Below are 55,555 nucleotides of genomic sequence, written 5' to 3' on the forward strand. Positions count from 1 at the left end.
GGGCTACCCTCAGCTTCGATCAGGCCGCTGCGACGGCCCAACGGTGGCGGTCTTCCACCTCCACTCGATTACGTAGCGCCTCGTGGCGCACTGACTGAGCGCTTCAGTTGGCGGATTAGCACTTCAGTTGGCGGATGTGCACTTGAGTTGGCGGGCTCCGCGCTTCCAGGAGACGGCAAGAGACTGGCGATCGTTATCTGGGGTTGTCAAGCGAACCTGCTGGTCAGTCGCATGAAGGTCGTTAAGGCACGTCAGGCGAAGTAGACCCCAGAATGCCGAGCATGGTGGGTCCGGCGCGAAGGTTTTCGAGCGCGTGGAGAGGTGATCGATCAGCGATGGGCCGTTGCGATGAGGCGTCGCAGTGCCGCGTGGGCGGGTGGGCCCCACGTGGCCTTGCCGCCTGGCCGGCCGTGGACACCGGCGTCGCCGACGTGGAGGCCGACGAGGGCGCGGATCACGGCCCATCCGCGGGCGCGGCGCAGGGTTGCGGCGTCCGGGGCCGGCTGGTAGGCCGCGTAGAAGCGGTCGGCGGCGCCGTCCGGCAGCAGAGTCCAGGCTGCGGCGAGGTCGCAGGCCGGATCGCCGGCGAACAGGTCGCCGAAGTCGATCACGCCGCAGATGGTGCCGTCCGCGGTGAGGACGTTGGCCGGGTGCAGGTCGCCGTGGAGCCAGAGCGCCGGGCCGGTCCAGTCGGGCGCGGCGGCGGCGTCTTCCCAGACCGCGCGGACGGCGTCCGGGTCGGGGATCAGCCCCAGCTCGGTGGCCGAGGCGAGCTGCTGGGCGACCCACTCGGAGGAGCCTGCCAGCGGCCCTCCGCGGCCCCGGCCGGCGGTGTCCGCCTCTTCGGGGGCGGGTTGGTGAAGAGCGGTCAGGAAGGCGGCCAGGGTGTCGGCCGCCTCCGTGCCGCGCGTGACGGGGGCGCGGTCGGCGGGCTCGCCCGGCACCCAGGTGGTGACGATCCAGGGGCGCGGAAACCGCGCGGAGGGCTCGCCGAGGCGCTGCGGGACGGGAACCGGCAGCGGAAGGCGCGGGGCGAGGGTGGGCAGCCAGGTGTGCTCCTTGCGCAGCAGCTCGTCCGCGGACTGCGTCGCCCAGGGCAACCGGACGGCGAGGTCGTCGCCGAGCCGCCATAGCTGGTTGTCCCAGCCGCGCGCGCCGAGACTCACCGGGTAATCGGCCAGATCGGGGTGCTGGTCGAGCAGCAGATCCCGCACCAACTCCGCGGTGATCTCGATCTCGGTGTGCGTCATGCGGAGCAACATTAGCCGGATTTCAGCCGACCCCTTCCGGCTGCTGGAGGGGAACCAGATCATAAACGCGCGGGCGTCTGAACCTCGTTCACACGGTGTTCCATCCGCCCATGCCCTCAGACCAGGAGACCCGGGGTTGCGGGCGTGTCCCAGGCTGGCAGATGCCGGTCAGGGGCGGTTTCCCTCCTGCGCACTGGTTGATCATCTCGACGAGGGCTTGCCGATCGGCTCGGGAAGGTGCTGAAGGAGGGCGATCACCGGTTCCAGCACCTCCATCGCGGCCTCTGGCGTGAGGGAGGTGTCGTCGTTGTGATCGAGCTGGTCATGGTGAATGCCGCAGCAGACGCACTGCCGCCGTAGAGCCCGCCGCGTGCAGGTGCGCAAGGTAGGCCTGAACCGTCATGGTGAAGCGCCGGACGGGGCGGCGAACGGTGTCTCCCACCCGCACGATCCTCCGGGTAACGCCGTCACCGATCAGTGGCTCTTCATCATGCTGTTCGATGTCTCGTTTTGGGGCTGCCATGAGGACACTCCGTTCAACGGGTTCCGACGGTTTCGGCGTTGGGGGTTGCCCTGACGAGCACGCGTCACGTTAGCGGAGGAGTCGAACTTGATCCACTGGCATCGAGGGCGAAGGTGAGCTGGTCAGGGCCGCCGCGGCCGACGTGACAGGCTGGGGGTCGGGAACTGCTTCGGATTGAGTGTTCATAAGCATCCTTTGCTGTCCATGCGTGATGTATGATCTCGCCTTGTGAACCTGACGGAATGGGCGCGAGCACAGGGGATCGCCCCTCGTACCGCGTACCGTTGGTTCCGTGAGGGCACGTTGCCGGTCCCTGCGGAACGCGTGGGGCCGCGGACGATCCTGGTCAACATCGACGCGAACACCTCACCGTCTGTGACCGGTGGCCTGGGCTTGTACGCCCGCGTGTCCTCACACGGCCAGAAGGCCGACTTGGAACGCCAGCTCGTCCGGTTGTCTCAGTGGGCGGCAAAGGCCGGGTACCGGGTGGTGCGGATCGAATCCGAGATCGCCTCCGGGATGAACGGCGGCCGCACGAAGGCCCGCCGCCTGCTGGCTGACCCGGCGGTGACCACCGTGGTGGTGGAGCACAAGGACCGGCTCGGCCGGATGGACGTGGAGCTGGTCGAGGCCGCGCTGTCGGCGACCGGCCGTCGTCTGGTGGCGCTGGACGAGGGCGAGGTCGAAGACGATCTGGTACGGGACATGGTCGAGGTACTGACGTCGTTGTGTGTCCGTCTGTACGGCCGCCGATCGGCGAAGAGCCGGGCACGCAAGGCCCTACAAGCTGCGGCGGCCGATGACTGAGCCGAACAAGAAGCAATTGCGCGCCATCGCCCCGCCGTTCGTCGCCCTCGGGCCGTCCGGTGTGGCGATACGCGACCGTCTCAAGCACCTCACGCCCCAGGATGAGAGGGTCCTCCGGCTGGTAGGTGATCATCTGGGCTCTCTGGCGTCCCGTGATCTCAAGCAGCGTTGTGCGGATGGTCTGGAGCACTCCGCGGGCACGTGGGCGGCCCGTAAGCGGGCCCTGACCGCCGAGTCCTCCTCCCGGTGGGCCGGTTCGATCACCAAGGCGAGCCACGATCAGTGGGCGCTGTCGCGCCGCTGCCAGGCCGCGCACATCCATAGCCTCGAAGCCGGTGTCCGTACGCTGAGGCACCGGCTCTCCCAGCCCATCGGAGCGAAGGCAACCGAGCGGGCGCCGGGCGGATACCGCTCCGAGCACGAGTGGTTCATGAAATCGCGCCGTCTGGCAACGCTTGAGGACCGGCTGGAGCAGGTACGGGCTGAGCGTGAGGCCGGTATCGTGCACGTGGTGCGCGGCGGTCAACGACTGCTCAACAACCGCCATAATCTCGAAATGATGCGGCTGACCGAAGCCGAGTGGCGCCAACACTGGGAGGCCGAGCGCTGGTTCCTCGCCGCTGACGGCGAGAGCGGCAAGCGGTACGGCAACGAGACGATCCGCGTCACACCCGACGGCGTGGTCTCGATCAAGCTCCCGGCTCCGCTGGCCCATCTGGCCAACGCCAGGCATGGCCGGTATGTGCTGGTCTGCAGGGTGGAGTTCAAACACCGGGGCGCCCAATGGCGGGACCGGATCGATGCGAACCGGGCTGTCGCGTACCGCGTCCACCTCGATGTCAGCCGGGGCCGCTGGTACCTGACCGCATCGTGGCAACGCCCCGCCGTCAAGACGATCCCGCTGCAGACGGCCCGAGCAGGCGGGATGATCGGTGTCGATACGAACGCCGACCACTTCGCCGCCTACCGCCTCGACGCCTGCGGCAACCCGGTCGGCGACCCGCACCGCTTCTTCTACGACCTGTCCGGCACCGCCCCCCCATCGGGATGCGCAGATCCGGCATGCCATCACCCGGCTCCTGCACTGGGCCAAAGGTGCCGGTGTGGCCGCGATCGGTATCGAGGACCTGGACTTCACCGCCGAGAAGACCCGCGAGAAGCACGGCCGTAACAAGCGGTTCCGGCAGCTCATCTCCGGCATCCCCACCGGCAAGCTCAAGGCGCGGCTGGTGTCGATGGCGGCTGAGATGAATGTGTCCATCGTGGCCGTTGATCCGGCCTACACCTCGCAGTGGGGCGCGCAGCATTGGCAGAAGCCCATGAGCACGCCCCGCCGGAAGACCACCCGTCACGATGCCGCGAGCATCGCGATCGGACGACGCGCCCTCGGGCACCCGATCCGGCGACGGACGACACCGCCCCAGCATCACCAGAGCGATGGTGCTGGGCATCGGACTGTCCAGGCCGATCGTGGTACCCGGGGGCGTGAGGAAACCCGCCGCCCCGTCACGGACCGTGCACATGATGCACGTGCCCGGACGGGGAACATGCAAGGAACGCGGGCGACCAGCGCATCCACAACCGTTCGGGATGCGCGCAGTGCCGGGCGGCGGGTCCAAGACCCACTCCTGATCACTGACGAGGAACGGTTCGACTGGCTGAACGGCCGCGCAACGGAAGAGCGCCCGCCGTAGGGGTATGCGAAGCTCCTCGGCCAGGTCAAGTCCGCCCTCGACATCGACACCGGTGGCGGCGAGGTCCTCGCGGAGGCTCCGGCGTTTCCGCCGCGGATGGTCGCCACCGAAGCCTGGCCGCCCAACGCGCAGCGTGCCCGCGAGCTGCTCGGCCCGCGCGGTGTCCACGTCATCGAGACCGTCGAGGATGGCCCCTTGCCGTTCCCGGACGAGTCGTTCGAGCTGGTGACGGCACGACACCCGGTGTCGCCCGACTGGGCGGAAATCCACCGCGTACTCGCGCCAGGCGGCTACTACTTCGCGCAGCACGTCGGACCCGCGTCGGCGTTCGAACTGATCGAGCATTTCCTCGGCCCGCTCCCAGAGGAACGAAGAGGACGCGACCCTCAGCGTGAATCCGCCGCGGCGAAGGACGCCGGCCTGGTCGTCACCGACCTGCGCACCGTACGGTGCCGCATGGCGTTCTACGACGTGGGCGCCGTGGTGTGGATCCTCCGCAAGTGTGTCTGGTGGGTGCCGGACTTCTCCGTCGAGAAGTACCTCGACAAGCTCGCCGAGCTTGACACGCAGATGCGGAACGGCGAGCCCGTCGTCGCACACTCGACCCGACACCTGATCGAAGCGCGACGACCGGCATCCCGATAGCTACTTCTTGGCCTGATGCGAAGATTCTTGACCGCTCGGGCTGCCGTGCGGCTTGCCTGGCACGGGACAGCCACATCAGGTCGACGGTTTGCGCTTCCACGACCCATTGATCAAGTGCGTCGGGCCGGATGGACTGAGCGATGTCCGGCTACATTCAACGCATATGAGTGCGATGCGCGAGGAACTTCACCACCTGGTGGACCGCCTGCCCGAGGAAAAGGTGGCCCTTCTGCTTCGCCTTGTCCGCGATCAGTTCGATGAACGGCCCATCATTCGCGACCTCCCGTTCATCGGAATGCTTGAGGCCGAGCCCGACTTTGCGGAACGGTCAGAAGAGGTCTTGCGCTCCTGCGTTCCATCCAGGACCGCTCCTGGTCTGACTGACGACGGGACGCAAGCTCGAGTGGCCTGCCGCGGGATGCCGTTCGTCGGGCGCCCGCCGGAAGAGATCACGTAGCGAGGAGGTGACTGTCGCAGCCGGCGCTCAGGAGAGCTACGTAAGCGTCATACACGTCATGAGGCATGCGGAGGGGCAGAGACGGAGTGTGTCGATGGCCATGCCTGCCCCGAGCCACCGTCCGTCGATCCGCCCACGATGATCGCAGACGCGGCGGCGTTTCAGCGCCGAATCACCCAGCCCGGCGCCCAGGTCCCGGCGGCGTCGAGGCTGGCCGCTGTGGCGGCGAGGTGGGCGCGGAGGGTGGCCAGCCCTGGGTGGGGGTTGTCGCGGTGCCACAGGAGCGAGTGCGGGTAGACGGGCGTCGGGTCGGTCACCGGGATGCGGCGCAGGCCGTGGTCGGCGGGCCAGACCAGGCGGGTCTGCTCGCCCATGAAAGTGGCCAAGGCCGGGGTGTCTGCGATGGTGTCGAGGAGCGCGTCGGAGCCGAAGTTGGGGCCCGTCGCCTCGATGGTGAGGTCGAACTCGGCGACGAGATCGTCGTAGTAGGCGGCCCACTCGGTACCGGGGACGATGCCGGGCATCCAGATCCGGTGCCCGGCGAGCTGAGCGACGGTCACCGACCGGGCGCCGGCCAGCGCGTGGGCGGGCCCGGTGAGGAGCTGGAGCACCTCGTCGAGCACCCTGACGGACTCTATTTCCTCGGGAAGGGGCCGGCCGGGCGTGGCGACGGCGCGGAAGGACGCGTCGATCGCACCGGACCGAATGGCGGCGACGGCCGTCTCGACATCGAACAGCATCACCACGTCGAGCTCGATCTCGGGGTGCGCGCGGTGGAAGCCGCGCATCAGGCCCGACGCCGCGCTGCGTGAGGCGATCACGTCGACGCGCAGCGGACGGCTGCCGGGGAGCACGGACGCGACCGCTCGCTCGGCGACGCGCAGCAGCTCGCGCGCGTGGGGCAGGAACGCCTGCCCGTCGATGGTGAGCCGGGCCCCGCGCGCAGTACGGGTGAACAGCCGCACGGCGAGGTTCTTCTCCAGCCCGGCGATGCGCTTGGAGACGGCCTGCTGGGTGATCGACAGATCTGCGGCGGCGTCCTGGAACTGGCCGGTGTCTACGACGGCGACGAACGTGCGCACAGCATCGAGATCCACACCAACCGACCTTAGTGCACAACTCACAGTTGTATGCCTTCGGTCAACCGGTTGTTTGACCCGCCTACTAGCTGCGCGTTTTGATCTCCCAAATCAACGGGTGGTTGTTTCGTAGAGATCGCGGGGTGCGCGTTGGGAAGGTCGCTGGGGCGGCAGTTCAGGTGGTTCTGGGCCGCATATGCGGTCAGCGCATTCGGCACATGGCTCGCGTTCGACGCGTTCGCCCTGATCGCGATTCTCGCTCTGGACGTAGGGCCTACCGAGGTGTCGGTGCTGGCCGCCGCAGGGCTCGCGGTCGGGGCGGTGGTCGCGGTGCCACTCGGGCCGTGGGTGGAGTTCCGGCGCAAACGGCCGGTGCTGATCGCGATGGACCTGATCCGGTTCGCGGCGCTGATGAGCGTTCCCGCCGCCTACGTGCTCGGCTGGCTGAGCTTCGCTCAGCTCCTGGTTGTGGCGGTCGTTGTCGGCGCGGCCGACATCGCCTTCACGGCTGCGAGCGGAGCATGTCTGAAGGCGCTCGTCCGGTCCGAGGACCTGCTCGTTGCGAACGGGCGGTTCGAGGCCACAGCCTGGACCGCCACCGCGCTCGGGCCGCCGCTCGGTACCGCCGCGATCGGGCTGGTGGGCCCGGTGGCGAGCGTGGCGGCCAACGCGGTCAGCTTCCTCCTCTCGGCCGCGGGGATCCGCGCCATCGGCGGGCGGGAGCCACGTCCCGTGCGAACCGCCACACCGCCCCGGCCTGGAGCCGGCGACCTGCTGGAGGGATGGCGGTACATCCTCGCCAGCCCAGCGCTGCGCCCGTTGTTCTTCAACACTGTCCTGGTCAGTGGCCTGATCATGGCAGCCTTGCCGTTGCTCGCCGTCCTCATGCTCGATGACCTCGGGTTCGCACCCTGGCAGTACGGCCTCGCCTTCGGCGTCCCTTGCATCGGCGGCCTCTTCGGCTCGCGACTGGCCCGCCCGCTCCTCGCACGGTTCGGACCGCACAAGGTCTTGCTCACCGCCGGGACGCTGCGCGCGTGCTGGCCACTCGGATTGGCTTTCATCAGCCCCGGCCCCACCGGGCTCTTCCTCGTCATCGCCGTCGAACTCGGGCTGATCACCTGCATGGGCGTGTTCAACCCGGTATTCGCTACCTACCGGCTCGAACAGCTCCTGTCGGACCGGGTCGCCCGCACGCTGTCCGCCTGGTCGATCACCAGTAAAGCCACCATCGCGGCCATGACCGGCGTGTGGGGTCTGTTGGCCGGCTTCACCAGTCCCCGCACCGCGATCGCGATCGCCGGTCTCCTCCTCCTGGCGACCCCGCTCCTCCTCCCTCGACACGACCGCACGCCCCAACTCAAGAACGCCGACCAGGCGCCGCCGGAAAGGCAAACACTCGCATGAGCACCGCCCCCGCGCTCGACCCCGCACACACCGCCCTGCTCGTCATGGACTATCAGCCCGCGATCCTCGCGCTGCTACCCGAAAGCGACAGTGAAGCCCTGCTGGGACGCATGGAAAAGGTAATCGCCGACGTCCGCGCCCGGGGCGGCACCGTCGCCTATGTCCGGGTCGGCTTCACCGAGGCCGACTGGGCTGCTATCCCGCCCACCAACAGGTCTTTCGCACCGATCGCCCAGCACCGTCTCATGCACCACGCAGACCTTGACACCGCTATCCACGAACGTCTCGCTCCCCAGGACGGAGACATCATCGTGCGTAAGATCCGTTACGGAGGCCTATCCACCACCGACCTCGATCAGCGGCTGCGCGAACACGGCATCACCACTCTGATCATCGCGGGCATCAGTACCAGCGGCGTCGTCCTGTCCACCGTCCTCGACGCGGCCGACCGCGACTACCAGCTCTACGTCCTGGCCGACGGCGTCGCCGACCCTGACCCCGAAGCGCACGACGTCCTGCTCCATCAGGTCTTTCCCTCACGGGCCCACATCCTCGAAACCGCCGAGTTGCACACCCTCCTGCGGGCTGACTGACGCCAGCCGCGCCCGCCCGGCGTGGCACGGCCCGCGACTCCCGAGGATGTCCCCAGCCCCAAAGTAGCGGGGCCGTGCGCGCTGACCTGCTGTGATTCAGCGCGCGCGGAGACGGGCGAGTCCTCAATAAGGGGCGTGGTCGGCGGGCAGCGAGATCTCCGCCGGTTCAGGCGGCGATCGCGTCCGCTGCTGGCCGCTCCCGTCACCGCTCCCACGAAAGGAGCACACGACGTGGTGCGTTCCTTGTCGACGATTCCGCCGTTAGCCGATCACAGCGCCTGCGCCGACACCGTTGACCTGGACCTGCTCGCGCGTGTCCATCACGAGGCTGGACTGGCCAAGCGACCGGGGAGTGTGAGGGGCCGGCAGGCCCCTCACCGGGGTTTCAGGGGCTTGCCCCTGAGGAGCACTGCCCGAGCCGCAGGCGAGGACCACGCCGTTGGGCGGGGTTTCAGGGGGCCGCGCCCCCTGAACAACACAGTCCGAACCCCTACGCGCGCAGCGCGCCCCAGTGAGGGCCATGCAGTTAAGCGGGCCCCCGAGCGACCACCGAACCCCACGCGCGCAGCGCGCCCCGGTGAGGGCCCTGCCGTTGATCCCCGGTGAGGGCCATGCCGTTACAGCAGGCCGTTGGTGGTCAGCCAGTCCTTCGCCACCGTCGCCGGGTCGTCCTTGTCCACCGAGATCTTCTGCATCATCTGCGTCAGGTTCTCCGTGGTCAGTTTGGCCGACACCGCGTTCAGCGTGGTCCTGATCGTGTCGTTGGTCGCCGCCTTGTTCACCAGCGGCGTCACGTTCTGGGCGCTGAAGACGTTCTTGGGGTCCTGCAGCGACACCATGTCGTTGATGATGATCTTCGGGTCGGTCGTGAAGACGTTGCCCGCCTGCACGGTCCCGTCCTTGATCGCGTCAGCGGTCGTGTCGCCGGTCGGCTTCCACTCCTTGAACTCCAGGCCGTAGACGTCCTTGAACTGCTGCTCCCGACGCTTCTTGAACTCGGGGGGCCCGCCGACCGTCATGTCCTTGCTCACCTTGGCGAGGTCCTCGATGCTGGTCAGTTTGTACTGCTCGGCCGTCGCCTTGGTCACCGTCAGCGAGTCGTTGTCCTGCGCGGGCGAGGAGTCGAGGATCTCGAGTTCGGCGGGCAGCTTGCTCTTGAGCTCGCTGTTGACCTCCTCCGCCGATGCCGCGGTCGACTTGGGGTCGACGTAGAACAGCAGCGCGCCGTTGTACTCGGGCAGGACGGTCAGTCCGCCGCTCTTGACCTGGCTGTAGATGACCTCGCGGCTGCCGATGTTCGGCTTCTCCGTGACGTTCACACCCTTGGCCTTGAGCGCCTGGGCGTAGATGGAGCCCAGCAGTACGCTCTCGGGGAAGTTGAACGAGCCCACGATCGCCGTGCCCGCGCCCGCCGCGGGCGCGCTGCCGGTCGGGGCCGCGCTGGCGGCGGTGGTGTCGAGCGGGTTGCTGCCGCTGCCACCGCCGCCGCAGGCGGTCAGGGTGAGCATCGCTGAGAGCAGCACCGCCGCGGTGCCGAATATGCGCTTCATGCTTATTTCCCTTCTAAACGGGGGGGTATTAGAGAGATTATCGAACCCGCAGTCGCTGGCTCACCCCCGGGGACACCGTCACCCTCTGCGCGAGGGTGAACAGCCCCTGTACGGCGAGGGCGAAGGCGACGATCAGTACCGAACCGCCGACCACGCTCTCGTAGTCCTGTGTCGCCAATCCGTCGATGATGTAACGCCCGAGCCCGCCCAGACCGACGTAGGCGGCCACCGCGGCCGTCGCCACGACCTGGACCGCCGCCAGCCGCAGCCCGAGCAGGATGAGCGGCAGCGCGACCGGCACGAGCACCCCGAACAGCACCTGCGGCCCGCGCAGCCCCATCCCGTAGGCGGCGTCGCGCAGCTCGGGGTCGACTCCCCTGACGCCCTCGAAGGTGTTGACCAGGATCGGCGGTACGGCCAGCGCCACCAACGGGATCAGCACCGGCCAGATGGAGGCGGTGCCGAGCAGCAGGACGATCAGCACGAGCAGGCCGAGGGTGGGCAGCGCTCTGGCCAGGTTCGCGCTGACGACCACGACGACCGAGCCGCGTCCGGTGTGCCCGATCAGCAGGCCGAGCGGGATCCCGATGAGCGCGGCGAGTACAAGCCCCGCCACGGAGAAGCCCAGGTGTTCCAGCAGCCGCGCGGGGATGGCGTTGGACCCTGACCAGTTGGCGGGGTCGGTGAAGAAGTCGACGATCCAGTTCACGACGCCCTCCTGGCCCGCACCCAGGGCGTGAGCAGGCGTTGCGCGGTCAGCACGATCCCGTCGCTGACCAGCGCCAGCAGCACGATGAGCACGATGCCGGCGATGGCGGGGGTGTAGAAGTCGCGCTGGAAGGCGTCGGTGAACAGGTTGCCGAGGCCGCCCTGCCCGATGAGCGCGCCGACGCTGACGAGGCTGATGCTGGAGACGGTGACGACGCGCAGCCCGGCGAGCACGACGGGCACCGCGATCGGCAGTTCGACCTGGACCAGGCGGCGCAGCGGTGTGAAGCCCATGGCCACCGCCGACTGCCTGACGTGGTCGGGGACCGAGCCCATGCCGTCGACGACGGCGGGGACCAGGACCGCCATCGCGTAGAAGGTCAGCGGGATGATCACGGTCAGCTGAGTCAGGCCCGTCTGCGGGATCAGCAGCATGAACAGCGGCAGCGACGGCAGCGCGTAGATCACGTTCATGACGCCCGAGGTGGGCTGGTAGAGGAAGCGCCAGCGCACGCACGCGAGCCCGAGTGGCACCGCGATGACGAGTCCGAGCAGGACGGGCACCAGCGACATCACGATGTGCGCCTGGAGCAGGTTGACGATGCTGTTGGGCGAGTCAGAGCTCCAGTTGCTCTCGACCCAGCTCCACCGAAACAGCGGCTGGCCGTCGTCATCCATCGGCGGCCTCCGCCAGCGCCGCGTCGAGCGCCTCCCTGGTCGCGATGCCCACGACCTTGCCCGCCGGATCGACGGCCACCGCCTGCCCCGACGGCGACAGCAGGGCGGCGTCGAGCGCGGCGCGCAGGGAGTCCTTCCCGTGGACGTAGGTACCGAACGGCTCGTCGCGGCCCTGCCAGCCGACCGGCCTGCCGTCCTCGGAGACGACCATGAGCCATCCGTCGGACGAGCCCGCGGCAGCCGTACCCGAAGAGACGGTCAGATCGGTGCGCAGCCGCAGGTGCTCGGTGGAGACGAACGACAGCCGCCTGATGCCGCGGTCTTTGCCGAGGAACTCCCGCACGAAGTCGTCGGCGGGCTCCGACAGCAGCGTCTTGGGCGCGGCGAACTGGGCCAGCTTGCCGCCGACGCGCAGCACCGCCACCCGGTCGCCGAGCTTGATCGCCTCGTCGATGTCGTGGGTGACGAAGACGATGGTCTTGTTCAGCTCCGACTGCAGCCTGAGCAACTCCTCCTGCAGCGAGGTGCGGACGATGGGGTCGACCGCGCTGAACGGCTCGTCCATCAGCAGCACGGGAGGGTCGGCGGCCAGCGCGCGGGCCACGCCGACGCGCTGCTGCTGCCCGCCGGACAGCTGGAAGGGGTAGCGCTGGGCCAGCTTGGGATCGAGCCCGACCCGGTCGAGCAGTTCCATGGCCCGGTCACGGGCCTTCTTCTTGTCCCATCCCAGCAGGTACGGCACGGTCGCCACGTTGTCGACGATCTTGCGGTGGGGGAACAGGCCCGCCTGCTGGATGACGTAGCCGATGCCGCGCCGCAGCGTCGGCGGATCGATCTCCTTGACGTCGGCGCCGTCGAGCAGGATCCGCCCCTCGCTGGCGTCGATCATCCTGTTGATCATCCGCAGGGTCGTGGTCTTGCCGCATCCCGAAGGCCCGACCAGGACGGTGATCCGTCCGGTCTCCGCCTCCATGGACAGGTTGTCGACGGCCACGAAGCCGTCGGGATACCGCTTGGTGACGGCGTCAAATGTGATCATGCGCGACCTCTCGCTCGACCGGCGGGGCCGCGGCCCGCCCCATGATCTCTGGTCGCCAGACTACGGCGAGCGATCCGCCTGTGTCCCGCTGCCCCCCAGGTGAAACGGTTCACGCGGCTATCAAATGAGCATCCAAGGGTGCATTCCGCCTCGGTAACCGGCATGATTGCCTGCAACACCCCGACGCCGCCCCCTCATCCCCAGCGTTCACTCTTCTTTCAGAGGAATTCGGCCCCGTGACCCACTCGCTCACCGATCAGCGATCTCGCGAGGATCTGATCGCCGAGCTCTACGACCGTCACGCCGCCGGGCTGTTCGCCTACTGCGCGGACCAGCTCGGTGACCCGGGCTCCGCCTCCGACGCGCTGGACGCCGTCCTGTCCAGCGTGCCTTCCGTGGAGCCGCCGCGTGCCGCGCTGTACGCGCTCGCGCGGCGGGAGATCTTCCGCCGCGACATCGTCTACGCGCCTCCCGTCATCGATCCCCTGGTCGATCCCGCCACCGCCCTGGTCGAGCGCGTTCTGCGCGATCTGCGCCCGCACCAGCGCGAAGTGCTCATGCTGTCCATCGTCATCGGGCTCACCGACGCCGAGCTGGCCTGGGTGCTCGACGTGGCCCAGGACACCGCCGTCGAGCTGATCCAGAGCGCGGCGCTGCGCTTCCGCCAGTCGATGCTGTCCGGGCTGGCTGTCGCCGGCCCCCGCCTGACCCAGCCGGTGGCCGAGGTGTACGGCGCGCTGGGCGTGGCGCCGCTGCGCGACGTGCTCGGCCGCCTGCCGTGGCGCCCGCCGCCAGCCGCCCTCAGGATGCGCCTGCTCGGCCCCCGCCCCGATTCGTCGAGTACGGCTCCCGCGCCCAGGGCGGGCTCGCTGTTCGTCAAGCCGATGTGGCCCACGACTCCCGTCTGGCCGGTCCCGCTCGGCGACACCGATCCCGCGACCAGCACGGGGCTGTTCCCGACCGAGCTGCTCACCCCGCCGGACCCCTCGCGCGTCCCGCCCCACGAGGCCGCGACCGCGCCGATGCCGAGGCTGCGCGACACGATCACTCCGCGTCCGTCGCTGCTGTCGGCGCCCACCCCCGCCGACGTGCTCGACGCGCCGCCGACGTGGGACGCCTTCAGCAACCCGGCCAAACCCGCCAAGCCCGCCGCTGCCGAGCAGCCCGTGGCGCTGGTCGGCGGCGACATCCTGGACGACACGTGGATCCCGGCGATCCCGGCGATCCCGGCGATCCCGGCGGCCCCGACGACCGCGACGCCGCCTGCCGTGGAGGCGGCCGACGACCCGGTGGACGTGCCGATGCGCGCCCGCGACCGGTCGGCGCTGGCCGACCTGCTGGTGCACAAGGGCGAACCGCGCAAGGAGTCCGCCGGTCTGTTCACGCCGCGCAGACCGGCGAAGGAGCCGGTCTACGTGCTGCCGCCCGCGCCGGGAGAGCTCCCGGTGCAGGAGGCGGCCGCCGCCTCGCCGTCGCCGGTGGACGCGCCCGCCGATTCGGTACGGCCCGCCGTACCGAAGACGCCGGAAGCACCGGCAAGCACCAAAGCCACAAGCCAGAAGGCACCGAGCAAGAACAGCACGGGCAAGAAGAGCACGACGGCCCCGGGCAGCAAGCCTTCCAGCAAGAAGGCCGCGAGCAAGAAGGCCGTCAGCAAGAAGCGGAAGGGCAAGCGGCGCACCCGCCACCATGACTGGGCCTGGGAGCTGGTCGGTTTCCTGGTGTGTGTGGCGATCGCGATGCTGGTGTTCCTGGCCCTGCCGATGTAGAACCCCAGGGATGGCGGCGGCCGGAGCGCCGCCGCCATCCGGGGTCAGGCGTCGCCGGTGAGGACGAGCCCGCTGGTCGGCACACCCGTCCCAGCGGTGACCAGCACGTTGGTCGCCCCTACCACCTGGTTGACCGAGGTGCCCCTGATCTGGCGGACGGCCTCGGCGATGCCGTTCATACCGTGGATGTAGGCCTCGCCGAGCTGGCCGCCGTGCGGGTTGACCGGCAGGCGTCCGCCAAGCGAGATGCCGCCGTCCTTGACGTAGTCCTTGGCCTCTCCCCTGCCGCAGAAGCCGAGCTCTTCGAGCTGGTTGAGGACGAAGGGCGTGAAGTGGTCGTAGAGGATCGCGGTCTGGATGTCCGCAGGCGTCAGACCCGACATTTCCCACAATTTCGTGCCGACCACTGACATCTCGGGAAGGCCGGTCATGTCGTCGCGGTAGTAGCTGGTCATCATCATCTGGCCCGCGCCTGAGCCCTGCGCCGCCGCCGCGATCACCGCTGGCGAACGCCGCAGGTCACGGGCCCGCTCCGTCGAGGTGACGACGACCGCCACCGCGCCGTCGCTCTCCTGGCAGCAGTCGAGCAGGTGCAGCGGCTCCACGATCCACCGCGACGCCTGGTGCTCCTCCAGCGTGATCGGCCTGCCGTGGAACCACGCCGCGGGATTGGTGGCCGCGTGCCCGCGCATCGCCACCGCCACCCTGCCGAAGTCCTCGGAGGTGGCTCCCGATGCATGCATGTACCTGCGGGCGAACATCGCCACCCACGCCGCAGGGGTCATCAGCCCGTACGGCACGTGCCAGCTCATCTCGAGTCCCTGGGAGGACGGCTCCCCGCCCACCCTGGCGTCGGGCTGGCCGAACCTGCGCCCCGAACGCTCGTTGAAGGCCCGGTAGCACACCACGGTTCGGGCCGCGCCCGTCGCGACCGCCATCGCCGCGTGCATGACGGTGCCGCACGCCGCGCCGCCGCCGTAGTGGACGCGGGAGAAGAAGGTCAGATCGCCGATGCCGACCTCGCGGGCGACGGCGATCTCCTGGTTGGTGTCCTGGGTGTAGGTGACCAGGCCGTCCACGTCGGACGGCGTCAGCCCGGCGTCGTCGAGCGCGGCGAGCACGGCGTCGGCGGCCAGCCGTAACTCCGAACGCCCCGACTCCTTGCTGAACTCCGTGGCCCCGATGCCCGCGATCGCCGCCCGCGACCTCACGCGCGCTCCCGGGGCCTGGCCGTACCGGAGTCGTGCAGCCGGAAGGCGACGGTGGCCGTGGCGTGGTCGCCGAGGCTCACCTTCCCGCGCACCTCGACCGTGTACTCGCCGTCCTCGATGTCGACGACCGTGCCGGTGAACGAGAGCCGGTCGCCCGCGTAGGCGGGCACGCCGAGCTTGACGTTGATCCGCTTGATGACGGCCTCGGGCCCGATCCAGTCGGTGACGTACCGCTCGACCAGCCCCATCGTGGTGAGGATGTTGAGGAAGATGTCCTTGGAGCCCTGGGCGCGGGCGCCCTCGACGTCGTGGTGGACGGGGGTGAAGTCCATGGTCGCCAGCGCCGTGGAGACGATCAGCGTGGGGGTGAGATCGATAGACAGCTCGGGGAGAACGGAACCCAGCTCGGCCTGTCCTTCGGTCAGCGTACGCATCACGGCTCCCGCGGTGCCCACAGAGGAAGGGTCAATTCTTCGTCGACATCGACGTAGGTCACGCGCAACTCCATACCGATACCCACGTCTTCGATCGGACAGTCCACGATGTTGCCCACAATCCTCACCCCTTCCGGCAGTTCCACCACAGCAACCACAAAGGGCGTCTCCCTTCCCGGAACGGGCGGGTGGTGGTGGATGACGAAGCTGTAGACGCGGCCCTCTCCGCTCGCCACCACGTGGCCGCGGTTGGCCGACCGGCACGACGGGCACAGCGGCCCCGGCGGATGCCTGAGCTCGCCGCAGTCGCCGCAGCGCTGGATGCGCAGCTCGCCGCGCTTCACGCCCTCCCAGAAGAACGCGGTGTCCTGGTTGATCGCCGGTTTCAGCGGATAGGGCTTCTTCTTGAGCTTGGGGCGGAATTTCAGGACCCTGAACAGCATCTCGGCGACCGCCTCGTCACCCGCGTACCAGGTGACGTTCCAGGTCGCGAAGTAGCCCTCGCCGAGCGCCGTGCTCTTGGGGCCCTTCAGCTCGGTGAACCGGGTCGCCGCGCTGACCCGCTCGCCCACCCGCAGGTAGCGGTGGTAGGTGTGCTCGCAGTTGGTGGCGACCACCCCGGTGTACCCGGCGTCGTTGAGCGCGCCCATGATCTCGTCGATCGGCGACGGCTGCCGGGGACCGAGCCCCTGCATCGTCCACACCTGCGCCATCGCGGGCGGCGCCACGCCGTTGGCCAGGTAGGCGGGGTTGGTGTCGCCCATCGCGTCGAGCCAGTGCCTGATCATCGGCTCGTTGACGGCGTCGGGCGCGGGCGCGCCGTCCACCTCGCCGAGCGCGATCTGCTTGTGCGCCAGCTCCATGAGCTCCTCGTGACCGCTCATCGCGGTGGCCTCGGCAGCGACAGGCCCAGCATGGCGATCAGCTCGCGCTGCACCTCGTTGACGCCGCCGCCGAAGGTGAGCACGACCGCCCCCTTCACGCCGTGGTCCACGCGCTCCATGAGCTGGGCGGTCTCGGGGTCGGCGGGGTCGCCGTACCTGGCCAGGACGTCGCAGACGATCCTGCCGATCTCCTGCATCCGCTCCGAGCCGTAGACCTTGGTGGCCGAGGCGTCGGGCGCGCCCAGCCAGCCCAGGTCCATGTTGGCCGCGACCTGCCAGTTGAGCAGCTCGTTGGTGCGGTAGTAGGCGTAGATCCTGGCGATCGCGCGCCGCACGTCCTGGACGCCGAGCAGGTCCTTGGCGCGGGCCCAGGCCAGGAAGCGGTCGTAGGTCTGGGCCAGGTTGCCCGCGGGCCCGAGCGTGACGCGCTCGTGGTTGAGCTGGTTGACGATCAGGTCCCAGCCCCTGTCGACCTCGCCGACGACCATGTCCTGGTGGACCCTGACGTCCTGGTAGTAGGTGGCGTTGGTGTGGTGGCGGCCGTCCATGGTGACGATCGGCGTCCACGAGAAGCCGGGGTCGGCGCAGTCGACGATCATCATCGTGATGCCCTTGTGCTTCTTGGCGTCGGGGTTGGTGCGGGAGGCCAGCCAGATGTACTGCGCGTGGTGCGCGCCGCTGGTGAAGACCTTCTGGCCGTTGACGACATAGTGCTCGCCGTCCTTGACCGCGCTCGTGCGCAGCGCGGCCAGGTCGGTGCCCGCCTCGGGCTCGCTGTAGCCGATGGCGAAGTGGCACTCGCCCGCGAGGATGCGCGGCAGGAAGAAGTCCTTCTGCCGGGGCGTGCCGTACTGCATGAGGGTGGGGCCGACGGTCTGCAGCGTGATGATCGGGTACGGCACGCCCGCCCTGGCGATCTCGTTGGCGAAGATCTGCTGCTCCAGCGGGCCGTATCCGGCTCCGCCGTACTCCTTGGGCCAGCCGAGCCCGAGCTTGCCGTCCCTGCCGAGCCTGCGGCAGTGGTCCAGGTACGCGTGCCCGAACGGGTCCTCGGCGATCTTCTTGCGCTCCTCCTCGGTGAGGCAGGCGCGGAAGTACTCGCGCAGCTCGTCGCGGAGCCTGCGCTGCTCGGGGGTCAGGTCGATCAGCATCAGAGGTGCGCTCCGATCAGGTCGAGCTGGGCGTCGGCGCCGCCGAGCAGGTGGGACAGGTGCTTGGCGTGCCCGAAGTAGCGGTGCAGGGGGTAGGTGACGTCGAGGCCGAGGCCGCCGTGCAGGTGCTGGCAGGTGAACAGCGCTTTGAACGCCTCGCAAGCGTGGAGGCCCGCGATGGCCGCGTCGTCGCCGTCCATGCCCCAGGCGGCCGACCACATCGCGACGTCGAGGGCGCGTGCGGCGATGTAGACGTCGGCGATCTGCATGGTGACGGCCTGGAACTCGGCCAGCGGGCGGCCGAACTGCTTGCGCGTCCTGATGTAGTCGGTGGTGAGCCGGAGCGCTCCGGCGAGGACGCCGCTCGCCTGGGCCGCGACCGCGACGGTGACGATCTTCCGCAGGTCGTGGCCGGGGTCGGCGAGCCGCTCGCTGCGGCCCGGCGTGATCGTGCCCGACGGCTCGCCGGTGGCGGTGAACTCGGGAGTGACGGCGAAGTCGTCGGTGAGGAACAGGCCCTCGTCGGTGGCGTAGAGGACGTGCGTGGCCTGCTGGGCGTAAGGGGCGCTCAGGCCCTTGACGGCGACGGTGGGCAGGCCGGTGACCTGCCTGCCGTACGCGGCCAGGGTGAGGGTGGCGGCGAGCACGGGCAGCGCGGGCACGTCGGCCGCCGCCGCGCCCACCTCGCGCAGGACGACGGCCATCTCGACCGCGCCCAGCCCCTCCTCGGGGGTGCAGATGGCGGCCAGACCGGCCTGCTCCATGGCGGGCCAGGTGGGGTCTCTGGCCAGGAGGTCGGCGGTGAGGGTGCGCAGGTCCTGTTGGGTCTCGTCCAGGGTGAAGTCCACTCAGCTCTCCCGTGTCCCAGCAAGCGCTCGGTCAACCGCTCCGAAAACTAGAACAGATTCTAGTGCGTGTCCAGTGTCCGTCCATGGGGCGAATCCCGAAAGCCCCTGGAGACATGCGCTTCCTTGTGACCAGCGAGTAACAAGCGGGGCGAGTTGGACATCGGATAACGTGTTCTCATGCGCCCTCCGCATGCGACTCTCCCCACACCTCCCGGCAAGGAGGACCAGCCCACCGCAGGCGTCCGCAGCAGAAGCCAGCACCAGCGCCGCAAGCGCATCGTCCAGGCCGCGGCCGCCCTCGCCTCGCGTGGTGGTGTCGAGGCCATGCAGATGCGTACGGTCGCCGAGCGCGCGGGGGTCGCCCTCGGCACCCTCTACCGCTACTTCCCGTCCAAGATGGATCTGGTCGTCGCGGTGGCCGGCGAGGAGCTCGACCTGCTGGAGAGCAGCATCGAACGGCGTCCGCCGAACGCCGCCACCGCCCCAGGGCGCGCGGTCGACGTGCTCATGAGGGCCACCCGCGGCCTGATGCGCGAGCCCGAGCTGGCCGACGCGCTCCTGCGCTCGTTGATCCTGGCCGAGGTCGACACTCCGTTCGGCGACCGGATCGCGGGGCTGCTGCTGCGGGTGGCGGGCGGCGAGCACACCTCCGAGGACGATCTGGTCCTGACCGGGCTCCTGGCCAGCGTGTGGGTGCAGGAGCTGCTCGAGATGCTGCGCGGGCGGCGCACCCACGAGCAGATCCAGCGGCGCATCGAGATCGCCGCCACCCGCCTGCTGTCCGACTTCTGAGGGAGTCAGCCGCGCGGGGTCTGGGAGCGGAAGCTGTGGCCCAGTTCGGCGCCGAGCCCGAAGTAGTGGCGAAAGTTGTAGATCAGCGGGCTCCACCGGCCGGGGTCGACGTACTGGGTGCCGGGCACGACGATGCGCGGGTCGGCGTGGACCTTCAGCACGTGGGCCTCCACGATGAGGAAGTCGCCCGACACGTCGGTCCTGATCCGCTCGGCACGGGCTTCCAGCTGGATCGGGCATCCGGCGACCCTGGGCGGGCCGACCAGCTCGGACGGCTCGGGCCGCAGCCCGGCGGCGGCGAACTTGTCCGGCTCGAAGCGGAAGGCGCCCCGCTTCCCGGAGGGCACCGGGTCGCGGCCGGTCAGCGGGGCCAGGCGCTCCACCGCGGCCCACTGCCCCGGCTCGGGCAGGTTGATCACCAGGTCGGTCCTGGTGGCCAGGTTGCTCCCCGTCTGGCCGTCGACGCCCAGGCCCATGACGACCACCTGGCCGAGCGCCCAGGCGGAGGAGATCGGGGCGAGGTTGGCCGAACCGTCCTCGTTCTCGGTCGACAGCAGCACGACCGGTGTCCCGAAGTAGAGGATGCTCGGTGTGATGGTGACGTGGTCGGCTGCCAGGCCCGTGACATTCATGAGGTCGACCGTATGAGCAGGTCGCTTCGGCGCTCGCCGAAGCGACCAGACTGGAGCCTATGAGAGCCATTAGTCAGGACGTTCTGGGCGGCCCAGAGGTCCTCAAGGAGATCGATCTTCCCGTTCCGACACCCGGGCCGACCGAGGTGCTGGTCAGGGTCCATGCCGCGGGCCTCAACCCGACCGACTGGAAGCACCGGTCGAACGGCGGCCTGCTGGGCGAGCCGCCGTTCGTGCTCGGCTGGGACGTCTCCGGCGTGGTCGAGGCGGTCGGCCTCGGCGTCACCCTCCACCAGCCGGGCGACGAGGTCTTCGGCATGCTGCGCTACCCGTTCTCGCACGGCGCGTTCGCCGAGTACGTGACCGCGCCCGCCAGGACCTTCGTCCGCAAGCCCGCCGGGATCGACCATGTGCAGGCGGGCGCGCTGCCGCTGGCCGCGCTGACGGCGTGGCAGGCGCTGGTCGACACCGCGGGCCTGCGCTCGGGCCAGCGGGTGCTGGTGCACGCCGCCGCCGGTGGCGTCGGCCACCTGGCCGTCCAGATCGCCAAGGCGCGCGGCGCCCATGTCATCGGTACGGCGAGCGCGCCCAAGCACGACTTCCTGCGCTCGCTGGGCGCCGACGAGCTGATCGACTACCGGAGCGTCGACTTCGCCGCGACGGTGAAGGATGTCGACGTCGTTCTCGACACGATCGGCGGCGACTACGGTCGGCGCTCGCTGGAGACGCTCAAGCCCGGCGGCGTCCTCGTCTCGATCGTGCTGTCACGGGTGGACGACGAGGTCGCCGCCATGGCGGGCGCGATGGGCGTGCGGGCGGTGAACATGCTCGTCGAGCCCGACCACGGCGGGATGAGGGCCATCGCGGCGCTGGTCGAGGCGGACAGGCTGCGCGCGGAGATCGCGGCCGTGCTGCCCATGGAGCAGGCGGCCAAGGCGCACGAGCTCGGCGAGACCGGCAGGACCACCGGGAAGATCGTCCTGGAAATCGGGCCTTCCACGAAAAAGTAGAACGCGTTACATTCTGCCTCTAGAGCATCATTCTGGAGGCAGCCATGAGCGCACCGGTGATCGTCGAGGCCGTCAGGACGCCGATCGGCAAGCGGAACGGGTGGCTGTCGCAGCTCAAACCCCAGCAGGTGCTCGCGACCGCGCTCAGGGCGCTGCTCGACCGGGCGGGGCTCGATCCGCGCCTGGTCGAGCAGGCCTTCTCGGGGTGCGTCACCCAGGCGGGAGAGCAGGGCGGCCACGTCGGGCGCTATGCGTGGCTGTATGCGGGCCTGCCGTACCAGACGGGGGTCACCACGATCGACGCGCAGTGCGGCTCGTCGCAGCAGGCCGTGCACCTGGTGGCCGGGCTGATCCAGGCGGGGGTGATCGAGGTCGGCGTGGCGTGCGGGGTCGAGGTGATGAGCAGGGCGCCGCTCGGCAGCAACGTCTTACCGGCCAAGCCCAAGCCCGACGACTGGGCGATCGACCTGCCCGACCAGTTCTCGGCCGCCGAGCGGATCGCCCGGCGGCGGGGGCTGACCAGGGACCGGCTCGACTGGTTCGGCGCCAGGTCGCAGCAGCTCGCGGCCAAGGCCTGGGCGGACGGCAGGTTCACGCGGGAGATCGCGCCCGTGGGCGAGGTCAGCAGGGACCAGGGCCTGCGGGAGACGACCGTGGAGGGCCTGGCGGCGCTGAAGCCGGTGCTCGGCGAGAACGGGTTCCACACCGCGGGCACCTCCTCGCAGATCTCCGACGGGGCGGCGGCGGTGCTGCTCATGAGCGAGTCGGCGGCCAGGCGGCACGGCATGCGGCCGAGGGCCCGCATCCTCGCCCAGACACTGGTGGGCGCCGAGCCGTACTACCACCTCGACGGTCCGGTGGACGCCACGGCGGCGGTGCTCGGCAGGGCCGGGATGACGATCGGCGACATCGACAGGTTCGAGGTGAACGAGGCGTTCGCGTCGGTCGTGCTGTCCTGGGCGTCGGTGCACGAACCCGACCTGGACCGGGTGAACGTCAACGGCGGCGCGATCGCCCTCGGACACCCCGTCGGGGCGACCGGGGCCAGACTGGTGACGTCGGCGCTGCACGAACTGGAGCGCGCGGACCTGTCGACGGCGCTGGTGACGATGTGCGCGGGCGGCGCGCTCGCCACGGCGACCATTCTGGAACGCCTCACCTGACGCCGTCAGCGGTCGATCCTGTCCGCTTCGTGGCCGTACACTCCTAGACATCCGATGTCTAGGGGGAACACGTGGCGGTCACCGACGCGGCGATCGACAAGATCAAGCAGATGATCCTCTCAGGCGAGCTCTCCCCGGGCGACAGGCTGCCCAAGGAGGCCGACCTGGCCGAACGCCTCGGCCTGTCGCGCAACTCACTGCGCGAGGCCGTACGGGCGCTGGCGCTCATCAACGTCCTGGACGTACGGCAGGGCGACGGCACCTACGTCACCAGCCTCGAACCACGGCTCCTGCTCGACACGATGTCGTTCGTCCTCGACCTGCACCGCGACGACACCGTGATCCAGTTCTTCGAGGTGCGCCGCATCCTCGAACCCGCCGCCACCGCGATGGCCGCCCTGACGATGAGCGACGGCGACATCGCCGAGCTGAAGGCGGTGCTCGACTCGCTGCCCGCCGAGCCGACCATCGAGGAGCTGGTGGCCAACGACCTCACCTTCCACCAGCGGATCGCCCAGGGGTCGGGCAACGCGGTCCTGTGCTCGTTCATCGAGAGCCTGTCGGGACCGACCACCAGGGCGCGGATCTGGCGCGGGCTGACCCAGGAGGGCGCACTGGAGAAGACGCAGGAGCAGCACATCGCCATCTACGAGGCGATCGCCTCGCGGCAGCCCGAGGTGGCGCGTTCGTGGGCGATCGTGCACGTGGCCGGGGTGGAATCCTGGCTCAAGAAGGCCCTCTAAGAATTCCGACATATCGCTCATGTAATCCGCTATCAGCATGAAAGGGACATGCAAGTCGCCTTAGGTACAAATATCCACATAGCTCCCCGGAGACCGTACCTAAGGAGAACCTCTCATGTTCGACATCAAGAAGACCTTCGCCGCCGCCACGATCGCCGCCTCCGCCCTCGTCGTCCCCGTGACGATGTCGGCTCAGGCTCAGCCCACCGCCGCCGTCACCAGCGCCGAGACCGCGACCTCCGTCGCCACCCAGGCAAGCACGACCGGCGGCTGCAAGCCTCGCCTCGTCATCAAGAAGGTGAAGAAGGTCAAGAAGATCAACATCGACAACCGCGGCGGCAACATCGGCAACGGCAACGGCGGCAACGCCAACGGCGCGGGTGGCGGCGCCCCTGGCGGCAACGGCGGCAGCAACAACGCCGGCAACATCAACGTCGGCAACGGCTGACCGCCCGCCAGATGATCGATCGTGAAACCGGCGACCACACGTCCTTAGTGACCCGGGGCATGGGCGGCCGACGCGAACAGCGTCGGCCGCCTTCTTCTGTCTAGCGGGACTGCTTGACCTCGGGCAGCTCGGCGGGGATGGGCTCGGTGGCCTCGAGGAAGACCCAGCGCTTGTAGGACCAGAACCGGAACAGCGTGCCGAGGCCGACGCCGACGATGTTGGCGATGTTCATGCTGAGCGGGTCGGTCAGCTTGAGCGTATAGGTGGCGAAGCCGATCACCAGCAGCCCGAACAGCAGCGCGATGCCGTTGAGCAGGAAGAACAGGAAGTACTCCCGGCCGAGCCCGCTCTGCTCGCGGTGGCGGAAGGTCCAGAAGCGGTTGCCCGCGTAGGCGAAGGTCGCCGAGATCACCGTCGCCAGCACCTTGGAGGTCAGCGGGCCCATGCCGATGACGACGTTGAACAGGTTGAGCATGCCCGTGTCGATCACGAAGGCGAGAGCGCCGACGATGCCGAACTTGGTCAGCTCATGGATCATGGTGGCGAACCACCCGTGGAGGCGTTTCACGAACGTCACGTCTCGCCCTCGGTTCCTTTCGGCCCTTGGCTCATTACGGGCACCGCCTCGGATGGCTGCCCTGGACATCACCCATCACACCACTCCCGCGACAGTCCCCGAGCCGGTTTCGGCGTGTCGGGACCGTAGAAGCGTTGATACTCGGTGGATGCGGATGGACGATCTCGAACCCGACAAAGCCCTCCTGGACCTGCAGCACGCCGCCTACGCCGTGGAAGCGGCCCTCATCGGCGACGATCGGATCCCGCCCCTGCGCGAGTCCCTCGACGACCTGCGCGCCGCCCCTCTGTCCTGGCGGGGCGCGTTCGACCACGACGGCACGCTGGTGGGCGCGGTGGCATGGACGGAGAGCGAGGACCTGATCGACATCGACCGGCTCGTCGTCGATCCGCGAGCGCACCGCAAGGGCATCGGGCGGGCGCTGGTCGAAGAACTGCTCGGCATGGTGGGCGCGAGGACGACCGTCGTCGCCACCGGCCGCGACAACGTGCCCGCCAGGACGCTCTACGAGCGGCTCGGCTTCACCAGGATCGAGGATGTGGAGGTGATCGCCGGCCTGTGGATCACCAGGTACCGGCGTAACGGGTAATACCACCTCGTGGCCGACAAGCTGGAGCGCTATCGCGGCAAGAGAGACCCGTCGAAAACGCCTGAGCCGGTGCCGGACGAAGCGCCCGTGACAGGCGGCGACGACACGTTCGTCATCCAGGAGCACCACGCCAGATCGCTGCACTGGGACCTGCGGCTGGAGCGCGACGGCGTGCTCGCCTCGTGGGCGATCCCGAAGGGCCTGCCGGAGGACCCGGCGATCAACCACCTGGCGGTGCACACCGAGGACCATCCGATGGAGTACTCCACGTTCGAGGGCGAGATCCCGCACGGCGAGTACGGCGGCGGCACGATGACGATCTGGGACAGCGGCACCTACGAGACCGAGAAGTGGTCGGAGCGCGAGGTCAAGGTGGTGCTGCACGGCGAGCAGGCGCAGGGCAGGTTCGTGCTGTTCCAGACGCGCGGCAAGAACTGGATGATCCACCGCATGGACCCGCGGCTGCGCGACCCGCTGCCCGACCTCGCCCCGATGCTGCCGGTGCGGCGGGCGAAGCCGCCGAAGAACGCCGGGGAGTACGCGTTCGAGTTCGCGTGGGGCGGGCGCAGGACGCTGGCGCCGATCGAGGGCGGGCGGACGAGCGTGCCGCTGCTCAGGCCGCTGGCCGAGCGGTTCGGCAGCCGTACGGCGGTGCTCGACGGCGAGATCGTCGCGCTGCCCGGCGGCGAGGTGTTCATCGCCTACGACCTGCTCTACGACGACGGGCGGTCGCTGGTCGCCGAGCCGTACCGGAGCAGGAGGGCGGCGCTGGAGGCGCTGGAGATCGCGGGCGCCCGGTGGCAGACCGCGCCCGCCTGGCCGGGTCAGGCGGCGGCGGTACGGCGGGCCGCCCGCGACCAGCGGCTGCCCGGGGTGGTGGCCAAGCGCCTCGACTCGCCCTACGAGGAGGGAGAGTCGAAAGCCTGGGTGTTCGTGCCCTCTCAGGCATGACCCTGCGGCGCCGGGACGGCGTGCTCGGCGGCGCGACTGACCTCCTCCCACCCCGCCCAGGTGGCCATCCGCTGCTGGGAGATGCCGATGGCCAGGTCGTAGACCATGCTGCCGAGCACGAGCCGCAGCGGCGGCTCCTCGCTGTCGACGAGCTTCAGCACCGCCTCGGCGGCCAGGCGCGGTTCGCTGTCGATCGAGCCCTCCGCCCACTGCTTCGCCAGCTCCTCCCGTAGCGGCGCGTAGGGCGGCAACGGCGTAGTCGCGGTCATGCTGGTGTAGAGGTCGGTCCAGTATCCGCCGGGCTGCACGATCGTGAGCTTGACGCCGAACTGCGCGGCCTCCATGGCCAGCGCCTCGCTCATGCCTTCCAGCGCGAACTTGCTCGCGCTGTACAGCCCGGTCGTGGGGAACCCGCCGAGCCCGGCGATGCTGGAGATCTGCACGATGTGCCCGGCCTTCTGCTCCCGCAGGTACGGCATGGCCGCCTGGCTGACCCACAGGGCGCCGAAGAAGTTGACCTCCAGCTGGGCGCGCGCCTCCTCCTCGGTGAACTCCTCGATCATTCCGTTGGACATGGTGCCCGCGTTGTTGACGACGATGTCGAGCCTGCCGAAGTGCTCGTGGGCGGCGGACACCGTGGCCTGGACCGCGGCGCGGTCGGTGACGTCGAGCGGCAGCGCGAGCAGGCTGCTCTCGTAGGTGGCGGCGAGTTCCTGCAGCGGTTCGACGTTCCTGGCCACGGCGACCACCTGGTCGCCGCGCTCCAGCGCGGCCTCGGTGAACGCGCGGCCCAGACCGCGGCTGGCGCCGGTGATGAACCAGGTTCTGGCGGTACGCATAGGTGAGGCCCCTCTCAGTCGAGTCGAGACGGTTCGTCTCGTTTCGTGAGTGCAACTATGCACGCCTTTTGCGAAAACGTCAAGACGGTCCGTCTCGTCTCGTATATGGTGGGGTCCATGACAGCGAACCCGGCCCGGCGCAGCGAGACCTCCCGGCAGGCCATCCTCACCGCCGCCTTCGACCTCGTGGGCGAGGTCGGCTACGCCAAGCTCAGCATCGAGGGCATCGCCGCGCGCGCGGGCGTCGGCAAGCAGACGATCTACCGCTGGTGGCCGTCCAAGGGCGCGGTGCTCTTCGACGCCTTCCTCGCGCTCATGGGCGGAGGGCCCGGCGACGACGCTGCCCTGCCCGACACCGGTGACCTTGCGGCTGACCTCAAGGCGGTCCTGTACGCCACGGTCGACGAGCTCAACGAGCCCCGCTTCGACGAGCCCATGCGCGCGCTCAACACGGAGATCATCCACGACGCCGAGCTGGCCGCCGCCTACGCCGAGCGGCTCGACCAGCCGATGCGGGAGCTCAAGAGGAAGCGGCTGCGAGCGGCCCAGGAGGCGGGACAGCTCGCCGCCGACCTCGATCTTGACCTGGCGATCGACCTGCTGTGGGGGCCGCTGCTCAACCGGTGGATGCAGCGCGGCGGCCCGCTCACCCACGAGTACGTGAGCGCCCTGGTGGACACCGCGCTCAACGGGATGCGCGGTTAGTCAGTCCAGTTCCTCCCACAGCTCCTCGGGTACGGGACGCGCGGCGAGCGCGGCGTTCCTGCGCACCTCGTCGGCGCTCCTGGCGCCCAGCACGATCGAGGCCACGGCGGGATGCCGCAGCGGGAAGGCGATCGCCGCCTGCGGCAGCGTCACGCCGTGCCGCGCGCAGACAGCGGCGATCTTCGTCGCCCGGTCCACGAGCTCGGTGGGCGCGGGCACGTAGTCGAACGTGGCGCCCGGCTCGTCGGTGGCCAGCAGGCCGCTGTTGAACACGCCCGCGGCGATCACCTGGACGCCGCGCGCGGCGCACTCCTCCAGCAGCGGCAGGCCCGTCCGGTCGAGCAGCGTGTAGCGGCCGGCGAGCATGACCACGTCGATGTCGGTCTCCCTGACGAAGCGCAGCGGCAGCCGCCACTGGTTCATCCCGAGGCCGATCGCCTTCACCAGGCCCTCGTCGCGCATCGCGGCCAGCGCCGGGTAGGCCTCGGCGAGCGCCTGCTCGGCGTGGTCGTCGGGGTCATGGATGAGCGCCACGTCGATGGCGGGCAGGCCGAGCCGTACCAGAGAGTCCTCGATCGACCGGCGGACGCCGGAGGCGGAGAAGTCCCACTGCCTGCGCAGACCTGCGGTGACGGCGAAGCCGTCGGGGTCGGGCGCGGGGTCGGCGGGCACCAGCAGCCTGCCGACCTTGGTGGACAGGACGTAGCCCGAACGCCCGGCCAGCGCCGCGCCGAGGCGGCGTTCGGACAGGCCGAGGCCGTAGTGGGGCGCGGTGTCGAACAGCCGCGTGCCGGTGTCCCACGCGGCGTCGACGGCGGAGCGCGCGTCCTCGTCGCTGACCTCGGTGTAGAGGTTGCCGAGGGTCGCGGCGCCGAACCCGAGCCGTGGCAGCGTGAGCGTCACCGCATCTCCCAGACCAGCTTGAGGCCGCCGGAGCCCTTGTCGAAGTCGCCGTCGAGCAGGCGGTTCATCTTCGCCTGCCACGCCTGGTCGGCCGGGTGGTCCCGCATCGCCTCCTGCAGCGCGGCGTAGTCCTCGACCTCGACGAAGTGGAACAGGTCGAGGCCGTCGCGCCAGATCCGCCACGAGTAGACGCCGTGCTCGCGCATCACCTCTTCGAGCTCGGCGGGAATGGTGGCGTGCTCCCTGTCGTAGCGCTCCTCGCACCCCGCCCTGAGCCTGGTCCTCAGCGCCAGTCGCTGCATCAGTCCTGCGCCTTCCCTCCGGCCACGCGGCTGATCATCAGGGCTACCAGGATGATCACTCCGTAGACGAGCTGCTTCCACTCACCCGGCACGCCCTTGAGTGTGAGGATGTTCTCGACCAGGCCGATCACGAGAACGCCGGTGAGGGCGCCGAAGATCGTGCCCTTGCCGCCGTCCATGCTGACGCCGCCGATGACCGCGGCGGCGAAGACCATGAAGATCCAGCCCACACCCTGGTTGGCGCTGATGCCGCCGAGGCGGCCCGTCTCCAGGATTCCGGCCAGCGCGGCCAGCGCGCCGCCGATGATGAACACGCTCCACAGCACCCGCTCCACCCTGATGCCCGCGGCGCGGGCGGCGTCGGCGTTGCCGCCGATGGCGTAGAGAGAACGGCCGAGGCGGAAGTAGCCGAGCGCCACGATGCCGGCCGCGAACAGCACCCCGGCGATCCAGATGGCCGCCGGCAGGCCGAGCCAGCTGGCGCTGCCCAGGTACAGCAGCGAGTCGGGCAGCTCGAACAGGCTCTTGCCGCCGGTCAGGCCCAGGTGCAGACCGTGCACGACGATCAGCATGGCCAGCGTCACGACGAACGCCGACAGCTGGAACTTCAGGATCAGGAACCCGTTGAACGCGCCGATCGCCGCGCCGATGAGCAGGCAGATCGGGATCGCCAGCAGCCCGAGGCCACCGGACGCCGCGGGGATCATCAGCACGGTGATCGCGGGCGCCATGCCGACGGTCGACTCCAGCGACAGGTCGAACTTGCCCGCGATCAGGATCAGCGCCTCGGCCAGCACGACCAGCGCGAGCGCCGACTGCTGCTGCAGAACGTTGATCAGGTTGCCGGGGCTGAGGAACACCGGGTCCACGAACGCGCCCACGACCAGCAGGAGCACGATCACCGGCACCAGCGTCAGGTCGCGAAACCTCGTGAGCTTGAGGCGCGGTGCGGGTGCGGTCATGGTTGTCACTGTTCGATACCTTCCATCACGGCCACGAGCTCGTGGTCACTCCACCCACGCGGCACGTCCTTCACGACCCTGCCGTGGAACATCACCAGCACCCTGTCGCAGACGCGCAGGTCGTCGAGCTCGTCGGAGACCAGCACGGCGCCCGCCCCCCGCTCGACCGCGTCCTCGACCGCGCCGAGCAGCGACTGCTTGGCCTTGACGTCGACGCCCGCCGTCGGGTTGATCACGACGACCGCCCTGGGGTCGTCGGCCAGCGCCCTGGCGAGCACGACCTTCTGCGCGTTGCCGCCCGACAGGTCGCCGACCGGCTGGTCGGGGCCCTCGGTCTTGATGTCCAGATCCTCGATCATCCGTACGGCACGCGCCCGCCGCGCCGCGGGCGAGACGAAGCCGTATTTCCCCAGCTTGTGGGCGATGGGGATGGTGGTGTTCTCGGCGATCGACAGCAGCGGGACGAAGCCCTCGTGGTGCCGGTCCTGGGGGACGAACCCGAGACCCGCCCTGAGCGCCGACGGCACGTCCTTGATCGCGGTGCCGTTCACGCGCACCTCTCCCGCGTCGGCCCTGCGCAGGCCGACCAGCGTCTCGGCGAGCCCGACCTTGCCGCTGCTGCCCGAGCCCGCGAGGCCGACGATCTCGCCGGAGCGCACCTGGAGGTCGACGTCCTCGTAGCGGCCCTTCATCGTGAGACCCGTGGCGGCGAGCACCACGTCGTCGCCTGCCGTACGGGAGCGGTAGGCGTAGGCGGCGCTCGCCTCGCCGGTCATGGCCGCGACCAGCTCGTCGTGCGGCAGGTCGGCGACCGGGCTGGTCATGATGTGCCGGGCGTCGCGGAAGACCGACACGCTCTGGCAGATCTCGTAGACCTCGTCGAGGTGATGGGAGATGAACATCATGGTGACGCCCTGCTCGCGCAGCGAGCGCATGCGCTCGAAGAGCCGGTCGATGGCCGGGCCGTCGAGCTGGGCGGTGGGCTCGTCGAGGATGATGAACCGCGCGCCGAACGACAGCGCGCGGGCGATCTCGACGAGCTGGCGCTGCTCGACGCCGAGGTCGCCGGCCAGCACGTCGGCGTCGATGTCGACCTCGTAGGTCTCCAGCACCTCGCGGGCGCGGGCGCGCAACCCCTTCCAGCTGATCATCCCGCGGTCGGTCTGCCGGTTGAGGAACAGGTTCTCGGCGACCGACAGCTGCGGGATGATCGTCGACTTCTGGTAGACGCAGGCGACCTGCCGCCGCCAGGCGTCCCTGTCGGCGAGAGCGGGCGCAGCCTGTCCCGAGAACAGCACCTCGCCCTCGTCGGGGCGCTGGAGCCCGGTCAGGATCGACACCAGGGTGGACTTCCCCGCGCCGTTCCTGCCGACCAGGGCGTGGGTCTCGCCCTCTTCGATGGTGATGCCGGCCCCGTTCAGCGCGACGGTCGGGCCGAAGCGCTTGACGATGTTCCGGGCTTCAACGTGGTTGCTCATTTGACCTGGTTGCCCCAGAGGTTGGGGTCGTCGACGTTCTCCTTGGTCACCAGCGGCGCGGGCAGCTGGTCCTCCAGACCGTTCGGCAGCTCGATGATGGTCGAGTCATGGTCGGTCGGCCCCGGCTTGAACGTCTTGCCCTCGGCCGCGGCCTTGGCGTAGAAGATCGCGTACTTCGCGTACAGGTCGGCAGGCTGGGAGACGGTCGCGTCGATCTCACCCTTGCGGATCGCCTCGAACTCCTGCGGGATGCCGTCGTTCGACACCACGAACACGTGCTTGGGGTCCTCGGGGGCGACCAGCAGGCCCTTGGCCTTCAGCACCTGGATCGTCGGGGCCAGGTGGACGCCGCCCGCGTGCATGTAGATGCCCTTGACGTCGGGGTTCTGCTCCAGGCGGGTCTGCAGCATCGAGGCCGCCTTGCCGCCGTCCCACTCGGTGGGCTCCTCGAAGACCGTGATCCCGGGGAACTTGGTCTTCATGCACTCGCGGAACGCCTCGGCGCGGTCGCGGCCGTTGACCGACGACAGCGCGCCCATCAGCTCGACGACCTTGCCCTTGCCGCCCAGCTTCTCACCGAGGAACTCGCAGGCCTTGGTGCCGTAGGCGCGGTTGTCGGCGCGCACGACCATGTAGACCTTGCCCTTGTCGGGGCGGGTGTCGACGGTGACGACGGGGATCTTCTTGTTCTCCAGCTGCTGGAGCGTGGAGGCGATGGCGCCGGTGTCCTGCGGGGCCATGACCATGACCTTCGCGCCCTGGCTGACCAGCGCCTGGGTGTTGGCGACCAGCTTGGCCACGTCGTTCTGCGAGTTGGTCGGGTTCATCAGCTCGACCTTGAGCTCGCCAGCCATCTGCGGGACGTACTTGATGTAGGAGTTCCAGAAGTCGGAGTCGGCCCGCGGGTGGTCGATGCCGATCTTGCCGCCCGCGGAGCCGCCCTGGGCGGCGCCCGGGGCGGTGCCGCCGCTGTCGGTGGAGCCGCAGGCGGTGATGAGTGCCAGGAGGGCCGCGCTCGCGACCACGGGGCCGAACTTCATGATGTCGCCTTTTCTCGGGGGGTGTGTTCGTCGTTGCTCTGGCGCAGGCGCAGGCCGTGCATGCCGCCGTCCACGGCGAGCGAGGTGCCGGTGGTCGCGCCCGCCTCGGGGCCGGCCAGGTAGGTGATGGCCGCGGCGACCTCCTGTGCGGAGACCAGGCGGCCCATCGGCTGGCGGGCGTTGAGCGCGGCCCGCTCGGCCGCCGGATCGTCGGCGGCGTCCAGCAGCCTGCCGACCCACGGGGTGTCGGCGGTGCCGGGGTTGACGCAGTTGACCCTGATGCCCTCCCCGACGTGGTCGGCGGCCATCGCCAGCGTCAGCGACAGCACCGCGCCCTTGGTCGCGCTGTACAGCGCCCTGTCAGGCAGCCCCGCCGTGGCCGCGATGGAGCAGGTGTTCACGATCGAGGCGTGACCCGACTTCCTCAGGTACGGCAGCGCCGCCCGCGACACCCGCACCAGGCCGAGCACGTTGACGTCGAACACCCGCTGCCACTCGGCGTCGGGGTTGTCCTCGATCGTGCCCTGCGCGCCGATGCCCGCGTTGTTCACCAGGACGTCGAGACCGCCCATGCGCTCGGCGGCCTCGGCGACGGCCGCACGGACCTGGCCGTCGTCGGCGACGTCGGCCTTGACGCCGATGAACGGCTCGCCCGGCGGGTTGAGGTCAAGGCAGGCGACCTGCCAGCCACGGGCGGCGAACGCCTCGGCCGTCGCCAGGCCGATGCCCGACCCGCCGCCGGTCACGAGAGCTCGGATGACTGTCACTGGTTCCTCCAGACCTCTCCGTCGGGGAAGGAATGGGCGGCGATGGACTCCCTGCGCATCTCGGAGCTGAAACCGGGCCGCGTCGGGGCGGCGTAGCGGCCGCGCTCGATCACGACCGGGTCCTCGAAGTGTTCGTGCAGGTGGTCGACGTACTCGATGACCCGTCCCTCCATCGTGCCCGCGACGGCGACGTAGTCGAACATCGACAGGTGCTGGACCAGCTCGCACAGCCCGACGCCGCCCGCGTGGGGGCAGACCGGCACCCCGAACCTGGCCGCCAGCAGCAGGATCGCGATGTTCTCGTTGACGCCGCCGACCCTGGCCGAGTCGAGCTGGAGGTAGGACAGCGAACCCGCCTGCAGCATCTGCTTGAAGACCATGCGGTTCTGCACGTGCTCGCCCGTGGCGACCTTGATCGGGGCGATGGCCCTGGCGATCGTGGCGTGGCCGAGCACGTCGTCGGGGCTGGTCGGCTCCTCCACCCAGTGCGGGGAGAACTCGGCGAGCGCGTTGACCCAGCGGATGGCCGCGCCGACATCCCACCGCTGGTTGGCGTCGATCGCGATCGGGAAGTCGGGGCCGCAGACCTCGCGGGCGACCCTGAAGCGGCGCACGTCGTCGTCGAGGTCGGCGCCGACCTTCAGCTTGATCTGCCCGAAGCCGTCGTCGAGCGCCTCCTTGCACAGGCGGCGCAGCTTGTCGTCGTCGTAGCCGAGCCAGCCGGGGGAGGTCGTGTAGGCGGGGTAGCCGTGCTCCTTCAGGTGGGCGATCCGCTCGGCCTTGCCGTCCGCGCCCTTGCGCAGTATCCGCAGCGCCTCGTCGCGGGTCAGCGCGTCGCTCAGGTAGCGGAAGTCGACCAGGTCCACGATCTGCTCGGGCGTCATCTCGCCGAGCAGCAGCCACAGCGGCTTGCCTTCGCGCTTGGCCCTGAGGTCCCACAGGGCGTTGACCACGGCGGAGATCGCCATGTGCATGACGCCCTTCTCGGGGCCGAGCCATCGGAGTTGGGAGTCCCAGACCATCTCCTTGTACAGCGCGCCGAGGTCCTCGGCGTCCCTGCCGAGCACGTACGGCTCCAACGCCCTGATCGCGGTGGTCTGCACGTCGTTACCGCGCCCGATCGTGAACGCGAACCCGTGGCCCTCGAACCCGTCGTCGGTCTTCAGCACGACGTAGGCGGCCGAGTAGTCGGGGTCGGGGTTCATCGCGTCGGAGCCGTCGAGCTCCAGCGAGGTGGGGAAGCGGATGTCGTGGGTCTCCATGCCCACGATGCGGTAGGCGCTCATGCCTGGCCCACCGTCTGGCGCTGCCGTCCGAGCCCGTCGATCTCCAGCTCGACCACGTCGCCTTCCCTGAGGTACGGCTGGCCCGGCAGGCCGAGCGCGACCCCGGCCGGCGTGCCGGTGTTGATGACGTCGCCGGGCTCCAGCACCATGAACCGGCTGAGGTAGCGGACGACCTCCGCCACGTCGAAGATCATGTTCTTGCTGTTGCCGTTCTGGCGCTGCTCGCCGTTGACCCACAGCCGCATGCCGAGGTCCTGCGGGTCGCCCACCTCGTCGGCGGTCACCAGCCAGGGGCCGAGCGGGTTGAAGGTCTCGCACGACTTGCCCTTGTCCCACTGCCCGCCGCGCTCCAGCTGGAACTCGCGCTCGGAGACGTCGTTGGAGATCGCGTAACCGGCGATCTTCGTCAGCGCCTCTTCCCGCGACTCCAGGTAGCGGCAGGTCTCGCCGATGACGACGGCGAGCTCGACCTCCCAGTCGGTCTTCACGCTTCCCCGCGGCACCAGGATCTCGTCGTCGGGGCCGACCACGGTGTTGGGCGCCTTCATGAACACGACGGGCTCGGTGGGCGGTGTGGCCCCGGTCTCGGCCGCGTGGTCGCTGTAGTTGAGGCCGATGCACACGATCTTGCCGGGCCTGCCGATCGGCGGACCGACCCGCAGGCTCCCCGCTTCGATCGCCGTCAGTTCGCCGCGCTCCAACGCGGCCCGGACCCGTGCCACTCCCCCGGAAGCGAGGAAAGCCCCGTCGATCTCGGGCTCTCCGATGTCGTACAGGTTTCCCTCGGCGTCCATCACCGCGGGCCTCTCCTGGCCGACCGGTCCAACTCGCAGCAGCTTCACACCGCATCCCTCAGCTATACATCGGATGTCTCGCTACCCGATGCTCGTGGGCGCCCCTGGCGCTGTCAAGCCCTCCACCGCAGATACATCCGATCCGTGACCTGGGTTTCAGTAAGTTAATCCACATACGTGGACCGAAAATCCAACTAAACATCGGGTCGAAGCTCTTGTGACTCCAGTCTTTCAAGTGTTAGCAACGTGGCGCACCCCCTACCAGTCACCGGAGGAATCCGTGGCCCCACGGCTCGCGTTGGTTCTGCTGTCCGCTGTCATGATCGGAGCGACACCCGTGCACACCCCGGCGGCGGCAGCCGCCGCCCCCGACCCGCCCGACGACCTGACTCTCTGGTACGACAAACCGGCCGCCAGCTGGGAGAACCAGTCGCTGCCCATCGGCAACGGCGCGCTCGGCGCGACCGTGTTCGGCGGCGTCGGCACCGAGCAGATCCAGTTCAACGAGAAGACCCTGTGGACCGGCGGCCCCGGCTCCAGGAGCGGATACGACTTCGGCAACTGGAAGAGCCCCAGACCGAACGCGATCGCCGAGGTCCAGGCGCAGATCGACCGCGACGGCAGGATGTCGCCCGGCGCGGTGGCCGCGAAGCTCGGCCAGCCGAAGAGCGGCTTCGGCGCCTACCAGACCTTCGGCGACCTCTGGCTGGACACCGGGCACACCGACGCCACCGGCTACCGCAGGGAGCTGAGCCTGCGCGAGGCCGTGGCCAGGGTCGGCTACACCTCCGGCGGCGTCACCTACGCCCGCGAGTACTTCGCGAGCCATCCGGGCAACGTGATCGTCGGCCGGATCGGCGCTTCGGAGGCGGGCAAGGTCTCCTTCACGTTGCGCACCTCCTCTCCTCGCGACGACAAGAGCGTGAGCGTCAAGGACGGCCGCCTCACCGTCCGCGGCGCGCTGGCCGACAACGGCATGGCGTTCGAGTCGCAGGTCCAGGTCGTCACCAGCGGCGGCAGCCGTACCGACGGGAGCGATCGGATCACCGTGACCGGCGCCGACAGCGCGGTGTTCGTGCTGTCGGCGGGGACGAACTACGCCGGCTCCTACCCCGCCTACCGGGGCGAGGACCCGCACGCCAAGGTCACCGCGGCAGTCGACCAGGCCGTGGCGCGCGGCTACGACGCGCTGAAGCGCGCCCACCTGGACGACTATCGCGCCCTGTTCGACCGGGTCAGGCTCGACCTCGGGCAGCGGGCCCCGCGCATCCCCACCGACCAGCTCCTGCGGGCCTACACCGGCGGCGGGTCGAGCGACGACAGGGCGCTGGAGGCGATGTTCTTCGCCTACGGCCGCTACCTGCTCATCGCCTCCTCCAGGGAGGGCTCACTTCCGGCGAACCTCCAGGGCGTGTGGAACAACTCCACCAGCCCGCCGTGGTCGGCCGACTACCACGTCAACATCAACCTGCAGATGAACTACTGGCTGGCCGAGCAGACCAACCTCGCCGAGACCACCAGGCCCTACGACGACTTCGTCAAGGCGATGGTCGCCCCTGGGCAGCGGACCGCCAAGGAGATGTTCGGCTCGCGCGGCTGGGTCGTCCACAACGAGACCAACCCGTTCGGCTTCACCGGCGTGCACGACTGGGCGACCGCCTTCTGGTTCCCCGAGGCGGCCGCGTGGACCACGCAGCAACTGTTCGACCACTACCGCTTCGGCGGCGACGTCGAGTACCTGCGCTCGGTCTACCCGGTGATGCGCGAGGCGGCGCTGTTCTGGGTGGACAACCTCCACACCGACCCGCGCGACGGCAAGCTCGTCGTCTCCCCCAGCTACTCCCCCGAACAGGGCGACTTCTCCGCGGGCGCGTCGATGTCACAGCAGATCGTCCACGACCTGTTCACCAACGTGCTGGAGGCCGCCGCCGTCCTCGACCAGGACGAGCCCGAGGTACGGCAGGCGCTGGCCAAGCTCGACCCGGGCCTGCGCGTCGGCCGCTGGGGCCAGCTCCAGGAGTGGAAGAGCGACTGGGACGACCCGAACAACACCCACCGGCACGTCTCCCACCTGTTCGCCCTGCACCCCGGCCGCCAGGTCGCCGCGGGCACCCCGATGGCCGAGGCGGCCAAGATCTCGCTGACCGCGCGCGGCGACGGCGGCACCGGCTGGTCCAAGGCCTGGAAGATCAACTTCTGGGCTCGGCTGCTGGACGGCGACCACGCGTTCAAGATGCTCGGCGAGCAGCTTCGCGGCAGCACGCTGGACAACCTGTGGGACACGCACCCGCCGTTCCAGATCGACGGCAACTTCGGCGCCACCTCGGGCATGGCGGAGATGCTGCTCCAGTCGCAGTCGGGCGTCGTCGACGTCCTGCCGGCGCTGCCCTCGGCCTGGCCCGCGGGCTCGGTCAAGGGGCTGCGCGCCCGCGGCGACGTGACCGTCGACGCCGCGTGGAGCGGCGGCACCGCCACCGAGATCACCTTGCGCGCCGGATCCTCGGGGTCGCTGAAGGTACGCAACAAGGTGATCGGCGGGAGGTATCAGTTGGTGGACTCCGCGGAACGGAAGGTGCAACACACCCGCGAGGGCGACACGATCACCTTCACCGCGCGGGCGGGACACACCTACACGCTCGTCGGGCAGGTGGCCGTCGCGGTGAAGGCGCCCGGTCTCGCAGGGCCCGGCGAGAGCTTCCCAGTCGAGGTCACCGTGTCGGCCACGGGCGGGCGTGCCGTACCGGCCAGTGAGGTCACTTTGTCGATGCCGAACGGGTGGAGCGCCGCCCCCGCCACCGTCCACCTGCCGGGCGTGCCAGGCGGCCGCACCAGGACCGCGACCTTCACCGTCACCTCGGGTCCCGCCGACGGCTCCCGTACGGCCCGCATCGTGGCTACCGCCGCGGGCGGGACGTGGACGGGCACCGGCAGCGCCGTGCTCGCCGTCACCCCCTGCGCGGTGCCCCCGCCGGACAAGCCCGTGGTGGCGTGGGACCCCACCGCTGGTTCGACGATCACCGACACCTCGGGCAACGGCAGGAACGCCACCGTCACCGGCGACGCCGCCTACGACGGCGACGGCGGGCTGGTGCTCGACGGGACCACCTACCTGACGACCGCGCCGACGACGCTGGGGTTCCTGCCCGAGGCGTCGTTCGCGGCCAGGGTCAAGGTGGCGGGGACGGGATACCGGCGGCTGTTCGACTTCCAGCCCTCGGGCGACCCCGGCACCGACGGCGTCCTGATGGACCTGACTCCCGCCAACAAGGTGCGCTTCATCGGGGCCGGGCTGAACGTCACCACCTCCGCGACGGTGCCCACCGGCAGGTACGTCGACCTGGTCGTCACGATGGGCCGCGACGGGACGATCGACGTCTACGTCGACGGTGCGCGCGCGGGCGGGGCGAAGGTGCCCGGCGACGGGATCACCGGCTGCGCCACCAGGCCGCTCCGCTTCGCCGCCGACCAGGGCGGTGGGCAGCGGCTCAGCGGGGCCGTCGACCGGATGGCGATCTTCGCCAGGGCGCTGACAGCGGATGAGGCTCGGGAGTGGCAGCGGCTCGCGTTCTGACGCCTGGACGACACGCGGCCCTCGTGCGGGGGCCGCGTGTTCCGCTTTCCTACCACCGGCTTTCCCGACCACCCGGCTTCTCGGCCAGCGGCTTTCCCGGCCAGCGGCATTCCCGGCCAGCGGCATTCCCGGCCAGCGGCATTCCCGGCCAGCGCGGCTGTCGTGAGGACCGGCCGCGGGGCACTTCGTGTCCGCGGGACTTCTCGTGGCCGCCGGGCCTCTCGTCAGGACCGGCCGCGGGACTTCTCGTGGCCGCCGGGCCTCTCGTCAGGACCGGCCGCGGGGTTCCTCGTGGCGGCGGGACTTCTCGTGGCGGCGGGCGCTGAACCAGAGGGCGACCAGGGCGGCCAGCGCGCCGCCCGCGGCACCGATGAGCAGGCCCACCACGAACCCCTCGACCGTCCCCGACGCCGACGGCAGCAACGCCAACGCGCCGACCAGCCCCGCCAGCATGACCACGATCAGCGCGTAGAACCGCCTGCTGAAGAAGACACCCTTCGCCGGAGCGCTCGGCAGCGCGTCGATCTCGGCGTCAGGGCCCAGGCTGGCGGCCTTCGGACGCTTGAAGTACTCGTAGAACGCCCACGTGCCGCATGGCTCCCAGCCGTCCGGGGCCAGCCGCTCGACGAGCGCCTGCCTGCCCTTGCGGGTGACGACCTCCCTGCGGTACTCCCACCGCTGCGGCTCGCGCGGGTCGCGGTGGCTGATGAACCAGCCGAGCGCGTCGACCCTGTCGACCTCCCAGCCCTGGTCGCCGAACTCGTTCAGCCTCCGCTCGTCGGCGAAGACGTCGGCCGTCCAGCGCCAGGTGTCCTCCCCTGCGGCGGACTCCTCAACCGAGCCCACCCCCAACTGCTCGGCGAACTCCGCGGCGGGCCCGAACTCCTCCTCCGGGTCGGCGTCGGTCTCGGCCAGGTAGGCGGTGAGATCGGCGACCGTGGCCCGAACCGTCTCCTCGGGAACCCCGCGTTCGCGCAGCCGTACGGCGAGCTCGTCGAAGTAGCCGGTCACGTGACGCCTCCCTGCTCCAGCACCGACCGTACGGACTGGTCGAACGCCAGCCACAGGCCACCCTGCTCCGCGAGCGTCTGCCTGCCCTGGTCGGTGAGCCGGTAGTAGCGGCGGCCGGGGCCCCGCTCGGTCACCCTGAACTCGGCGGCGACCAGACCCGCCTCCTCCAGCCGGTTCAGGACGGGGTAGAGGGTGCCGCCCTTGATCTGACCCAGGCCGGAATCGGCGAGGCTCTTGGCGATCTCGTAGCCGTAGTTCTCGCCTTGGGTGAGGCTGGCGAGGACCAGGAGGTCGAGCACGCCCTTGAGCCAGCTCGCACGACGATCAGCGGTCATTCGGCCATCCTTCCATGGTAGCGATGCTACCTACACCGCTCCACCACCTACACCCATTGACCGGCCCCGGCCCCGCGACCGGCCCTCCGCCATCCGCCCGCACTCGGTAACCAAGCGCCCACCCTCCCCCATGGGGCCGCAGTCGGCGCCGACCATCCGCCCTCCCCGCAGCGCGTCCACAACGCCGACCGCCCCACACACCTCACCCCGAGTCACCGTCGGCCTGCGCCTGGCGTGCTCGGGGTGAGGGGGAGGGCTCCGGCATCCTCGGGTTTCGAGCTTCCGGCAGCGGAGTCCCGGGCACGGATTCCGAGCTTCAGGCACCGGAGTCCCGGGCTCCGGCTCCGGGCCTCGGCACCGGAACCCTGGGCGCAGGTTCTGAGCCCGGTCACTGGAATCCCGGGCTCCGGCTCCCAGCTTCGGGCACCGGAATTCCGGGCTCCGGCTCCGGCTCCGGCTCCGGCTCCGGCTCCGGCTCCGAGCCTCGGGCATCGGAATCCTGGGCTTCGGTTCCGAGCTCGGGTTTGAGCTCAGGTTGCTGCGGTCCGGCTGAGTAGCGGGGGCACGTCAGGCGCGGGCGGCGGTCGGAGCGGGCTCGGTGACGTCGGCCGCCGCACCGGCCTCGCCGTACTCCAGGCTGTCGGGGCTCGTGCGGGTCTCGGGCTTGTCGGCGCCGGGGGCCAGCCACGGCGTGACGAGCAGGGAGCGGACGTCGACCAGGATGTGCAGGATGATCGGCAGGATCAGCGACCCGGTCGAGAAGTAGAGCATCGTCAGCGAGAACCCGGCGAGCCCCACCATCGTCATGCCCCTCCACCCCTGGTAGAGGTGACCCAGGACGAAGACCGCCAGCGCCAGCCCCGCCGCCACCGGCCGCGGAACGTCGAGGATCGACATGAAGCCCGAGATCAGCACTCCGCGATAGACGATCTCCTCGCAGACACCGGCGCTGATGGCCAGGCCGAGCGCGAGCCAGCGCTCGCTCGCCGTCCTGGGGATGAGCGCCTCGAACGCCGCCTGGCCAGGCATCGTGACCTTCTTGAACCGCAGCACCAGGCCCACACCCACGGCCACGACCGCCGCCCCGACGACCATCCCGAGCACGGTCGACAGGTCCTCGGCCGGCACCAGGCCGATGCCGGTGACGTCCAGGTCCGGCGAGAGTCCGACGATCGCCAGCGCCACGAGCGCTATCGCCCACAGCTCGGCGATCCAGGCGAGGTTCATCCGCGTGTAGAGGCTGCGGTTCTCGCGCAGAGCCGTGTAGGTGCGACGTCCCAGCAGCGGGCTCACGACCGCCAGATGGATCACCAGCAGGGCGAACAGGACGACAGACATGGGGAGCGGCCTCCGTCGATGAGGAAGTTTCCGTAGCGATTTAGACGGTAGAGCAAGCTAGTTAGGAATGCAACCTAGCTAGAAGCGCACGACTCCTTGACGGGCGTACAGGACCGTAATACAACACTTACGAAACCTTGGAGGCCGCATGATCGAGCTCTACGACCCGTCTATCTACGAGGGCGGCGTGCCGTACCAGGACCTGGCATGGCTGCGGGAACACTCCCCCGTGCACTGGCACCGGGACCCGCAGACTCCCGGGTTCTGGGCCGTCACCAGGCATGCCGACGTGGTGCACGTCTCCAGACACCCCGAGCTGTTCTCCTCCTACGAGGGCCTGGCGATGAGCGGCGAGTACCCGGAGCCCGAGAAGGAGCTGCAGCGGCTGCTGATGCTCAACCAGGATCCGCCCGAGCACTCCAAGCGGCGTTCGCTGGTCAACAAGGGGTTCACCCCTCGCATGATCGGCAGGCTCGAGCAGCACATCAGGGAGGTCTGCGACGACCTGATCGACCAATGCTCGGGCGAGGGCGACTTCGTCACCAAGGTGGCGGCGCCGCTGCCGCTGCAGGTGATCTGCGAACTGCTCGGCGCGCCCGTCGAGGACAGAGACCTGCTGTTCGATCTGTCGAACCGGCTCATCGGGTGGGACGACCCCGAGTTCCAGACCTCTTACGAGGACGGGCAGGCCGCGGCGGCCGAACTGATGGCGTACGGCAACGCGCTGGCGGCCGAACGCATCGACGACCCGCGCGACGACCTGATCACCAGGATGATCACGCCGGACGCCGACAGGGCGGTGCTGTCGCCCGACGACGTGGGGATGTTCACGATCCTGCTGGTCGTAGCGGGCAACGAGACGACTCGGAACTCGGCCTCGCTCGGGATGAAGGCGTTCTTCGACCATCCCGCGCAGTGGCGTCGACTGGTGGCCGATCCCTCGCTGCTCGCCCGCGCGGTCGAGGAGATCGTCAGGTGGGCCACGCCCGTGATGCAGTTCCGCAGGACGGCGACGGCCGACACGACCATCGGCGGGCAGCCGGTCCGGCGGGGCGACAAGATCGTGGTCTATTACAGCGCCGCCAACCGCGACCCGTCCGTGTTCGCGCAGCCCGAGGTGTTCGACATCGGACGCGACCCGAACCCGCACCTCGGCTTCGGCGGCGGCGGACCGCACTTCTGCCTCGGCGCGCACCTGGCCAGGATGGAGCTGCGGGTACTGTTCGAGACCCTCGCCCTCCGCCTACCCGGCATCACGCTGGCGGGTGAGGTACGGCGGCTGCGCTCGAACTTCATCAACGGCATCAAGGAGATGCCTGTCGCCTTCGGAACCCCGACGCCGTGAACCGGTCTTTCCAACCCGGCCCACGCGATACGGCATCGCCACCACCGGGCCTCGCCATGCTCGATCGGCTGGGGCCACGCGCGCCTTGACCGTCGAGCGCGCCGGGCCACGCGCGCCTTGATCGTCGAGCGCGCCGGGCCGCTCACGCCATGACCGCCGAGCCACACACCACGATCACCCGAGCAGACGAGACCAGCCGCGCCACACTACCCAGCAGACGGGACCGCTCACGCCCAGACCGTTGAGCGAGGCCGGTCGCGCCTGGGGTCGTCCGGGCAGGTGGAGGCGGTCGCGCCTTGACCGTCTGACGGTCGTGTAATAGAACACGTTTCAGTAGCGATTCCTACCAAGCGCTTGATCAAGTCGAGGTGACGGCTCGTGCGCATCGATCTCGTCGATCAGGACCACTACGCGACCTCCGGCCCCCCACATGAGCAACTGCGCTGGCTGCGGGAGAACGCCCCCGTCTACTGGCATCACGGCGAGCCAGGCTTCTGGGCCGTCACCCGGCACGAGGACGTCACCCACGTCTCCCGCCACTCGGACCTGTTCTCCTCGGCACGCAAACTCGCCCTGTTCAACGAGATGCCGGAGGAGCAGCGAGAGCTCCAGCGGATGATGATGCTGAACCAGGACCCGCCCGAGCACACCCGGCGGCGAGCCCTGGTCAACCGCGGCTTCACCCCGCGCACGATCAGCGCGCTCGAACAGCACATCCGTGACATCTGCGACGACCTACTCGACAAGTGCTCAGGCGAGATCGACTTCGTCACCGAGATCGCCGCCCCATTGCCGCTCTACGTGATCTGCGAACTCCTCGGCGCCCCCGTCGACGAGCGGGACAAGCTCTTCACCTGGTCGAACCGTATGATCGGCGCGCAGGACCCCGACTACGCCGCCTCCCCCGAGGAAGGCGGCGCCGCAGCGATGGAGGTCTACGCCTACGCCTCCTCCCTGGCCGCCACGCGCCGCAGCGACCCACGCGACGACATCGTCACCAAGCTCCTCCAACCCGACGAGAACGGCGAACTCCTCACCGAGAACGAGTTCGAACTGTTCGTCCTGCTCCTGGTCGTCGCGGGCAACGAGACCACCCGCAACGCCGCGTCCGGCGGGATGCTCGCCCTCTTCGAGCACCCTTCACAGTGGGAACGGCTGGCCGCCGACCCCGCACTCACCCGCACGGCCGCCGACGAGATCGTCCGGTGGGTCTCACCGGTGAACCTCTTCCGCAGGACGGCCACCGCCGACCTCACACTCGGCGGACAGTCGATCAAGACTGACGACAAGGTGGTGGTGTTCTACTCCTCGGCGAACAGGGACGCCTCCGTCTTCGCCGACCCCGAGACGTTCGACGTGGGCCGGAGCCCGAACCCGCACATCGGCTTCGGGGGCGGCGGGGCGCACTTCTGCCTGGGGAACCACCTGGCCAAGCTGGAGCTGCGGGTCCTGTTCGAGCAACTGGCCCGGCGGTTCCCGCGCATGCGACAGACCGGGGAGGCGCGACGGTTGCGCTCGAACTTCATCAACGGCATCAAAGAACTCCCGGTCACCCTCTCCTGACGGGCCACCGGGCAGGTTCGATGCCCGGTAGCCGCTGGTGAGTGAGCACTTCCTCTCCTGGATCACGACTCCTGGGGCCTTCAAGAGCTGTCAGGGCATCTCTCGCCTTACCATCCAAGCGGCCCAGGCCGGGGTCGAAGGGGCTGGAAAGCCCCTGGGAAGAACAGTCCCGAACCCGAACGCGCGTAGCGCGCCACCAGGAGGGGCCATGCCCTTCACTCTGGCGGGGCTGCGGCTGGTCGGGTTGGCACGGTGGACAAGGTGACCGAGGGGCTGTCGCCGCATCCGTGATCACCAGCGGCGGCGGCGGCGGCGGGCGGCGTGCAGGCGGGCGAGGATGCGGGTGACCTGGGCGGGAGCCGGTTTCCATCCGTTCTCGATGAGGGCGTTGGCGACCTGTTCGACGAGGTCGGCCGAGCGGGCGGGGATGACGTCGCGCCGGACCGGGATGATGCGCCATCCGGCGGCGCGCAGGGCGGCGCGGCGGGTGAGGTCGCGATGGCGGTCGGCAGGCGAGGTGTGGTGCTCGTAGCCGTCGTACTCGACGCCGAGGGAGAATTCGGGCCAGCCGAGGTCGAGGTAGGCGAGCCTGTCGCCGGGGAGGTCGACGCGGATCTGGGTGGTGGGCCTGGGCAGGCCGCCTTCGACGAGGATGACGCGCAGCCAGGTCTCCCTGGGGGAGGCGGCGCCCTTGTCGGCCATGGCGAGCGTCTCCCATAGCCAGTGGAAACCGGTGGCGCGGCGCATCAGGGCGTCGTGGTCGACGCCGCGGCGCAGGAACTGGTCGACGATGGCGACGCCGTCGGGTCTCGGGAGGTGCTGGGCGCAGTCGAAGGCGGTGCGCTCGGGGGTGGTCACGCGGACCGACCTGTGCTCGGTCACGTCGACGGGCGGGAGCGTGGCCTGGTGGACGGTGCACCCAGGCTGCAGCGCGGCCTGGTGGGCGGCGCTCCGCGGGACGTCGGCCGGGCGTGGTACGGCGAGCTCGACCGGCCACTCATCCTCGCTCTCGCTGAGGGCGTTGAGGCCCCAGATGTGGGCGGCGGTGCGGTGGCAGGCGGTCGAGCCGGGGACGAGGGCGGTGAACAGGCGAGCTCGGGCGAGGAGGGTGGCTTGCACCGGGACAGCATGACGGGGAGGGGTTGAACGGCAGGCGCCCGAACGGGGTTCTGTGGATGAGGGGCCGACCGTCCACAGGCCCGAAACCCCTCGATAAGCGTGCCCGGGCGAGACCGGGCGGGCGACCCTACGAGCGAGCGGGGCGAGAGGGCAAGGTCGAGCGAGCGAGCGCCGCGGGGCGAGACGAGACGGGACGGTTCAAACCGCCGCGGGAATGAGAGGCGGACAGGGGTCAGGGCCAGGAGCTGTCCTGGTCGGGGTCGCCGCCGTTGGACAGCAGGCGGATGTCCGATTCGACCATCATCGCGACGAGTTCCTCGAACGACACCGTCGGCTCCCACCCCAGCTGCATGCGCGCCTTCTTCGGGTCCGCGCACAGCAGGTCCACCTCGGCCGGCCGGTGCAGCGCCTGGTCGCACACCACGTACTGCTCCCAGTCCAGCCCCGCCGCTGTGAAGGCCGCCTCGACCAGTTCCCGCACCGACTGCGTGCGCCCGGTCCCGATCACGTAGTCCTCGGGCGCGTCGGCCTGCAGCATGAGGTGCATCGCCTTGACGTAGTCGCCGGCGAACCCCCAGTCGCGTCGCGCCTCCAGGTTGCCCAGCCGCAGCTCGGAGGCGTGCCCCAGCTTGATCCGCGCCACTCCCAGCGACACCTTGCGCGTCACGAACTCGGCGCCGCGCCGCGGCGACTCGTGGTTGAACAGGATGCCCGACACCGCGAACATCCCGTACGACTCCCGGTAGTTCTGGGTGAGGAAGTGCCCGTAGGCCTTGGCCACGCCGTACGGCGAGCGCGGGTGGAAGGAGGTCCGCTCGTTCTGCGGCGTCTCGCTGACCTGCCCGAACATCTCGGACGAGGACGCCTGGTAGAACCGGATGGAGGCGCCGCGCGACGAGCACACCCTGATCGCCTCGAGCATGCGCAGCACGCCCATGCCCGTGACCTCGGCCGTCAGCTCGGCCTGCTCCCACGACATCGGCACGAACGAGATCGCCCCGAGGTTGTAGACCTCGTCGGGCTGCACCTTCTCCACCGCGGAGATCAACGACCCCTGGTCCAGCAGGTCTCCCCTGACGACCTGGACGTCGGCCAGCAGTTTGCGCATCCGCGACACGCGCGGGTTGGCCTGCCCTCTGGCCAGACCCCACACCTCGTATCCCAGGGAGAGCAGATGCTCGGCCAGGTAGGAACCGTCCTGCCCGGTGATGCCGGTGATCAGCGCGCGCCTGGCCAACGGGGTCCTCCATCGTTAGTCGTTGGGACGGGAATGTACAGCGACGTTCCCTTGTGAAGCATCAGGCCGCGTAGAACGCGTTCCACCGAACCCGGTTCGGTCAGGCTAACTTCCCAGTTCGCGCCCCGTGAAAGCCACGCGAGGAACAATTCCACAAGAGACCCCTCATACCCGCCCAATGGTAGGGTGCGCAGACGAAGGTCATCTTTCACGGTACCGGTGGAGAAAGGGGTATCCGTGCGGATCGCGCTGCTTTCCTACCGGAGTAAGCCCACCTGTGGCGGCCAAGGCGTCTATCTCCGCCACCTCAGCAGGGAACTGGTCGCACTCGGCCATCACGTGGAGGTCTTCTCCGGCCAGCCGTACCCGGAACTGGACGAGGGTGTGATCCTCAACAAGGTTCCCAGCCTGGATCTTTACCGTGACGAAGACCCCTTTCGTACGCCGAAGCTGCACGAGTACCGCGACTGGATCGACCTTCTCGAAGTCGGGACGATGTGGACGGCCGGCTTCCCCGAGCCGCTGACGTTCACCCTGCGCGCCTACCGCGAGCTGAAGAAACGCCTCGGCGACTTCGACGTCGTCCAGGACAACCAGACCCTTGGGTACGGCCTGCTCGGCATCCAGAAGCTGTTCCCCGTCGTGGGCACCATCCACCACCCGATCAGCGTCGACAGGCGCATCGAACTCGAAGCTGCCACGGGCGCCAAGCGGCTGACCATGCGCAGGTGGTACGGCTTCGTGAAGATGCAGGCCAAGGTGGCGCCCCGACTGAAGCCGATTCTCACGGTCAGCGAGTCGAGTCTGGCCGACATCCACCGCGACTTCAACGTCCCGCAGGCCAACATGCGCCTGATCCCGCTCGGCGTCGACACCCGCTACTTCCACCCGCGGCCGGACAAGCCGCGCAGGAAGGGCTCCATCGTCGCCGTGGCCTCCGCCGACTCCCCCATGAAGGGTGTCGCGACGCTGCTGCGGGCGGTCGCCAAGCTGGCCACCGAGCGCGACGTCAACCTCACCGTCGTCAGCAAGCCGACCCCGGGCGGGCCCACCGAGCAGCTCGTCCAGGAGCTGTCGCTGCAGGACAGGGTCCGCTTCGTCCACGGCATCTCCGACGACGAGCTGGGCGAGCTGATCGCCACCTCCGAGATCTCCGTCGTCCCGAGCCTCTACGAGGGCTTCTCGCTGCCCGCCGTCGAGCACATGGCCTGCGCGACTCCGCTGGTGGCCAGCCGTACCGGAGCCCTGCCCGAGGTGGTCGGAGACGCGGCGGTGCAGGTCGCGCCCGGCGACGCCGAGGAGCTCGCCGCGGTGCTGCGCCGCCTGCACGACGACCCCGAGGAGCGCGAACGGGTCGGCAAGGCGGGCTACGACCGCGTGATGGAGCGCTACACCTGGCACGTCGTCGCCAAGAAGACCGTCGAGGCCTACAACGAGGCCATTGAGGAGTTCGGCAAGTGCTGACCGTCGACTTCGCCCGGCTGCCGGTCGGCCCGGGCCACCGCGTGCTGGACCTGGGCTGCGGCGGCGGCCGCCACGCCTTCGAGGTGCTGCGCAGGGGCGCGGACGTGGTCGCCTTCGACATGGACCAGGGCGAGCTCGACGGGGTCAAGTCGATGTTCGCGGCGATGGAGGAGACGGGCGAGGCCAAGGGCACGGGCGAGACCGTGCAGGGCACCGCGCTGGACATGCCGTTCGAGGAGGGCAGCTTCGACCGGGTGATCGCCGCCGAGGTGCTGGAGCACATCCACGAGGACACGACTGCGATGCGGGAGATCCTGCGGGTGCTCAAGCCGGGAGGGCTGGCCGCGATCACCGTGCCCGCGTTCCTGCCCGAGCGGATCTGCTGGGCGCTGAGCGAGGCCTACCACACGGCTCCTGGCGGACATATCCGCATCTATACGTTGGCGGAGCTGCGGGCCAAGCTCAAGGCGACGGGCTTCAGGGTCGGGCCGCACCACTTCGCGCACGGCCTGCACGCGCCGTACTGGTGGATCAAGTGCGCGGTCGGCGTCGACAACGACGACAACCCGCTGGCCAAGGCGTACCACAAGCTCCTGGTCTGGGACATCATGAAGCGCCCGAGAACGACCAGGGTGGCCGAGGCCGTGCTGAACCAGGTCGTCGGCAAGAGCCTGGTGCTCTACATCAGGAAGCCTGCGTGATCACGCGGGAGCACGTCCTCCAGACCGCGCTGAGCATCTCAGCCATCCAGGAGGACGACGGCGGCGTGCCATGGCCCGAGGGGCACGTCGACGCGTGGAACCACGTCGAGTGCCTGATGGCCATGGCGGTGGCGGGTCTCAGGGACGAGGTGGAGCGCGGCTACGCCTGGCTGGCGGCCCACCAGCGCGAGGACGGCTCGTGGCCGATGAAGCTGGTCGCGGGCGAGGCGGTCGAGCTGGGCGGTGAGACCAACCACGCCGCCTACGTGGCCGTCGGCGCGTGGCACGACCTCCTTGTCACGGACGATCTGGACCCGGCGCGGCGGCGCTGGGACATGGTCAAGAGAGCCCTCGACTACGTCGTCGACCTCCAGACCCCGCGCGGCGAGATCGTGTGGGAGCGCGACGCGCAGGGCCGCCCCTCCGGCTACGCGCTGCTGACCGGCTGTTCCAGCATCCACCAGGGACTGCGCAGCGGCGTCCTGCTCGCCGACCGCCTCGGCGACCCGCAGCCGCACTGGGAACTGGCCGCCGACCGCCTGGCCGGCGTCCTGCAGAACAACCCCGAGGCGTTCGCCGACAAGAGCCGTTTCTCGATGGACTGGTACTACCCCGTCCTCGGCGGCGCCGTGCGCGGCGAGCCTGCCCTCGACCTGGTCGACAAGGAGTGGGACACCTTCGTCGTCCCCGGCCTCGGCATCCGCTGCGTCTCCGACCAGCCGTGGGTGACCGGCGCGGAGACCTGCGAGCTCGTCCTGGCCCTCGACGCGATCGGCGACCGCGAGCGCGCCGAGCGGCTGTTCGGCGACATGCAGCACCTGCGCCACGAGGACGGCTCGTACTGGACCGGCTGGCAGTTCGCCAACCTCAAGCACTTCCCGCACGAGCGCTCCGGCTACACCGCCGCCGCCGTGATCCTGGCCGCCGACGCGCTGTTCGGGTTCACGCCGGGCGCGGGCCTGTTCCGCGACATCCCGGTGCAGGACCCTTTCAAGGTCGACCGTCTGTACGGCCCGGCCCTCGACCTCGACTAGGGTCGCAAGCCGTTTTACGGCTTCTTTGCCGGGAAAAGCGGAGCGCCGCCCGAGGCCGTCGCGACGTGCTCACTAGTTTCGTGGGTGGCCGTTCGATGCGTCTTCGGGGGAAGAGTGGGCGACACGGGCACACTTGCGTTCTTGGACCGGATCACGACCGATCCGACCATCTCCCCCTCGTCGGGTTTCCGGCGCCTGCTGGCGAAGGATCCCGGCGAGGCGGACCTCGGCAGACGGCGCTTCCGCCTGAGATCCGGGCCTGCCCGCGCCGCCATGGAGCGCGCCGAGCGATCGCACGTCCTCGGCTACAACGCGGTCCTCTCCGACGAGACCGGCAAGATCGACGAACTCGCCCCCGAGCAGCGAGGCTTCGCCTACGGGGGCGCCGCCATGGCGTGCGCGACCCTCGACCTGCTCACCGTGTCCAGGGGCCGGCGCCTTCGTGAGCTGCTGGCCGGCCCCGCCGTACGGCACCAGCACGCCGCGCACCTCGGCGTCGGCCGCGCCTACGCCGGCCTGCGCGTGCGCCCGCTATGGGGTCTGGGGGACACGCATCCGTTGCTGCGCTGGCTGGCGGTCGACGGGTTCGGTTTCCAGCGCTCGCTCACCCGCGCCGACACGTTGGTGGGTGAGCGGGCGGTCCCCCATCTGCTCACCAGGAGCCAGCGCGCCCTGTTCGACCAGGGTCTCGGGCGCATGCTGTGGTTCCATGACTGCGCCTCGCCCGAAGACGTCTCGGCGCGCCTGGCCGAGTTCCCCGCGACGCGCAGGGCCGACCTGTGGAGCGGGGTGGCGTTCGCGGCCACGTACGTGGGCGGCGCGGACGTGGATGAGATGTGCAGGCTGACGGCCTATGCCGCCTCCGACGGCTTCCGCTCCCATCTGACGCAGGGCGCGGCGTTCGCGGCGACCGCCAGGGTCCGTGAGGGTCACGTGCCTGGCCACACCGAGCATGCCGTACAACTGCTCGCCGGGGCGGAGCCCGAGGAAGCGGCCTCGTGGGCGGACCGGGCGCTGATCGCGCTCGGCCACGACCCGCACACCCACGAGGACCTGCTCGGCTGGCAGGCCCACACCCGCAGGGTGTGGGCGCACAGGAACCGCTGACCTGCCGGTCAGTGAAGTCTGGTGAGGACCCGCAGCGAGCCGGTCACCGACGTCTCCTTGAACGCGCCCGTCTCCAGCGCGCGCAGATAGACGCGGTACGGCGCCTGCCCGCCGTCCTTCGGGTCGGGGTAGATGTCGTGGAAGGCCAGCGCGCCGCCGACCATCACGTGCGGCGACCAGCCCTCGTAGTCGCGCGTCACCGGCTCCTCCGAGTGGCCGCCGTCGATGAAGAGCATCGCCAGCGGTGTGTTCCACAGCCGTGCCACCTGCTCCGACCGGCCCACGATCGCGATGACCTCGTCCTCGAGGCCCGCCTCGGCGATCGTCGCGCGGAAGGTCGGCAGGGAGTCCATTCTGCCGAAGCGCGGGTCGACCAGCGTGGGATCGTGGTGCTCCCAGCCGGGCTGGATCTCCTCCGAACCCCTGTGGTGGTCGACCGTCACCACGACCGAGCCGGTCAGACGGGCGGCGGCGCCGAGGTAGATGGCCGACTTGCCGCAGTAGGTGCCGATCTCGCAGATGGGGCCGCGCGTGCCGTACCGCAGGGCGGTCTCGAACAGCGCCCTGCCCTCGTCGGCGGGCATGAACCCCTTGGCACGCTCGGCGGCGAGCAATAGCTCGGGCGGCATCTCCACGAGGAGCACCCTACTCCAACCGAACATTCCTCTTGAACGTGATTCTGCAACCTGTTCTACTTGGCACGTGAACCAGCGCGCCCGCATCGCGATGTCCGACGACGACGTCGCCGCCTTCCTCCAGGAATCGCGCAAGCTGCAGCTCGCGACCATCAACCAGGACGGCACGCCGCACCTGGTGACCATGTTCTACGCGATGGACGCCGGCCGGATCGCCTTCTGGACCTACGGCAAGGCGCAGAAGACGCGCAACCTGGACCGCGACCCGCGGGTCAGCTGCCTGATCGAATCAGGCGACGACTACGCCGAGCTCCGCGGCGTCCTGGTGTACGGCGTGGCCGAGCCGATCGACAGGACGCTCGACATCGGGATGGAGATCGCCAGGCGGATGACCCCCGGCGTACCCGACGAGCTCCTGCGTGAGTACGTCGAACATACGGGAAAAAAGCGCACCGCCTTCGTCGTGGAGCCGACCAAAGTGGTCTCATGGGACCACAGGAGGCTGTCATGAAGATCAAAGTCGATGACCTGGTCTGCGAGGCCAACGCCGTTTGCATGGGGCTCGCGCCCGAGGTCTTCGAGGTGGACGACGACGACCAGCTGCACATCCTGCTGCCTGAGCCGCCGCCGGAGCTGTTGGACCGCGTCCGCCACGCGGTGCGGTCATGTCCGAAAGCCGCCCTCACCCTGGAGGAGTAACCCCCCATGCGCGCAGCGCTGCTCCACACCGTAGGAGACGACAAGCTCGACATCCGCGACGACGTCACCCTGGCCCCCGTCGGCCCGGCGCAGGTACGCGTCAGGATCAAGGCCACCGGCGTCTGCCACTCCGACCTGTCGGCGATGACCGGCGTCGTCCCGCAGCCGGTGCCGCTGGTCCTCGGCCACGAGGGCGCGGGCGAGGTCGTCGAGGTCGGCGACCACGTCACCTCCGTCCAGCCGGGCGACCACGTCATCATCAACTGGCGCCCCTCGTGCCAGGACTGCGCGCTGTGCCTGGGGGGCCAGCCGTACCTGTGCATGAAGTACATCGTCGAGTCCTTCACCACCGGCGCCTTCCGGCTCGGCGACACGATGGTGTACGGCATGGCGGGCTGCGGCACCTGGGCCGAGGAGATCGTCATCCCGTGGCAGGGCGCCGTCAAGGTCGACCCCTCCCTGCCGTGGGAGGCCGCCGCGCTCATCGGCTGCGGCATCACCACCGGCGTCGGCGCGGCCATCAACACCGCCCGCGTCCGGCCCGGCTCCACCGTCGCCGTCATCGGCTGCGGCGGCGTCGGCCTGTCGGTCATCCAGGGCGCCCGGATCTCCGGCGCGCGCACCATCCTGGCCATCGACCCGCTCACCTCGAAGCACGAGCTCGCGCTGAAGGTCGGAGCCACCCACGCCGTCACCCCCGACGACCTGCCGGGCGCACTCCAGGAGCTCACCAGCGGGCAGGGGTTCGACTACGGCTTCGAGGTCGTCGGCAAGGCCGCCACCATCCAGAGCGCGTGGCAGCTCACCCGCCAGGGCGGCGACGTCATCGTGGTCGGGGCCGGAGCCATGGACGACATGGTGCAGATCTCGGCGTTCAGCCTGCTGTTCGAGGGGAAGAACCTGCTTTCGTCCCTGTACGGCGAGGCGGACGTCAGGCACGACTTCCCCTACTTCGCGGAGCTGTACAAGTCCGGACAGCTCGACCTCGACTCGATGATCAGCGCCAGGATCAGGCTGACGGACCTGAACGACGCGGTGAGCGCACTCCGCAGCGGAGAGGCCCTCCGCCAGATCGTCCTGTTCGACTGACCTCGCCATAATGGGGCGCTTCGCGCCTTGGGGCTCGGCATTCCGGTGTGGGGGCCGGCCTTCAACTGCATGATCCTCGCCATGCGGCGCTTCGCGCCTTGGGGGCTCAGGCAGTCCGGTGTGGGGGCAAGCCCCCACACCCCCGGCGAGGGGCCCGCCCCTCGCGCACCCCAGGCTCGGGGACCTCCAAATTCGCGGTAATCCTGCAGCCAAGCGCTGACACTGAGTAATGCGTCCTTGCCATTCCGCCGCGTGGAGAGCAAGCGGCGCGACCATTGGGAGTGTCGCGGTTCGGGCACAGAAGATCTGTACGCGGGAGCATCACGGACCGGCGGCGGAAAACTTTGAGAGGCAGGTGTGATGACCGGCTACCACACCAGCTGGGTGCGCCCTGACGTCCTGAGCGATGATCCTGAACGGATCGCGATCCGTGAGGCGCTGGCCTTCGGTAAGGCCCTGTACGACCGACGAACCGCCCTGGGCCTGACCGTCGCGGATCTCGCTCAGCGGGCGGGCATGACCGTGGATGAGATCGAGTGCATCGAAGAGGGGGGAACCGCGCCCACGGTCGCCCTGTTGCGGCAGCTGGCTGCCGCGCTCGACGCCGATGTCCGGCTCACTTCCGGACACGATCTCGGCTCTGTGTGGTTCGAGGCCCACGCCGCCTGATGTGACCACAAGAAGGGGCGCGCGACCAACCCTGCCTCGACCGCCGAGGCACGCGTCAGCTCGGCCCGTCCACCAGGTCGGGATGGCATGACGTGAGGAAGGCGAACGCCTCGGTCGCGTCCTTGGCCCTGAAGAATCCGACCATCGTGGCGTTGAACTCCGCACGGCGCAGGGCCGAAACGCTGATCGCGTCGATGCCGTGTGCCATGAGGTGACCGTTCATCATGGATCGGCCGGTTCGCTTGTTCCCGTCGAAGTAGAACTGCTGGAGCGTGGCGAACAGGAAGTAGGCGATGGCCTGCTCGAAGGGATCTTCGACCTCGGCCTCCGGCGTTTCGATTCCCCGCGTGAACATCTCGCGCAGGTTCTGCCCTCCGGGCTCAGTAGACGGGGGGAGATACCTGCCGTGCTCACCCAGACCCACGCCGGGCGTCACGGTCAGCTTCCGCGGTGAAGGCGAGAGGGCCTCGTCTCTGGCGATGAGGTAGTGAAAATGATCGGATGTCGGCTTGTCCAAGCGGAAGCAGCCCGTTTTCACGACGTCGACCAGCTCTCTGGCCGCCTCCGCCAGGTTGGCCACTTGACGCTCGTCGCTGAGCTTGCGGCCACCGACGGTGATGCCGTCCATCAAGGTTTGCACTTCTGGATACGTGAACGGGTTGCCTTCGAGGGCGGCAGCGTCCCAGACGAACTCGGGAAGCGCGCGTTGGTAACGCCAGATCGCACGCTCGACAGTGTGCACCCCGAGATCTCGCTTGACCGCCGAACGATCCCACGTGAATCCCAGGGCGGCGAACAGACGCTCACTCATGGTGATCTCCTCTCAGCATGATCCCACCGCTACACGTCACCCCGCCCCGTCGAGCCGAAGTCCCAGCCCCGCCGCAGGTCGGCCCACGAAAGGTGCGACGACAGCCGCCCCCCTGCGCCCGTCGCCGACCCGCGCCTTGAGTCTCCAGTAAGGGGAGGCGCGAGAGTGGGGGCATGGACGGCGACACGCTCTACTCGATCGGTGATCTGGCCCGGCGGACCGGGCTGACGGTCAAGACCATCCGGTTCTACTCCGATCGGGGGATCGTGCCGCCGGCTGACCGTAGCCCGGCCGGCTACCGCCTCTACGGCATCGACGCCGTCGCCCGCCTCGATCTCGTGCGGACGCTGCGCGATCTCGGGCTGGATCTTCCCACGATCCGGAAGGTCGTGGACCGGGAGGTCCCGCTCGCCGAGGTCGCCGCAGCGCACGCCGAGGCGCTGGCGGTGCAGATCCGGACGCTGCGGCTGCGGCGCGCGGTGCTGACGGCGGTGGCCAGGCGCGGGTCCACCCCTGAGGAGATGGATCTCATGCACAAGCTGGCAAAGCTGTCCGAGGACGAACGCCGACGTCTGGTCGACGACTTCCTCGACACCGCCTTCGGCGGCCTGGACCCCGGGTTTGAGGGGGTCAGGCGCTCGATGACCCCCGAACTGCCCGACAATCCCGAGGCCGAGCAGGTCGAGGCGTGGGTGGAGTTGGCCGAACTGTCCCAGGACCCGGGCTTTCGCGCGGGCATGCGGCGCATGGCCGAGCATCATGCGGCCGACCGCGCCCAGGCAGAGCTGCACGCCGCCGATCGCGCCCGGACAGAGCTGCACGCCGCTGGTCGCGCCCAAGACGTGGTGACAGGCCCTCGTCGCGATGCCGCCGCCATGGTCCGTGAACAGGTCGGCCCTGCTCTGGCGGCCGGGATCGATCCGGTCTCGGCCGAGGCCGATCCGGTCGTCGCGGCGGTCACGGGGCGGTACGCGCAGAGCCTCGGCCTCCCGGACGATGTCGACCTTCGGCGCAGGCTGCTGGCGCGGCTGGAGGGCGCGAACGACCCTCGCAGGGAGACCTATCTCCGGCTGCTCGCGGTGATCAACGGCTGGCCCGCGCCGGAAAGCCTCGCGCCGG

Annotated in this window: 57 protein-coding genes (1 of these 57 cut by a window edge); 28 read left to right on the forward strand and 29 right to left on the reverse strand. The window is 69.5% G+C overall.

The window, feature by feature from the left end:
- Window positions 1-329: 329 nt before the first annotated feature.
- Window positions 330-1,250: an aminoglycoside phosphotransferase family protein gene (locus ACFXJ8_RS36180; RefSeq protein WP_379648794.1), complete on the reverse strand. Its 921-nt coding sequence runs from the start codon at window positions 1,248-1,250 to the stop codon at window positions 330-332.
- Between the two features lie 751 nt (window positions 1,251-2,001).
- Here ACFXJ8_RS36180 and ACFXJ8_RS36185 point away from each other — a divergent pair.
- The 5 genes from ACFXJ8_RS36185 to ACFXJ8_RS36205 all read left to right on the forward strand — a co-directional run bounded on the left by ACFXJ8_RS36185 (window position 2,002) and on the right by ACFXJ8_RS36205 (window position 5,376).
- Window positions 2,002-2,580 (forward strand): IS607 family transposase, encoded by a 579-nt coding sequence (locus tag ACFXJ8_RS36185; RefSeq protein WP_379648796.1) that lies wholly within the window; start codon window positions 2,002-2,004, stop codon window positions 2,578-2,580.
- A complete protein-coding gene (locus ACFXJ8_RS36190; protein ID WP_379648798.1) occupies window positions 2,573-3,751 on the forward strand; it encodes a hypothetical protein in 1,179 nt (392 codons plus the stop codon). The genes ACFXJ8_RS36185 and ACFXJ8_RS36190 overlap by 8 nt, the downstream gene beginning before the upstream one ends.
- Window positions 3,684-4,274 carry a hypothetical protein gene (locus tag ACFXJ8_RS36195; RefSeq protein ID WP_379648800.1) on the forward strand — a complete coding sequence of 197 codons (591 nt, stop codon included), beginning with the start codon at window positions 3,684-3,686 and terminating at the stop codon, window positions 4,272-4,274. Before ACFXJ8_RS36190 ends, ACFXJ8_RS36195 begins: the two co-directional genes overlap by 68 nt.
- Before the next feature lie 42 nt (window positions 4,275-4,316).
- Window positions 4,317-4,919 (forward strand): class I SAM-dependent methyltransferase, encoded by a 603-nt coding sequence (locus ACFXJ8_RS36200; protein ID WP_379648918.1) that lies wholly within the window; start codon window positions 4,317-4,319, stop codon window positions 4,917-4,919.
- 163 nt (window positions 4,920-5,082) lie between these two features.
- Window positions 5,083-5,376 carry a hypothetical protein gene (locus ACFXJ8_RS36205; protein WP_379648802.1) on the forward strand — a complete coding sequence of 98 codons (294 nt, stop codon included), beginning with the start codon at window positions 5,083-5,085 and terminating at the stop codon, window positions 5,374-5,376.
- A 161-nt stretch (window positions 5,377-5,537) separates the two neighbouring features.
- Here ACFXJ8_RS36205 and ACFXJ8_RS36210 read toward each other — a convergent pair whose 3' ends face one another.
- Window positions 5,538-6,473 (reverse strand): LysR family transcriptional regulator, encoded by a 936-nt coding sequence (locus ACFXJ8_RS36210; protein WP_379648803.1) that lies wholly within the window; start codon window positions 6,471-6,473, stop codon window positions 5,538-5,540.
- Between the two features lie 132 nt (window positions 6,474-6,605).
- On the opposite strand from ACFXJ8_RS36210, the gene ACFXJ8_RS36215 reads away from it, so the two are divergent.
- The gene (locus ACFXJ8_RS36215) at window positions 6,606-7,862 is read left to right on the forward strand and encodes an MFS transporter (protein ID WP_379648804.1); all 1,257 of its coding nucleotides are present in this window, start codon (window positions 6,606-6,608) and stop codon (window positions 7,860-7,862) included.
- Complete coding sequence (locus tag ACFXJ8_RS36220; protein WP_379648806.1) at window positions 7,859-8,455, forward strand: cysteine hydrolase family protein; 597 nt, start codon at window positions 7,859-7,861, stop codon at window positions 8,453-8,455. The genes ACFXJ8_RS36215 and ACFXJ8_RS36220 overlap by 4 nt, the downstream gene beginning before the upstream one ends.
- Window positions 8,456-9,072: 617 nt before the next feature.
- Here ACFXJ8_RS36220 and ACFXJ8_RS36225 read toward each other — a convergent pair.
- From ACFXJ8_RS36225 to ACFXJ8_RS36240, 4 genes are read right to left on the reverse strand one after another with little or no spacing between them, the layout of a single operon-like run.
- Window positions 9,073-10,005 carry an ABC transporter substrate-binding protein gene (locus ACFXJ8_RS36225; protein WP_379648808.1) on the reverse strand — a complete coding sequence of 311 codons (933 nt, stop codon included), beginning with the start codon at window positions 10,003-10,005 and terminating at the stop codon, window positions 9,073-9,075.
- A 37-nt stretch (window positions 10,006-10,042) separates the two neighbouring features.
- The gene (locus ACFXJ8_RS36230; RefSeq protein WP_379648810.1) at window positions 10,043-10,714 is read right to left on the reverse strand and encodes an ABC transporter permease; all 672 of its coding nucleotides are present in this window, start codon (window positions 10,712-10,714) and stop codon (window positions 10,043-10,045) included.
- Window positions 10,711-11,391: an ABC transporter permease gene (locus ACFXJ8_RS36235; protein WP_379648812.1), complete on the reverse strand. Its 681-nt coding sequence runs from the start codon at window positions 11,389-11,391 to the stop codon at window positions 10,711-10,713. Before ACFXJ8_RS36235 ends, ACFXJ8_RS36230 begins: the two co-directional genes overlap by 4 nt.
- Window positions 11,384-12,430, reverse strand: a complete 1,047-nt coding sequence (locus ACFXJ8_RS36240) for an ABC transporter ATP-binding protein (protein WP_379648814.1) — start codon at window positions 12,428-12,430, stop codon at window positions 11,384-11,386. The genes ACFXJ8_RS36235 and ACFXJ8_RS36240 overlap by 8 nt, the downstream gene beginning before the upstream one ends.
- 236 nt (window positions 12,431-12,666) lie before the next feature.
- Here ACFXJ8_RS36240 and ACFXJ8_RS36245 point away from each other — a divergent pair, with 236 nt between their 5' ends.
- Entirely contained in the window at window positions 12,667-14,199 is a 1,533-nt protein-coding gene (locus ACFXJ8_RS36245) for a hypothetical protein (RefSeq protein WP_379648815.1), read from the forward strand.
- A 44-nt stretch (window positions 14,200-14,243) separates the two neighbouring features.
- Here the strand turns inward: ACFXJ8_RS36245 and ACFXJ8_RS36250 are convergent, their stop codons facing one another.
- From ACFXJ8_RS36250 to ACFXJ8_RS36270, 5 genes are read right to left on the reverse strand one after another with little or no spacing between them, the layout of a single operon-like run.
- Window positions 14,244-15,410: a lipid-transfer protein gene (locus tag ACFXJ8_RS36250; protein WP_379648817.1), complete on the reverse strand. Its 1,167-nt coding sequence runs from the start codon at window positions 15,408-15,410 to the stop codon at window positions 14,244-14,246.
- Entirely contained in the window at window positions 15,407-15,844 is a 438-nt protein-coding gene (locus ACFXJ8_RS36255) for a MaoC family dehydratase (RefSeq protein ID WP_379648819.1), read from the reverse strand. The genes ACFXJ8_RS36250 and ACFXJ8_RS36255 overlap by 4 nt, the downstream gene beginning before the upstream one ends.
- On the reverse strand, window positions 15,844-16,728 hold the full coding sequence (locus tag ACFXJ8_RS36260) for a bifunctional MaoC family dehydratase N-terminal/OB-fold nucleic acid binding domain-containing protein (protein ID WP_379648821.1): 885 nt from the start codon (window positions 16,726-16,728) through the stop codon (window positions 15,844-15,846). The genes ACFXJ8_RS36255 and ACFXJ8_RS36260 overlap by 1 nt, the downstream gene beginning before the upstream one ends.
- On the reverse strand, window positions 16,725-17,879 hold the full coding sequence (locus ACFXJ8_RS36265) for an acyl-CoA dehydrogenase family protein (RefSeq protein ID WP_379648823.1): 1,155 nt from the start codon (window positions 17,877-17,879) through the stop codon (window positions 16,725-16,727). The genes ACFXJ8_RS36260 and ACFXJ8_RS36265 overlap by 4 nt, the downstream gene beginning before the upstream one ends.
- On the reverse strand, window positions 17,879-18,727 hold the full coding sequence (locus ACFXJ8_RS36270) for an acyl-CoA dehydrogenase family protein (protein ID WP_379648825.1): 849 nt from the start codon (window positions 18,725-18,727) through the stop codon (window positions 17,879-17,881). The genes ACFXJ8_RS36265 and ACFXJ8_RS36270 overlap by 1 nt, the downstream gene beginning before the upstream one ends.
- A 177-nt stretch (window positions 18,728-18,904) precedes the next feature.
- On the opposite strand from ACFXJ8_RS36270, the gene ACFXJ8_RS36275 reads away from it, so the two are divergent.
- Window positions 18,905-19,519, forward strand: a complete 615-nt coding sequence (locus ACFXJ8_RS36275) for a TetR family transcriptional regulator (protein ID WP_379648827.1) — start codon at window positions 18,905-18,907, stop codon at window positions 19,517-19,519.
- Window positions 19,520-19,524: 5 nt separating this feature from the next.
- Here ACFXJ8_RS36275 and ACFXJ8_RS36280 read toward each other — a convergent pair whose 3' ends face one another.
- Window positions 19,525-20,151, reverse strand: coding sequence for a flavin reductase family protein (locus ACFXJ8_RS36280; RefSeq protein WP_379648828.1), 627 nt, complete (start codon window positions 20,149-20,151; stop codon window positions 19,525-19,527).
- A gap of 59 nt (window positions 20,152-20,210) precedes the next feature.
- On the opposite strand from ACFXJ8_RS36280, the gene ACFXJ8_RS36285 reads away from it, so the two are divergent.
- The 4 genes from ACFXJ8_RS36285 (at window position 20,211) to ACFXJ8_RS36300 (ending at window position 23,515) form a co-directional block, all read left to right on the forward strand.
- Complete coding sequence (locus ACFXJ8_RS36285; protein ID WP_379648830.1) at window positions 20,211-21,161, forward strand: NADP-dependent oxidoreductase; 951 nt, start codon at window positions 20,211-20,213, stop codon at window positions 21,159-21,161.
- 44 nt (window positions 21,162-21,205) lie between these two features.
- Window positions 21,206-22,324, forward strand: a complete 1,119-nt coding sequence (locus ACFXJ8_RS36290; RefSeq protein WP_379648832.1) for a steroid 3-ketoacyl-CoA thiolase — start codon at window positions 21,206-21,208, stop codon at window positions 22,322-22,324.
- Window positions 22,325-22,395: 71 nt separating this feature from the next.
- Window positions 22,396-23,067, forward strand: coding sequence for a FadR/GntR family transcriptional regulator (locus ACFXJ8_RS36295; RefSeq protein ID WP_379648834.1), 672 nt, complete (start codon window positions 22,396-22,398; stop codon window positions 23,065-23,067).
- Window positions 23,068-23,182: 115 nt separating this feature from the next.
- The gene (locus ACFXJ8_RS36300) at window positions 23,183-23,515 is read left to right on the forward strand and encodes a hypothetical protein (protein ID WP_379648836.1); all 333 of its coding nucleotides are present in this window, start codon (window positions 23,183-23,185) and stop codon (window positions 23,513-23,515) included.
- A 100-nt stretch (window positions 23,516-23,615) separates the two neighbouring features.
- On the opposite strand, the gene ACFXJ8_RS36305 is transcribed toward ACFXJ8_RS36300, so the two are convergent.
- Window positions 23,616-24,092 (reverse strand): GtrA family protein, encoded by a 477-nt coding sequence (locus tag ACFXJ8_RS36305; protein ID WP_379648838.1) that lies wholly within the window; start codon window positions 24,090-24,092, stop codon window positions 23,616-23,618.
- Between the two features lie 148 nt (window positions 24,093-24,240).
- Here ACFXJ8_RS36305 and ACFXJ8_RS36310 point away from each other — a divergent pair, with 148 nt between their 5' ends.
- Complete coding sequence (locus ACFXJ8_RS36310; protein ID WP_379648840.1) at window positions 24,241-24,681, forward strand: GNAT family N-acetyltransferase; 441 nt, start codon at window positions 24,241-24,243, stop codon at window positions 24,679-24,681.
- A gap of 9 nt (window positions 24,682-24,690) precedes the next feature.
- Entirely contained in the window at window positions 24,691-25,632 is a 942-nt protein-coding gene (locus ACFXJ8_RS36315; protein WP_379648842.1) for a DNA polymerase ligase N-terminal domain-containing protein, read from the forward strand.
- Here ACFXJ8_RS36315 and ACFXJ8_RS36320 read toward each other — a convergent pair.
- The gene (locus tag ACFXJ8_RS36320) at window positions 25,623-26,471 is read right to left on the reverse strand and encodes an SDR family oxidoreductase (RefSeq protein ID WP_379648844.1); all 849 of its coding nucleotides are present in this window, start codon (window positions 26,469-26,471) and stop codon (window positions 25,623-25,625) included. The genes ACFXJ8_RS36315 and ACFXJ8_RS36320 overlap by 10 nt on opposite strands.
- A gap of 117 nt (window positions 26,472-26,588) precedes the next feature.
- Here ACFXJ8_RS36320 and ACFXJ8_RS36325 point away from each other — a divergent pair, with 117 nt between their 5' ends.
- Window positions 26,589-27,176 (forward strand): TetR/AcrR family transcriptional regulator, encoded by a 588-nt coding sequence (locus ACFXJ8_RS36325; protein ID WP_379648845.1) that lies wholly within the window; start codon window positions 26,589-26,591, stop codon window positions 27,174-27,176.
- Here the strand turns inward: ACFXJ8_RS36325 and ACFXJ8_RS36330 are convergent, their stop codons facing one another.
- The 8 genes from ACFXJ8_RS36330 to ACFXJ8_RS36365 are packed head-to-tail and all read right to left on the reverse strand — an operon-like array spanning window position 27,177 to window position 34,756.
- Window positions 27,177-28,079, reverse strand: a complete 903-nt coding sequence (locus ACFXJ8_RS36330; RefSeq protein WP_379648847.1) for an aldo/keto reductase — start codon at window positions 28,077-28,079, stop codon at window positions 27,177-27,179. It abuts the gene before it with no gap.
- A complete protein-coding gene (locus tag ACFXJ8_RS36335) occupies window positions 28,076-28,381 on the reverse strand; it encodes an L-rhamnose mutarotase (protein ID WP_379648849.1) in 306 nt (101 codons plus the stop codon). The genes ACFXJ8_RS36330 and ACFXJ8_RS36335 overlap by 4 nt, the downstream gene beginning before the upstream one ends.
- The gene (locus ACFXJ8_RS36340) at window positions 28,381-29,343 is read right to left on the reverse strand and encodes an ABC transporter permease (protein ID WP_379648851.1); all 963 of its coding nucleotides are present in this window, start codon (window positions 29,341-29,343) and stop codon (window positions 28,381-28,383) included. The genes ACFXJ8_RS36335 and ACFXJ8_RS36340 overlap by 1 nt, the downstream gene beginning before the upstream one ends.
- A 5-nt stretch (window positions 29,344-29,348) precedes the next feature.
- Window positions 29,349-30,821, reverse strand: coding sequence for a sugar ABC transporter ATP-binding protein (locus ACFXJ8_RS36345; protein ID WP_379648853.1), 1,473 nt, complete (start codon window positions 30,819-30,821; stop codon window positions 29,349-29,351).
- The gene (locus tag ACFXJ8_RS36350; protein ID WP_379648855.1) at window positions 30,818-31,861 is read right to left on the reverse strand and encodes a sugar ABC transporter substrate-binding protein; all 1,044 of its coding nucleotides are present in this window, start codon (window positions 31,859-31,861) and stop codon (window positions 30,818-30,820) included. Before ACFXJ8_RS36350 ends, ACFXJ8_RS36345 begins: the two co-directional genes overlap by 4 nt.
- Entirely contained in the window at window positions 31,858-32,628 is a 771-nt protein-coding gene (locus ACFXJ8_RS36355; RefSeq protein ID WP_379648857.1) for an SDR family NAD(P)-dependent oxidoreductase, read from the reverse strand. Before ACFXJ8_RS36355 ends, ACFXJ8_RS36350 begins: the two co-directional genes overlap by 4 nt.
- Window positions 32,625-33,914, reverse strand: coding sequence for an L-fuconate dehydratase (locus ACFXJ8_RS36360; protein ID WP_379648859.1), 1,290 nt, complete (start codon window positions 33,912-33,914; stop codon window positions 32,625-32,627). Before ACFXJ8_RS36360 ends, ACFXJ8_RS36355 begins: the two co-directional genes overlap by 4 nt.
- Window positions 33,911-34,756 (reverse strand): fumarylacetoacetate hydrolase family protein, encoded by an 846-nt coding sequence (locus tag ACFXJ8_RS36365; protein ID WP_379648861.1) that lies wholly within the window; start codon window positions 34,754-34,756, stop codon window positions 33,911-33,913. Before ACFXJ8_RS36365 ends, ACFXJ8_RS36360 begins: the two co-directional genes overlap by 4 nt.
- Before the next feature lie 232 nt (window positions 34,757-34,988).
- On the opposite strand from ACFXJ8_RS36365, the gene ACFXJ8_RS36370 reads away from it, so the two are divergent.
- Window positions 34,989-38,279: a glycoside hydrolase N-terminal domain-containing protein gene (locus ACFXJ8_RS36370; protein WP_379648863.1), complete on the forward strand. Its 3,291-nt coding sequence runs from the start codon at window positions 34,989-34,991 to the stop codon at window positions 38,277-38,279.
- Between the two features lie 267 nt (window positions 38,280-38,546).
- Here the strand turns inward: ACFXJ8_RS36370 and ACFXJ8_RS36375 are convergent, their stop codons facing one another.
- The 3 genes from ACFXJ8_RS36375 to ACFXJ8_RS36385 form a co-directional block, all read right to left on the reverse strand.
- On the reverse strand, window positions 38,547-39,290 hold the full coding sequence (locus tag ACFXJ8_RS36375; RefSeq protein ID WP_379648865.1) for a hypothetical protein: 744 nt from the start codon (window positions 39,288-39,290) through the stop codon (window positions 38,547-38,549).
- Entirely contained in the window at window positions 39,287-39,625 is a 339-nt protein-coding gene (locus tag ACFXJ8_RS36380; protein WP_379648866.1) for a PadR family transcriptional regulator, read from the reverse strand. Before ACFXJ8_RS36380 ends, ACFXJ8_RS36375 begins: the two co-directional genes overlap by 4 nt.
- 567 nt (window positions 39,626-40,192) lie before the next feature.
- On the reverse strand, window positions 40,193-40,963 hold the full coding sequence (locus ACFXJ8_RS36385) for a CPBP family intramembrane glutamic endopeptidase (protein ID WP_379648868.1): 771 nt from the start codon (window positions 40,961-40,963) through the stop codon (window positions 40,193-40,195).
- A gap of 148 nt (window positions 40,964-41,111) precedes the next feature.
- Here ACFXJ8_RS36385 and ACFXJ8_RS36390 point away from each other — a divergent pair, with 148 nt between their 5' ends.
- Together ACFXJ8_RS36390 and ACFXJ8_RS36395 are read left to right on the forward strand one after the other, a co-directional pair.
- On the forward strand, window positions 41,112-42,308 hold the full coding sequence (locus ACFXJ8_RS36390) for a cytochrome P450 (protein WP_379648870.1): 1,197 nt from the start codon (window positions 41,112-41,114) through the stop codon (window positions 42,306-42,308).
- 378 nt (window positions 42,309-42,686) lie between these two features.
- Window positions 42,687-43,871, forward strand: coding sequence for a cytochrome P450 (locus ACFXJ8_RS36395; RefSeq protein ID WP_379648872.1), 1,185 nt, complete (start codon window positions 42,687-42,689; stop codon window positions 43,869-43,871).
- A 291-nt stretch (window positions 43,872-44,162) separates the two neighbouring features.
- Here the strand turns inward: ACFXJ8_RS36395 and ACFXJ8_RS36400 are convergent, their stop codons facing one another.
- Together ACFXJ8_RS36400 and ACFXJ8_RS36405 are read right to left on the reverse strand one after the other, a co-directional pair.
- Entirely contained in the window at window positions 44,163-44,990 is an 828-nt protein-coding gene (locus ACFXJ8_RS36400; protein WP_379648874.1) for a hypothetical protein, read from the reverse strand.
- Window positions 44,991-45,222: 232 nt separating this feature from the next.
- On the reverse strand, window positions 45,223-46,227 hold the full coding sequence (locus ACFXJ8_RS36405; RefSeq protein ID WP_379648875.1) for a GDP-mannose 4,6-dehydratase: 1,005 nt from the start codon (window positions 46,225-46,227) through the stop codon (window positions 45,223-45,225).
- A gap of 237 nt (window positions 46,228-46,464) precedes the next feature.
- On the opposite strand from ACFXJ8_RS36405, the gene ACFXJ8_RS36410 reads away from it, so the two are divergent.
- From ACFXJ8_RS36410 to ACFXJ8_RS36425, 4 genes are all read left to right on the forward strand, one after another.
- Window positions 46,465-47,691 (forward strand): glycosyltransferase family 4 protein, encoded by a 1,227-nt coding sequence (locus ACFXJ8_RS36410; RefSeq protein ID WP_379648877.1) that lies wholly within the window; start codon window positions 46,465-46,467, stop codon window positions 47,689-47,691.
- The gene (locus ACFXJ8_RS36415; RefSeq protein WP_379648879.1) at window positions 47,685-48,392 is read left to right on the forward strand and encodes a class I SAM-dependent methyltransferase; all 708 of its coding nucleotides are present in this window, start codon (window positions 47,685-47,687) and stop codon (window positions 48,390-48,392) included. Before ACFXJ8_RS36410 ends, ACFXJ8_RS36415 begins: the two co-directional genes overlap by 7 nt.
- On the forward strand, window positions 48,389-49,426 hold the full coding sequence (locus ACFXJ8_RS36420; RefSeq protein WP_379648881.1) for a prenyltransferase: 1,038 nt from the start codon (window positions 48,389-48,391) through the stop codon (window positions 49,424-49,426). The genes ACFXJ8_RS36415 and ACFXJ8_RS36420 overlap by 4 nt, the downstream gene beginning before the upstream one ends.
- 141 nt (window positions 49,427-49,567) lie before the next feature.
- A complete protein-coding gene (locus tag ACFXJ8_RS36425; RefSeq protein WP_379648883.1) occupies window positions 49,568-50,533 on the forward strand; it encodes a DUF1702 family protein in 966 nt (321 codons plus the stop codon).
- 8 nt (window positions 50,534-50,541) lie between these two features.
- Here the strand turns inward: ACFXJ8_RS36425 and ACFXJ8_RS36430 are convergent, their stop codons facing one another.
- Window positions 50,542-51,195: a class I SAM-dependent methyltransferase gene (locus ACFXJ8_RS36430; RefSeq protein WP_379648885.1), complete on the reverse strand. Its 654-nt coding sequence runs from the start codon at window positions 51,193-51,195 to the stop codon at window positions 50,542-50,544.
- Between the two features lie 40 nt (window positions 51,196-51,235).
- On the opposite strand from ACFXJ8_RS36430, the gene ACFXJ8_RS36435 reads away from it, so the two are divergent.
- The 4 genes from ACFXJ8_RS36435 (at window position 51,236) to ACFXJ8_RS36450 (ending at window position 53,625) form a co-directional block, all read left to right on the forward strand.
- Complete coding sequence (locus ACFXJ8_RS36435; RefSeq protein WP_379648887.1) at window positions 51,236-51,679, forward strand: pyridoxamine 5'-phosphate oxidase family protein; 444 nt, start codon at window positions 51,236-51,238, stop codon at window positions 51,677-51,679.
- Entirely contained in the window at window positions 51,676-51,867 is a 192-nt protein-coding gene (locus tag ACFXJ8_RS36440) for a ferredoxin (RefSeq protein ID WP_379648889.1), read from the forward strand. Before ACFXJ8_RS36435 ends, ACFXJ8_RS36440 begins: the two co-directional genes overlap by 4 nt.
- A 6-nt stretch (window positions 51,868-51,873) precedes the next feature.
- The gene (locus ACFXJ8_RS36445) at window positions 51,874-52,956 is read left to right on the forward strand and encodes a Zn-dependent alcohol dehydrogenase (protein ID WP_379648891.1); all 1,083 of its coding nucleotides are present in this window, start codon (window positions 51,874-51,876) and stop codon (window positions 52,954-52,956) included.
- A gap of 360 nt (window positions 52,957-53,316) precedes the next feature.
- Complete coding sequence (locus tag ACFXJ8_RS36450; RefSeq protein WP_379648893.1) at window positions 53,317-53,625, forward strand: helix-turn-helix domain-containing protein; 309 nt, start codon at window positions 53,317-53,319, stop codon at window positions 53,623-53,625.
- Between the two features lie 55 nt (window positions 53,626-53,680).
- Here the strand turns inward: ACFXJ8_RS36450 and ACFXJ8_RS36455 are convergent, their stop codons facing one another.
- Window positions 53,681-54,436: a hypothetical protein gene (locus ACFXJ8_RS36455; RefSeq protein WP_379648895.1), complete on the reverse strand. Its 756-nt coding sequence runs from the start codon at window positions 54,434-54,436 to the stop codon at window positions 53,681-53,683.
- A 173-nt stretch (window positions 54,437-54,609) separates the two neighbouring features.
- On the opposite strand from ACFXJ8_RS36455, the gene ACFXJ8_RS36460 reads away from it, so the two are divergent.
- Window positions 54,610-55,555, forward strand: partial view of a MerR family transcriptional regulator gene (locus ACFXJ8_RS36460; RefSeq protein WP_379648897.1) — the 5' portion only. Its footprint extends 47 nt past the window's final position; the window shows 946 of its 993 coding nt (coding positions 1-946); its start codon is at window positions 54,610-54,612; its stop codon lies beyond the right edge, outside the window.

Source organism: Nonomuraea sp. NPDC059194 (assembly GCF_042754765.1).
Lineage (GTDB): Bacteria > Actinomycetota > Actinomycetes > Streptosporangiales > Streptosporangiaceae > Nonomuraea.

Bases quoted from the DNA above. Each gene is read 5' to 3' on its own strand.
- ACFXJ8_RS36310 (WP_379648840.1), top strand. From the start codon at position 24,241: ATGCGGATGGACGATCTCGAACCCGACAAAGCCCTCCTGGACCTGCAG.
- ACFXJ8_RS36205 (WP_379648802.1), top strand. From the start codon at position 5,083: ATGAGTGCGATGCGCGAGGAACTTCACCACCTGGTGGACCGCCTGCCC.
- ACFXJ8_RS36380 (WP_379648866.1), bottom strand. From the start codon at position 39,625: ATGACCGCTGATCGTCGTGCGAGCTGGCTCAAGGGCGTGCTCGACCTC.
- ACFXJ8_RS36235 (WP_379648812.1), bottom strand. From the start codon at position 11,391: ATGGATGACGACGGCCAGCCGCTGTTTCGGTGGAGCTGGGTCGAGAGC.
- ACFXJ8_RS36290 (WP_379648832.1), top strand. From the start codon at position 21,206: ATGAGCGCACCGGTGATCGTCGAGGCCGTCAGGACGCCGATCGGCAAG.
- ACFXJ8_RS36225 (WP_379648808.1), bottom strand. From the start codon at position 10,005: ATGAAGCGCATATTCGGCACCGCGGCGGTGCTGCTCTCAGCGATGCTC.
- ACFXJ8_RS36275 (WP_379648827.1), top strand. From the start codon at position 18,905: ATGCGCCCTCCGCATGCGACTCTCCCCACACCTCCCGGCAAGGAGGAC.
- ACFXJ8_RS36180 (WP_379648794.1), bottom strand. From the start codon at position 1,250: ATGACGCACACCGAGATCGAGATCACCGCGGAGTTGGTGCGGGATCTG.
- ACFXJ8_RS36445 (WP_379648891.1), top strand. From the start codon at position 51,874: ATGCGCGCAGCGCTGCTCCACACCGTAGGAGACGACAAGCTCGACATC.
- ACFXJ8_RS36325 (WP_379648845.1), top strand. From the start codon at position 26,589: ATGACAGCGAACCCGGCCCGGCGCAGCGAGACCTCCCGGCAGGCCATC.
- ACFXJ8_RS36285 (WP_379648830.1), top strand. From the start codon at position 20,211: ATGAGAGCCATTAGTCAGGACGTTCTGGGCGGCCCAGAGGTCCTCAAG.
- ACFXJ8_RS36345 (WP_379648853.1), bottom strand. From the start codon at position 30,821: ATGAGCAACCACGTTGAAGCCCGGAACATCGTCAAGCGCTTCGGCCCG.
- ACFXJ8_RS36190 (WP_379648798.1), top strand. From the start codon at position 2,573: ATGACTGAGCCGAACAAGAAGCAATTGCGCGCCATCGCCCCGCCGTTC.
- ACFXJ8_RS36390 (WP_379648870.1), top strand. From the start codon at position 41,112: ATGATCGAGCTCTACGACCCGTCTATCTACGAGGGCGGCGTGCCGTAC.
- ACFXJ8_RS36220 (WP_379648806.1), top strand. From the start codon at position 7,859: ATGAGCACCGCCCCCGCGCTCGACCCCGCACACACCGCCCTGCTCGTC.
- ACFXJ8_RS36450 (WP_379648893.1), top strand. From the start codon at position 53,317: ATGACCGGCTACCACACCAGCTGGGTGCGCCCTGACGTCCTGAGCGAT.
- ACFXJ8_RS36240 (WP_379648814.1), bottom strand. From the start codon at position 12,430: ATGATCACATTTGACGCCGTCACCAAGCGGTATCCCGACGGCTTCGTG.
- ACFXJ8_RS36280 (WP_379648828.1), bottom strand. From the start codon at position 20,151: ATGAATGTCACGGGCCTGGCAGCCGACCACGTCACCATCACACCGAGC.
- ACFXJ8_RS36455 (WP_379648895.1), bottom strand. From the start codon at position 54,436: ATGAGTGAGCGTCTGTTCGCCGCCCTGGGATTCACGTGGGATCGTTCG.
- ACFXJ8_RS36385 (WP_379648868.1), bottom strand. From the start codon at position 40,963: ATGTCTGTCGTCCTGTTCGCCCTGCTGGTGATCCATCTGGCGGTCGTG.
- ACFXJ8_RS36300 (WP_379648836.1), top strand. From the start codon at position 23,183: ATGTTCGACATCAAGAAGACCTTCGCCGCCGCCACGATCGCCGCCTCC.
- ACFXJ8_RS36360 (WP_379648859.1), bottom strand. From the start codon at position 33,914: ATGAGCGCCTACCGCATCGTGGGCATGGAGACCCACGACATCCGCTTC.
- ACFXJ8_RS36340 (WP_379648851.1), bottom strand. From the start codon at position 29,343: ATGACCGCACCCGCACCGCGCCTCAAGCTCACGAGGTTTCGCGACCTG.
- ACFXJ8_RS36260 (WP_379648821.1), bottom strand. From the start codon at position 16,728: ATGAGCGGTCACGAGGAGCTCATGGAGCTGGCGCACAAGCAGATCGCG.
- ACFXJ8_RS36255 (WP_379648819.1), bottom strand. From the start codon at position 15,844: ATGCGTACGCTGACCGAAGGACAGGCCGAGCTGGGTTCCGTTCTCCCC.
- ACFXJ8_RS36335 (WP_379648849.1), bottom strand. From the start codon at position 28,381: ATGCAGCGACTGGCGCTGAGGACCAGGCTCAGGGCGGGGTGCGAGGAG.
- ACFXJ8_RS36350 (WP_379648855.1), bottom strand. From the start codon at position 31,861: ATGAAGTTCGGCCCCGTGGTCGCGAGCGCGGCCCTCCTGGCACTCATC.
- ACFXJ8_RS36265 (WP_379648823.1), bottom strand. From the start codon at position 17,879: ATGCTGATCGACCTGACCCCCGAGCAGCGCAGGCTCCGCGACGAGCTG.
- ACFXJ8_RS36320 (WP_379648844.1), bottom strand. From the start codon at position 26,471: ATGCGTACCGCCAGAACCTGGTTCATCACCGGCGCCAGCCGCGGTCTG.
- ACFXJ8_RS36440 (WP_379648889.1), top strand. From the start codon at position 51,676: ATGAAGATCAAAGTCGATGACCTGGTCTGCGAGGCCAACGCCGTTTGC.
- ACFXJ8_RS36430 (WP_379648885.1), bottom strand. From the start codon at position 51,195: ATGTTCGGTTGGAGTAGGGTGCTCCTCGTGGAGATGCCGCCCGAGCTA.